44 protein-coding genes and 2 pseudogenes (1 of these 46 running past the window's edge) are annotated in these 57,671 nt (G+C 37.7%); 35 read left to right on the top strand and 11 right to left on the bottom strand.

The window, feature by feature from the left end:
• From menC to JUJ52_RS08225, 8 genes are all read left to right on the top strand, one after another.
• Positions 1-357, top strand: partial view of an o-succinylbenzoate synthase gene (gene menC / locus JUJ52_RS08260; protein WP_026679577.1) — the 3' end only. Its footprint begins 750 nt before the window's first position; 357 of the gene's 1,107 nt are visible here — the last part of the coding sequence; its start codon lies beyond the left edge, outside the window; it ends in the stop codon at positions 355-357.
• Between the two features lie 1,105 nt (positions 358-1,462).
• The gene (locus JUJ52_RS08255; RefSeq protein ID WP_121603730.1) at positions 1,463-2,557 is read left to right on the top strand and encodes a nitric oxide synthase oxygenase; all 1,095 of its coding nucleotides are present in this window, start codon (positions 1,463-1,465) and stop codon (positions 2,555-2,557) included.
• A 227-nt stretch (positions 2,558-2,784) separates the two neighbouring features.
• A complete protein-coding gene (gene glcT, locus JUJ52_RS08250; protein ID WP_026679752.1) occupies positions 2,785-3,627 on the top strand; it encodes a glucose PTS transporter transcription antiterminator GlcT in 843 nt (280 codons plus the stop codon).
• Between the two features lie 340 nt (positions 3,628-3,967).
• Positions 3,968-6,016, top strand: a complete 2,049-nt coding sequence (ptsG, locus tag JUJ52_RS08245) for a glucose-specific PTS transporter subunit IIBC (RefSeq protein ID WP_026679751.1) — start codon at positions 3,968-3,970, stop codon at positions 6,014-6,016.
• A gap of 290 nt (positions 6,017-6,306) precedes the next feature.
• Positions 6,307-7,626: a 6-phospho-beta-glucosidase gene (locus JUJ52_RS08240; protein ID WP_205388875.1), complete on the top strand. Its 1,320-nt coding sequence runs from the start codon at positions 6,307-6,309 to the stop codon at positions 7,624-7,626.
• Positions 7,623-7,925 (top strand): PTS sugar transporter subunit IIB, encoded by a 303-nt coding sequence (locus JUJ52_RS08235; RefSeq protein WP_205388874.1) that lies wholly within the window; start codon positions 7,623-7,625, stop codon positions 7,923-7,925. Before JUJ52_RS08240 ends, JUJ52_RS08235 begins: the two co-directional genes overlap by 4 nt.
• A gap of 17 nt (positions 7,926-7,942) precedes the next feature.
• The gene (gene celB, locus JUJ52_RS08230) at positions 7,943-9,208 is read left to right on the top strand and encodes a PTS cellobiose transporter subunit IIC (protein ID WP_205388873.1); all 1,266 of its coding nucleotides are present in this window, start codon (positions 7,943-7,945) and stop codon (positions 9,206-9,208) included.
• 53 nt (positions 9,209-9,261) lie between these two features.
• Positions 9,262-11,115, top strand: coding sequence for an exo-beta-N-acetylmuramidase NamZ family protein (locus JUJ52_RS08225; protein ID WP_226983549.1), 1,854 nt, complete (start codon positions 9,262-9,264; stop codon positions 11,113-11,115).
• A gap of 296 nt (positions 11,116-11,411) precedes the next feature.
• Here JUJ52_RS08225 and JUJ52_RS08220 read toward each other — a convergent pair whose 3' ends face one another.
• The 3 genes from JUJ52_RS08220 to JUJ52_RS08210 form a co-directional block, all read right to left on the bottom strand.
• A complete protein-coding gene (locus JUJ52_RS08220) occupies positions 11,412-11,672 on the bottom strand; it encodes a DUF3006 domain-containing protein (RefSeq protein WP_026679747.1) in 261 nt (86 codons plus the stop codon).
• The gene (locus JUJ52_RS08215; RefSeq protein WP_205388871.1) at positions 11,669-12,748 is read right to left on the bottom strand and encodes an MBL fold metallo-hydrolase; all 1,080 of its coding nucleotides are present in this window, start codon (positions 12,746-12,748) and stop codon (positions 11,669-11,671) included. The genes JUJ52_RS08220 and JUJ52_RS08215 overlap by 4 nt, the downstream gene beginning before the upstream one ends.
• 425 nt (positions 12,749-13,173) lie before the next feature.
• The gene (locus JUJ52_RS08210; protein ID WP_026679745.1) at positions 13,174-14,568 is read right to left on the bottom strand and encodes an NAD-dependent succinate-semialdehyde dehydrogenase; all 1,395 of its coding nucleotides are present in this window, start codon (positions 14,566-14,568) and stop codon (positions 13,174-13,176) included.
• Between the two features lie 552 nt (positions 14,569-15,120).
• Between JUJ52_RS08210 and JUJ52_RS08205 the strand changes: the two are divergent.
• A pseudogene (locus tag JUJ52_RS08205) lies at positions 15,121-16,639 on the top strand (S8 family serine peptidase); the annotation flags it as partial.
• A 356-nt stretch (positions 16,640-16,995) separates the two neighbouring features.
• Here the strand turns inward: JUJ52_RS08205 and JUJ52_RS08200 are convergent.
• The 3 genes from JUJ52_RS08200 to JUJ52_RS23575 form a co-directional block, all read right to left on the bottom strand.
• Complete coding sequence (locus JUJ52_RS08200) at positions 16,996-17,790, bottom strand: SDR family NAD(P)-dependent oxidoreductase (protein ID WP_026682579.1); 795 nt, start codon at positions 17,788-17,790, stop codon at positions 16,996-16,998.
• A gap of 128 nt (positions 17,791-17,918) precedes the next feature.
• Positions 17,919-18,932, bottom strand: a complete 1,014-nt coding sequence (locus tag JUJ52_RS08195; protein ID WP_166530221.1) for an AraC family transcriptional regulator — start codon at positions 18,930-18,932, stop codon at positions 17,919-17,921.
• Between the two features lie 543 nt (positions 18,933-19,475).
• Positions 19,476-19,622 (bottom strand): hypothetical protein, encoded by a 147-nt coding sequence (locus JUJ52_RS23575; RefSeq protein ID WP_308036018.1) that lies wholly within the window; start codon positions 19,620-19,622, stop codon positions 19,476-19,478.
• Between the two features lie 346 nt (positions 19,623-19,968).
• Here JUJ52_RS23575 and JUJ52_RS08185 point away from each other — a divergent pair, with 346 nt between their 5' ends.
• The 9 genes from JUJ52_RS08185 to JUJ52_RS08145 all read left to right on the top strand — a co-directional run bounded on the left by JUJ52_RS08185 (position 19,969) and on the right by JUJ52_RS08145 (position 32,072).
• Complete coding sequence (locus tag JUJ52_RS08185; RefSeq protein WP_026682577.1) at positions 19,969-20,283, top strand: PTS sugar transporter subunit IIB; 315 nt, start codon at positions 19,969-19,971, stop codon at positions 20,281-20,283.
• A 14-nt stretch (positions 20,284-20,297) separates the two neighbouring features.
• A complete protein-coding gene (celB, locus tag JUJ52_RS08180) occupies positions 20,298-21,587 on the top strand; it encodes a PTS cellobiose transporter subunit IIC (protein ID WP_166530222.1) in 1,290 nt (429 codons plus the stop codon).
• 42 nt (positions 21,588-21,629) lie between these two features.
• A complete protein-coding gene (locus JUJ52_RS08175; RefSeq protein ID WP_026682575.1) occupies positions 21,630-21,935 on the top strand; it encodes a PTS sugar transporter subunit IIA in 306 nt (101 codons plus the stop codon).
• Between the two features lie 23 nt (positions 21,936-21,958).
• The gene (locus tag JUJ52_RS08170; RefSeq protein WP_205388870.1) at positions 21,959-23,341 is read left to right on the top strand and encodes a glycoside hydrolase family 1 protein; all 1,383 of its coding nucleotides are present in this window, start codon (positions 21,959-21,961) and stop codon (positions 23,339-23,341) included.
• 300 nt (positions 23,342-23,641) lie between these two features.
• Positions 23,642-25,570, top strand: a complete 1,929-nt coding sequence (locus tag JUJ52_RS08165; protein ID WP_026682573.1) for a BglG family transcription antiterminator — start codon at positions 23,642-23,644, stop codon at positions 25,568-25,570.
• A 178-nt stretch (positions 25,571-25,748) separates the two neighbouring features.
• Entirely contained in the window at positions 25,749-27,668 is a 1,920-nt protein-coding gene (locus JUJ52_RS08160; RefSeq protein WP_121603722.1) for a BglG family transcription antiterminator, read from the top strand.
• A gap of 225 nt (positions 27,669-27,893) precedes the next feature.
• Positions 27,894-29,843, top strand: a complete 1,950-nt coding sequence (locus JUJ52_RS08155; protein WP_205388869.1) for a PTS fructose transporter subunit IIABC — start codon at positions 27,894-27,896, stop codon at positions 29,841-29,843.
• A gap of 376 nt (positions 29,844-30,219) precedes the next feature.
• The gene (gene manA, locus JUJ52_RS08150; protein WP_034679528.1) at positions 30,220-31,179 is read left to right on the top strand and encodes a mannose-6-phosphate isomerase, class I; all 960 of its coding nucleotides are present in this window, start codon (positions 30,220-30,222) and stop codon (positions 31,177-31,179) included.
• Positions 31,180-31,211: 32 nt separating this feature from the next.
• Positions 31,212-32,072 (top strand): ROK family protein, encoded by an 861-nt coding sequence (locus JUJ52_RS08145; protein ID WP_228088853.1) that lies wholly within the window; start codon positions 31,212-31,214, stop codon positions 32,070-32,072.
• On the opposite strand, the pseudogene JUJ52_RS08140 reads toward JUJ52_RS08145, so the two are convergent.
• Both JUJ52_RS08140 and JUJ52_RS08135 read right to left on the bottom strand, forming a co-directional pair.
• Positions 32,049-32,342 (bottom strand): annotated as a pseudogene (locus JUJ52_RS08140) (ROK family protein); the annotation flags it as partial. The gene JUJ52_RS08145 and the pseudogene JUJ52_RS08140 overlap by 24 nt on opposite strands.
• 15 nt (positions 32,343-32,357) lie before the next feature.
• Positions 32,358-32,507, bottom strand: coding sequence for a hypothetical protein (locus JUJ52_RS08135; RefSeq protein WP_161629287.1), 150 nt, complete (start codon positions 32,505-32,507; stop codon positions 32,358-32,360).
• 150 nt (positions 32,508-32,657) lie between these two features.
• On the opposite strand from JUJ52_RS08135, the gene JUJ52_RS08130 reads away from it, so the two are divergent.
• From JUJ52_RS08130 to ilvA, 12 genes are all read left to right on the top strand, one after another.
• Complete coding sequence (locus JUJ52_RS08130; protein ID WP_051388436.1) at positions 32,658-32,969, top strand: hypothetical protein; 312 nt, start codon at positions 32,658-32,660, stop codon at positions 32,967-32,969.
• A 592-nt stretch (positions 32,970-33,561) separates the two neighbouring features.
• The gene (locus tag JUJ52_RS08125; protein WP_121605774.1) at positions 33,562-34,116 is read left to right on the top strand and encodes an AAA family ATPase; all 555 of its coding nucleotides are present in this window, start codon (positions 33,562-33,564) and stop codon (positions 34,114-34,116) included.
• Positions 34,117-34,380: 264 nt separating this feature from the next.
• Positions 34,381-35,211 carry an aldo/keto reductase gene (locus JUJ52_RS08120; protein ID WP_121605773.1) on the top strand — a complete coding sequence of 277 codons (831 nt, stop codon included), beginning with the start codon at positions 34,381-34,383 and terminating at the stop codon, positions 35,209-35,211.
• A 465-nt stretch (positions 35,212-35,676) separates the two neighbouring features.
• Positions 35,677-37,362 carry a dihydroxy-acid dehydratase gene (ilvD, locus tag JUJ52_RS08115; RefSeq protein ID WP_121605772.1) on the top strand — a complete coding sequence of 562 codons (1,686 nt, stop codon included), beginning with the start codon at positions 35,677-35,679 and terminating at the stop codon, positions 37,360-37,362.
• Positions 37,363-38,642: 1,280 nt separating this feature from the next.
• Positions 38,643-40,364: an acetolactate synthase large subunit gene (gene ilvB, locus JUJ52_RS08110; protein WP_121605771.1), complete on the top strand. Its 1,722-nt coding sequence runs from the start codon at positions 38,643-38,645 to the stop codon at positions 40,362-40,364.
• Positions 40,361-40,879 carry an acetolactate synthase small subunit gene (gene ilvN, locus JUJ52_RS08105; protein ID WP_121605770.1) on the top strand — a complete coding sequence of 173 codons (519 nt, stop codon included), beginning with the start codon at positions 40,361-40,363 and terminating at the stop codon, positions 40,877-40,879. Before ilvB ends, ilvN begins: the two co-directional genes overlap by 4 nt.
• Positions 40,880-40,897: 18 nt before the next feature.
• Positions 40,898-41,941: a ketol-acid reductoisomerase gene (gene ilvC / locus JUJ52_RS08100; RefSeq protein WP_026679842.1), complete on the top strand. Its 1,044-nt coding sequence runs from the start codon at positions 40,898-40,900 to the stop codon at positions 41,939-41,941.
• The gene (locus JUJ52_RS08095; protein ID WP_026679843.1) at positions 41,928-43,472 is read left to right on the top strand and encodes a 2-isopropylmalate synthase; all 1,545 of its coding nucleotides are present in this window, start codon (positions 41,928-41,930) and stop codon (positions 43,470-43,472) included. The genes ilvC and JUJ52_RS08095 overlap by 14 nt, the downstream gene beginning before the upstream one ends.
• A gap of 27 nt (positions 43,473-43,499) precedes the next feature.
• Positions 43,500-44,606: a 3-isopropylmalate dehydrogenase gene (gene leuB / locus JUJ52_RS08090; protein WP_026679844.1), complete on the top strand. Its 1,107-nt coding sequence runs from the start codon at positions 43,500-43,502 to the stop codon at positions 44,604-44,606.
• A gap of 17 nt (positions 44,607-44,623) precedes the next feature.
• Positions 44,624-46,030: a 3-isopropylmalate dehydratase large subunit gene (leuC, locus tag JUJ52_RS08085; protein WP_205389793.1), complete on the top strand. Its 1,407-nt coding sequence runs from the start codon at positions 44,624-44,626 to the stop codon at positions 46,028-46,030.
• A 12-nt stretch (positions 46,031-46,042) separates the two neighbouring features.
• On the top strand, positions 46,043-46,624 hold the full coding sequence (gene leuD / locus JUJ52_RS08080) for a 3-isopropylmalate dehydratase small subunit (RefSeq protein WP_026679846.1): 582 nt from the start codon (positions 46,043-46,045) through the stop codon (positions 46,622-46,624).
• 75 nt (positions 46,625-46,699) lie between these two features.
• Positions 46,700-47,659 carry a threonine ammonia-lyase gene (gene ilvA, locus JUJ52_RS08075; protein ID WP_121605766.1) on the top strand — a complete coding sequence of 320 codons (960 nt, stop codon included), beginning with the start codon at positions 46,700-46,702 and terminating at the stop codon, positions 47,657-47,659.
• A gap of 823 nt (positions 47,660-48,482) precedes the next feature.
• On the opposite strand, the gene JUJ52_RS08070 is transcribed toward ilvA, so the two are convergent.
• The 3 genes from JUJ52_RS08070 to JUJ52_RS08060 form a co-directional block, all read right to left on the bottom strand.
• Entirely contained in the window at positions 48,483-49,355 is an 873-nt protein-coding gene (locus JUJ52_RS08070) for a YitT family protein (RefSeq protein WP_205388867.1), read from the bottom strand.
• A gap of 613 nt (positions 49,356-49,968) precedes the next feature.
• Complete coding sequence (locus JUJ52_RS08065) at positions 49,969-50,427, bottom strand: SRPBCC family protein (protein WP_228088851.1); 459 nt, start codon at positions 50,425-50,427, stop codon at positions 49,969-49,971.
• 137 nt (positions 50,428-50,564) lie between these two features.
• Complete coding sequence (locus JUJ52_RS08060) at positions 50,565-51,410, bottom strand: AraC family transcriptional regulator (protein WP_026679850.1); 846 nt, start codon at positions 51,408-51,410, stop codon at positions 50,565-50,567.
• 168 nt (positions 51,411-51,578) lie between these two features.
• Here JUJ52_RS08060 and JUJ52_RS08055 point away from each other — a divergent pair, with 168 nt between their 5' ends.
• From JUJ52_RS08055 to JUJ52_RS08035, 5 genes are all read left to right on the top strand, one after another.
• A complete protein-coding gene (locus JUJ52_RS08055; RefSeq protein WP_026679851.1) occupies positions 51,579-52,928 on the top strand; it encodes a carbohydrate ABC transporter substrate-binding protein in 1,350 nt (449 codons plus the stop codon).
• 371 nt (positions 52,929-53,299) lie between these two features.
• A complete protein-coding gene (locus tag JUJ52_RS08050) occupies positions 53,300-54,190 on the top strand; it encodes a carbohydrate ABC transporter permease (protein WP_026679852.1) in 891 nt (296 codons plus the stop codon).
• A gap of 17 nt (positions 54,191-54,207) precedes the next feature.
• The gene (locus JUJ52_RS08045) at positions 54,208-55,089 is read left to right on the top strand and encodes a carbohydrate ABC transporter permease (protein WP_026679853.1); all 882 of its coding nucleotides are present in this window, start codon (positions 54,208-54,210) and stop codon (positions 55,087-55,089) included.
• A 9-nt stretch (positions 55,090-55,098) separates the two neighbouring features.
• Complete coding sequence (gene gnpA / locus JUJ52_RS08040; RefSeq protein WP_205389792.1) at positions 55,099-57,270, top strand: 1,3-beta-galactosyl-N-acetylhexosamine phosphorylase; 2,172 nt, start codon at positions 55,099-55,101, stop codon at positions 57,268-57,270.
• Positions 57,260-57,427, top strand: coding sequence for a DUF6903 family protein (locus JUJ52_RS08035; protein WP_162986489.1), 168 nt, complete (start codon positions 57,260-57,262; stop codon positions 57,425-57,427). The genes gnpA and JUJ52_RS08035 overlap by 11 nt, the downstream gene beginning before the upstream one ends.
• Positions 57,428-57,671 lie beyond the last annotated feature (244 nt).

The following is a 57,671-nucleotide window of genomic DNA, read 5'->3' as shown; positions in this document are numbered from 1 at the left end:
GCAATTGAATTAGGCAGCTGTAAAATAATTAATTTAAAAATAGGTCGTGTAGGTGGATTAACAGCATCGAAACGAATTCATGATTTATGTGAAAATGCAGGAATCCCATTGTGGTGCGGTGGAATGCTGGAATCAGGTGTCGGACGTGCGCATAATATAGCGGTTGCAGCATTAGCTAATTTTACACTTCCTGGAGATACAGCATCATCATCTAGGTATTGGGAAAAGGATATTATCCAACCAGAAGTTGTAGCAAAAAATGGTGTCTTGACTGTTCAGGACGCTATAGGAATTGGTTATGAAGTGGATCGAAATGAAGTGAAAAAGCATACGGTAGCAAAAAAGGTTTTTAGCTAGATTTACAAAAAAGGGGTACAAACCCTGTAGAATAAAAAAGAGACTGAGACAAAAGAATGAAGAAACAATAAAAAACGACAAGATAATTAGTTTCAATTAATTATCTTGTCGTTTTTTGATCAGAATCATTCATTTAGCACCTGAAATAAGCGAGACTCCGGCGGGAACAGCACGAGTCCGAAGATCCACTTGGTAACGTGTTTTTCTTTACCAAGTTAGCTGAGGCCGTGCCCGGAAAGCGCGTATAATTTCACGGTGCGGCGATGATACTCCTATTGATAACATGATTATTCGTATTTTGAGTAAAGAAGGTGTTTTGTCCCAGTCTATGTTTTTTTCCTGAATGCCTTAGCGCTTTATGTTAATCTCAAAATTGAAAGAGGTAAGCAAATGAATAATATAAATTTTGAAATTAATGTTTTTCATTAATAATGATACAAAAAAATAGCATTCATTTCAAACGATTACGAAGAAATACATGCTATTTTGGAAGTAGAAGAAAATCAAGAATTTCAAATATATCCAAGTTGGAATGTGAATTTCTCAATCAATAAAAACGAAATTATAATTGAACTAAATTATCAAAAAGAAGACTAAAAATTTTTTTACCTAAGGATTAAGAAAAGTCCATTAAGGATTCCTTTATTATTATCGGGAAAGGTCCTACTGTCGTCTTTCCCGGTTCCTTTTGATATGGAATTCAAATTTTCTTTCTGTTATTTGCAAAGAATCCTCTCTATCAGCTTTCCTAGCTGCTTTTTTTCATAGTTTAGGAAATTAAAAAATTAGCCCATGTGGACAAATCCGGGAGTGTTGAGCCACGTCCAGCTTTAGCGCCCAGAAACTCAAACTCACCGTGACTCCTCTATCTCCGTTGACTCGCTTCAGACGCTACGTTTCTAATCGGGTGCTTGCGCTTTTGTTCTTTCGTCTCATATCATGTCAAATTAATCTTTCGCTTGTTTCCCTTAAAAGATATATGGAGAAAAGGTTTTGCTTACATTAGAAATGATACACATTTTAAATGGATTGTTCCTACTTTGTCACACAAAATAGATGGAGATTTGGTAGACTGAATAGAGACAAAAGTCGGAGGCATACGGAAATGAATAAACTAAAACTTTGGGAAGAAGCAGAGGCTTATCTTACACAGTATCATCAGGAATTAGAGACAGCATTTACCGATTTTAAAAACAGGTGTGAGGCGGTAAAACGAGAAATAGATGTGTATGGTACGTACCAACATACTTATGACGAGCTTATGTACGGTGCTAAATTGGCTTGGCGTAATTCCAATCGTTGTATTGGCCGCTTATTTTGGGAACGAATGGACGTCATTGATGCAAGAAAGGCAACAACAAATGAAGAAGTGTTTGCTTATCTTATTGACCATATAAAGAAAGCAACGAACGGTGGTAAAGTTAAACCAATGATTACCATTTTTCAACCCGAGGTGATTCAATCCGGAGCTAGTCCAGTAAAGATTTGGAATCATCAGCTGCTGCGGTATGCAGGCTATGAAACGGATGAAGGAATTGTTGGAGATCCTGCTTCAATAGAGTTTACCAAGGTATGCCAAAAGCTAGGCTGGGAAGGGAAAGGTACACATTTTGATTTGTTACCATTGGTAGTTCAAGTGAACGATCAACCTCCAAAGTGGCAGGAAATCCCAGATGATGTAGTTATTGAGGTACCTATCCAGCATCCAACCATTGACATCTTTGCTGGAAGAGAAGTTAAATGGTATGCAGTTCCTATTATTTCTGATATGCGTTTGGAGATCGGTGGTTTAAGCTATGTGGCTTCACCTTTCAATGGTTGGTATATGGGTACTGAAATTGGTGCAAGAAATTTTGCAGATGAAGATCGTTATAATTTTCTTCCGCTTGTTGCAAGTCAATTGGGGTTAAATACAAAGCACTTAAGTACATTATGGAAAGATCGTGCACTGGTAGAATTAAATGCTGCTGTTCTTGCGTCCTATAAAAAAGCAGGTGTTTCGATTGTCGATCATCATACAGCGGCGAAGCAATTTGAAATATTTGAGAAGCAAGAAGCTAAACATGGAAGAAGCGTGACTGGTAAATGGGCATGGCTTATTCCTCCACTGTCACCTGCAACTACACATATTTTTCATAAACCATACGATAATACAACAAAGAAACCTAACTATTTTTACCAAGACAGGTTTTGGGAATAAGTGTAAAAAGGCATCCGGATTATCAGCTAGAATTTGGATGCTTTTTTTTCCTTGCTAATGATTCATAAACTTTAACGTGTGATCCAATTAACATCGTTATTTACTACCCTTTTATTGGAAACTTCATTCATAATCTTTTATACCCCTGCTAGATAGTTTTTCCTAAAGATGAAACATGTTATAATCAAACACACTGCAAAAATACCGATTTAAGGGGACGGACAACTTTGAATACATTTACCGTGAAAAAAGTTCTTAATAATAATGTATTAATTGCCTTAGACCAGCGTCAATCAGAAGTAGTGTTAATTGGAAATGGTATCGGTTTTCACCATAAAAAGAAACAAAAGATTGATGCAAAAGCAGTTGAAAAGTTATTTGTCCTGCGAAATGAAAAAGAGCAGGAGCAATATAAAAAACTGCTCCCAAACATCGATGAGAATCTGCTGCAATCGATTATCCAAGCGATCGGTATGATTCGGAATAGGGCGAATGAGATGCTGAATGAAGCTGTACATGTTGCGCTAACTGATCATATTCTTTTTGCAGTAAATCGGTTGAAGAAGGGATTAGAAATTAAAAATCCGTTTCTTTCTGAAACGAAAGTACTTTATCCTTTTGAATATGAAATTGCTTCCGAAATAGTTGAATTTATTAATCACCGTCTCCAAATTAATTTGCCAGCAGGTGAAATAGGTTTTATTGCATTACATGTGCATAGTGCCATTTCAGATAAGAACCTATCCGAGGTTAATAAATATTCGCAATTAGTAACCCAGTTAATTGATATGATAGAAGATCAATTAAAGATTACGATAGATCGTGAAGGTATAGAATATATTAGGCTTGTAAGGCATATTCGCTATACAATTGAGAGAGTTTTAAAAGGTGAGGCCATCGAAGAGCCTGAAAAAATTGCTTCTCTATTGAAAAAAGAGTACCCTACATGCTATAATCTTGCTTGGAAGCTTGTTAAAATTATGCAGCAAACAATGAAAAAACCAGTATATGAAGCGGAAGCTGTGTATTTAACGATGCATTTGCAACGCTTATATCAAAAATATGAATAAAACTTTTACGTGTTACTGATACGATCAGGCATGAGTGGAAAGATTACTAATAAGAGGGTAAGGAATTGTTTTTCCTTATCTCCTTATTGGTGATCTCTGCTCATGCTTTTTTTGTTGGTTTTTTCAAAACAGGAAAGTACAAAGTTTACGTTTGTATAATCTAGCTTCAACTTATACTTCTCATACCTATAGCTTCATTTTGGATGGAAAGAAGACCACAACATGGTTGATGTATTAGAGGACAAGCAAAGATAAAGTAACTACTAGGATATGGTGGTTTAAGTTGGCAGATAGGATGTTGTACTTTTTATGTATTAATTGAAGAGAGGGAGGAATAAACATGTTTAAAAAGGCTTTCGGTGTATTACAAAAAGTTGGTAAGGCACTCATGCTTCCAGTTGCATTATTACCAGCAGCAGGTCTGCTTTTAGGTTTTGGTAATGCAGCACAGCAGGAAACAATGCTTGAATATCTGCCATTTTTAGGAGCAGATTGGATACAGCTCGTTGCTACAGTGATGGAAGATGCTGGTGGAATTATTTTTGATAACTTACCGTTAATTTTTGCAATTGGTGTTGCAATAGGTTTAGCAAGTGATGGAGCTGCTGGACTTGCTGCACTTGTTGGTTATTTAGTATTGAATCAAGTAATGGGGTCTTGGATTGGTGTAACCCCAGATATGCTTGAATCTGACCCTAGTTTCGCATCTGTTTTAGGAATATCGACATTGCAAACTGGTGTTTTTGGTGGAATTATTGTCGGTTTAATCGCCGCATTTTGTTATAATCGCTATCATGATATTGAAATGCCTTCATTTTTAGGATTCTTTGCTGGTAAGCGATTTGTACCGATTGCGACCGCGGCTATGTCATTTGTAGCAGGGTTTGTTTTGCTGTTCATCTGGCCACCTGTCCAAGAAGCAATGAACGACGCGTCGTATTGGTTAATTGAAGAAGGAACCTATCTCGCTGTATTCTTTTTCGGTTTTATAAAGCGTTTACTTATTCCGTTTGGCCTACATCATATTTTCCATGCACCTTTCTGGTATGAATTCGGTTCGTATACCACAGAGGCTGGAAACTTGGTGCGGGGTGATATGACGATATTTTTTGCCCAATTAAAAGATGGTGTAGAAATTACAGCGGGTAATTTCATGGCTGGTGAATTTCCAATAATGATGTTTGGTTTGCCAGCTGCAGCTTTGGCGATGTATCATGCTGCTCGTCCAGAGAAGAAAAAGCTCGTAGCAGGCTTATTAGGATCAGCAGCATTAACGTCATTCTTAACAGGTATAACAGAACCACTTGAATTTTCATTTATGTTTGTATCACCATTACTATTCTTTTTACACGCCGTATTAGATGGGCTATCCTTCGTATTAATGACCATATTTAGTGTGAATATCGGTTATACATTTTCCGGCGGGGCGATTGATTTCGCGTTATTTGGAATTTTGCCAGGTCAAGAACCATGGTGGATTACGATTATACTTGGATTGATCTTTGCAGTTATCTATTACGTCATTTTCCGTTTCTTCATTAAGAAATTTAACCTAATGACACCAGGACGTGAGGAAGATGGAGAAGAGGCGGCAACTAAGGAAGGTAGAACAGGTGAGTTTGCATATGATGTATTAGCAGCAATGGGTGGAGAAAAGAACATTTCGCATCTGGATGCTTGCATTACTCGTTTGCGTGTCTCGGTTAATTCAATCAATGAAGTAGACAAGGAGCAATTGAAAAAACTAGGAGCTTCTGGAGTACTAGAGGTTGGAAATAATATTCAAGCCATTTTTGGCCCACGTTCGGAAACGATAAAGGGGCAAATGCAAGATATTATTTCAGGAAAAATACCTCGGGAAGAAGAGGTTAATCAAGAAGCTGAAATAAAACAGCAAATAGAAGAAGTGAATCCGGCTGCCATGCAAAATGAGCTGAAGGATGAATCAATTGTTTCTCCGATGACTGGTGAGCTTCTACCAATTACAGAAGTGCCAGACCAAGTGTTTTCTGGAAAAATGATGGGAGATGGCTTTGCTATTATGCCAAAAGATGGGATCGTCGTTGCTCCAGTGAACGGAAAAATTGTAAATGTTTTTCCGACCAAGCATGCAATTGGAATGATGTCTGAAGGAGGAAAGGAAATACTCATTCATGTAGGTATTGATACAGTAAATTTAAAGGGAGATGGCTTTGAAGCACTTGTTACAGAAGGTGACGCTGTTCAAGCAGGCCAACCTATTTTAAAAGCAGATCTTTCTTTCATTCAAAGTAAAGGATTGCCTATCATTACTCCGATAGTATTTACAAATTTAAGTGAAGGGGAGCAAGTGACCCTACAAAAATCAGGAAATGTAGTGAAGGAAGAAACAGATATAATGAAGCTATAAGAGAAAAACATACTACGTTTAGTGGTGGGTAAAGTCATCGACGAATGATTTTGCCCATTTTTCTATTTACTACCTCCCGATTGCGACGTCAGAATCGATTACGAGCGCTCCAAGTATGAGCATATCCACAAATCCTTTAATAAAAGCACACGGTATGATAAAAATGATAACGTACTTCATGCTGTTGCTCAATTCGCACAATCCTCTAACAAATATCGAAACTTCTACTAAATCACTTCCCTCGTTAATAAACTTTACCAAGGACTTTTACTACAGAGAGGAAGTATTATATGAAATCGTTAAAAATTGTCATCATTGGGGGAGGATCTTCTTATACACCGGAATTAATAGAAGGAATCATTAATAATTACGATGTATTGCCCGTTTCAGAAATTTGGCTTGTAGATATTTTAGAAGGAAGAGAAAAGTTAATGATTATCGCAGGCTTAGCAAAACGAATGATAGCACAAGCTGATTGCTCTATCAAGATCGTTGAAACATTAGATCGTCGTGAAGCTCTAAAAGATGCTAATTATGTGATTACACAAATTAGAGTGGGGCAATTGGACATGCGCAGATCAGATGAATATTTATCGCTCAAGCACGGGGTTATTGGTCAGGAGACAACCGGAGCTGGCGGCTTTATGAAGGCATTGCGTACGATTCCGGTAATGCTGGATATTTGTGAAGACATAGAAGAACTAGCTCCAGAGGCATGGCTGCTCAATTTTACTAATCCGGCAGGTATTATAACAGAAGCTATTTTGAAGCATAGCAATGTTAAAGTCGTTGGGCTTTGTAATAATCCAATAAACTTCTATAAAAAATTTGCTAAGGACTATCAAGTTCCGATGAAGGATGTAAGTATCCAGTTTGTCGGTATCAACCATTTAAATTGGATAACCGATTTCTATATTAAAGGAAAATCAAGATTAAACGATGTGTTAGCTGGTGTATCTGCGAGTTATGAAGCAAAGAATATTCCAGGACTTGAATGGGATCCCATATTTCTTCAATCACTCGGAGCCATCCCTTGCGGCTATCATAAATACTATTATCAGACAGACCAAATTTTAGCTGAGCAGTTAAAGAATTACAAGAAAGGCTACACAAGAGCTGATCAAGTCCAACAAGTCGAAAAAGAGCTATTTACGATTTATGAAGATCCATCTACTATGGAAAAACCTGATGCATTAGAACAACGTGGAGGTGCCTATTATTCGGAGGCGGCTGTAAACCTCCTTACCTCAATTCATTTAGATAATAAGCAAATTCACACAGTAAACGTTAGAAATAATGGAGCCATTTCTTGTTTACCTAATGATGTCTGCATTGAAGTAAATTGCATAGTTGAAAATCAGCAAATTACACCAATTCAAACAGGAAATGTTTCGCCACAAATAAGGGGATTATTGCAAGTTGTTAAGACATATGAAGAGTTAACCGTGGAGGCTGCCGTAACAAGAAAAATAGGAACTGCTTTACAAGCATTGACAATTCATCCGTTAATTCCATCTGCAAAGAAAGCACATGAATTATTACAAGATATGTTAATTGCAAATGAAGCCTATTTCCAGCCAATTCTATATTTCGGAGGCGATCATGTATGAAAGTTACGCTGTTATGTGCATTAGGGATGAGTACAAGTATGCTCGTAGAGAGAATGAAAAAAGCGGCTAAAGCAAGATCGGTGAGCATCCAAATTGAAGCACATTCGGTTAATGACTTAGAGGGGCAGCTTGAAACCTCGGATTTTATCTTACTTGGACCACAAATTCGATATAAACAAAGAGAACTATCAGCAAAAGCAAAAGCTGTTGGGGTACCACTTGCAGTAATTGATATGAAAGCATATGGGAGTATGGATGGAGATAAGGTATTGAATCAAGCCTTGGAGTTATTACGCTAGAATGGAGGGGAGAGTATATGAGGAGATTTCAAGCGTTTATGGAGCATTACTTTATGCCGGTTGCTGGAAAACTAGCTGAGCAGCGACATTTACGGGCAATTCGCGATGGAATTATTGCTACGATGCCGTTACTAATCATTGGGAGTATCTTTTTAATTATTTCTTCACCGCCTGTTAAATCCTGGACAGAATTTATGAAGCCATTTACACCAACTCTAAGTATACCTGTAAACGCAACATTTGGGCTATTAGGATTGATTGCTGTATTTGCGATTGCTTATCATTTAGCAAGAAGCTATAACCTGGACGGTCTATCTGCAGGTGTGCTCAGTGTTGCAGCATTCTTTGTAGCAACACCTCTAACAGAAGAAGGGAATATTCCTCTAAATTTAATGGGCAGTGAAGGGCTGTTTATTGCAATTTTATTAGCTATATTTACGGTTGAAGTGTATCGTTTTTTTACGAAAAAAAATATTGTCATCCGTATGCCAGATGGAGTCCCGCCGTCTGTTTGGCGGGCATTCACAGCATTAATTCCAGGTGCAGCTATTATTGCTATTGTTTGGGGAGTCGATTTGTTTTTAAAAATCGCTTGGGACCTGTCCTTGCATGGGGTCGTAGGTGCTGTATTAAGAGAGCCTTTACAGCTATTAGGAGGAAGCTTTTGGGGAGCTATTATAGCGATTATTCTTATTCATTTACTATGGTCGTCTGGCATCCATGGTATCTCCGTCGTTGCCAGTGTAATGGCACCAATTTGGTACAGCTTAACGGAAGAAAATGTTGCGGCACATCAAGCTGGTGAGGCATTGCCTCATATTGTTGGCCAGCCGTTTATGGCAATTTGGTGGGCTGTTGGTGGATCTGGTATGGCCTTAGCCCTGACGCTTCTCTTTATTTGGCGCGCGCGATCCAAGCATTTAAAAAGCTTGGGAAGAGGGTCAGTATGGGCAAGTGTCTTTAATATTAGTGAACCAGTTATTTTTGGTGCTCCAGTCGTGATGAATCCGATCCTTGTTATCCCCTTTATTCTTGCACCACTTGCAGTTGGAATCCTAACCTATTTTTCTATGTCAATTGGTTTGGTAGGGAAGCCATATGTGATCATACCATGGACAACACCACCCCCGTTCTCAGGCGTTTTAACAACGGGGGATTTCCGAGGCGGTCTATTGATGATTGTAAATATTATTGTAGCGATGGTCATTTATTATCCGTTTTTCAAAATGTATGATCGCCAGCTTGTAAAGGAAGAGGAATCAATTAGATCAGATGATACATAGTGCAAGGTATTGTTACATGGTTGAAAAATTACTCATGAAATGGGAGTGTTTTGGTGAAAATCAAGGTATTATGTTTATCGACAATTGCATTGCTTGCTGTCATATTTCAACAGCAAACCGTTCATGCAGATAAAGAAGCGAGTCGTAAAGAAAAGCGAATAGTAAAGCCAGGTATTGAAGTCTTATTAGAAGAACATTTGAATTGGTTAGCTGGAAAACGAGTAGGTCTAATTACAAACCCAACAGGCGTTGATCGAAATTTAAAAAGTTCAATTGACTTATTGTATGAACATCCAGATGTAAATCTAACTGCACTTTTTGGTCCTGAACACGGTATTCGTGGTAACCGTGAAGCGGGTGAATATGTTGAGTCGTATGTAGATGAAAAGACGGGTTTACCTGTTTACAGCCTGTATGGACCAACATGGAAGCCGACAGAAGAAATGCTTGAAGATATTGATGTATTGTTATTTGATATCCAAGATATCGGTTCTAATGTATATACCTATATTTATACACTTGGTTTTGCAATGGAAGCGGCCGCAGAACAGGGGAAAGCGATTATTGTTCTGGATCGGCCAAATCCAATTGGTGGCGAACGAGTAGAGGGACCTCTTCGTTCAGCGGACACGGTTAGTTTTATGGGAAGATTTCTTTTGCCTGTACGTCACGGCCTGACTGTTGGTGAACTAGCAACAATGTGGAATCATGAATATAGTTTGGGAGTATCGTTAAAAGTAGCGAAAATGAAAGGTTGGAAGCGCTTCATGCATTTTGAAGACACACAGTTACCATGGATTCAACCTTCTCCTAATATTCCAGCGCAAGAAACAGCTTATTTATATGCAGGAACAGAACTATTGGATGATACAACATTAACAACTGGTCTAGGAACAACAAAGCCATTTGAGCTTGTAGGTGCACCATGGATTAATGGGAATCAATTAGCAGAAGAAATGAATGATAGAAACATAGATGGCGTCCGTTTTCGTTCTGCTTACTTCACACCAATGTTTGGTAAATATGAAGGGGAGCGCATTGGTGGTGTACAGGTACACATAATTGATCGGCAGAAAATAGATTTAGTAAATTTAGGATTACAGCTTCTTGATGCGATGCGTGATCAAGACCCAGATCAATTTATGATGACAGATAAATACGCCAATCTTATTGGTGACCCAGAAGTGCCAGCGATGATTCGAAATAATGAATCGATAGAGAAAATTATAGATAGTTGGCAAAGGAAATTAATGAAATGGAAGCTTGAGGTACGAAATCACTACTTACTTTATGGACCCTATCCGAAGGGTGCAAAGCCTTATAAAGGGAAAACAGTACTTGGTATCTTACCGTTAGATTTATCCGCAGCAATTGGACAAAGCATTCCTTTATCGTTACAAGGCTTTGATAAGGATGGAGAAAAATTAGAAATAAATTCGGATGATATTAACTGGAAAGTTACAGATGGATTAGGGTATGTTGAGGATAGCCAATTTCATGCGCTAAAAGATGGTGTTGGTAAAATTATTGCAATCTACCAAAAGCAAAAAGCAGAACGTTCTATAGATATATCAGCAATTTTAGTTCAAAATATTCGCTTTGGAGTACATGATTCCTATACACGTGTTGTGTTTGATTTAAATAAGACAGTCAGCAATTATGCTGTTGAAGAAGAAGATCACCGCCTGTTATTTTCTATCCCCTATGGAGAAATAGCTGGAGAGTTAGAAAAGGGAGGAGGGAGCATTTTAATTGGGAATAGTCCAGTGATCGAGCGCATCGATTATCAAATAGAGGGAGAAAACTTTTTAGCAGAATTGCATGTAAAACAAACGGCTGTAAACGTAGAAACACCAACATACGCTTCGCGAATCGTATTAGATTTGCAGCATGATGGAGAAAATTAGCCGTGCATATCTATCATGCATATAACTGGCAGTAAGATTCCCACTTTAAGGAATAAAGTGAAACCAATATGGATAAGTAGGAGATCGACTGCCAGTAAATGTCCGATTGGTTCCAAGGCCGTTAGGTCATATCCTTGGGGTACGAACAATCAGTGGAGGATAAACAAAATCCCTACTAAAGTTTCACTTTATAGATAGAGTAGCAGATACTTCTGTTTTGATTCATAAAATACTGCTACAAATAACATATTGGCATGTAAAAACAGGGATAATTTAAATCCCTGTTTTTGTGGTCGCTATTTCTTTCTAAATTTACTATCTGACCTTTGTTGGCGAAGTTTTCCCAAGCGCTCTGATATCTTCTCTGCTTGGTGTTTTGTACATTCCTTGTCTATTTCTAATTGATATTTTCCATCTTTAGCAGTAATGTCAAAACAGGTATCTACTTCACTTCCCTTTGGAAGCAGGTTTTTAGCGATAAGAATTTCCTTTTGTTTATCTTCCACTAAGATGACTGCTTTTTCATTATCTTCAAAGCGATCTAAGACACCTTTCATTTGTCGGCTCCTTTCATACAGGCTAATCCTTGTTCTTTTATATCATCTAATGTTGCAGTACTGATACCTTTTATCTTTGTTAAATCATTTAGTGATTGATACGGTCGTAAGTCAATTAATGCAGTTGCCCGCTCTGAGCCAATATGAATAATATTTTGTAAGTCATCATGTGAAGCTTGGTTAATGGCAATACATTCATCTTTCCCTTTTTCCGTAGAAATTTGATATTCTGTTCCATTTGTAGTTATGATAATGGTACCATCATTATCTGTACCATATAAGTCAATTCCAGCATTTTTGATTTTTTTTATTGTTTCTTTATGTGGGTGTCCATAGTTATTATCCTTTCCTGCACTATAAATAGCTACTTGTGGATTAACTGCTTCTACAAATTCAGTTGCGGTAGATGTATTGGAACCGTGGTGCCCAAGCTGGAGAAAATCCGCATCGATCGAATCATTCATCGTAAGCATTTCTCTTTCCTCTGCTTTACCTGCATCCCCTGTAAACAAAAAACGCATTTGATCATATGATAATCGAACGGAAAGAGACTCTTTATTTGCTTCACCTGTGATTTCTTTAGGATAGAGGATGTCGATTTCCAATGGCCCGATTACAAACTGCTCTCCTACTCGAGGTTCTTCATAGTTAGCGCCACTATCAATTACTGCTTCTAAAGCTTTTTGAAAGGTTTGAGAAGAGCTTTCATTACCACTCATCCATACTTCCTCTGTTTCGTATGTTTGAAGGATTTCTGCTAATTGTCCAATATGATCAGCATCTGGATGACTAATAATGATTAAATCAATGTTATTAATAGCTTGGGACGCTAAATATTCGTTTACATCATTACTTTTCCAATCACCAGTGTCATATAAAATCGTATAGGTTTGTTGATCCTCTGAATAGCGAAATAGCGTCGCATCTGCTTGGCCAGCATCTATGTAATGAACATCCAGTTGCCCATTTGAAGACGTTGAGTGTGCAACACTATCTGATTGTGTGGGTGATTTACCACAAGCCGTTACGAAGCAAAATAATCCAATGATAATCAAAAACAGCCAATGACGCTTCATGTAACATGTCCCCCTTCTTTACCTTAATAGTATTATAAGTTGGTATCGAAAGGAAAAGGAAAGAATAGCGGCTATAATAACTAAATATTCTGAGTGAAAATAGGGGGGTGAAGTGACTAAATTAAACAGTCATCATAATTGTTCTGATGTCACAAGGCTATTAGAGCGAGGAAGTTATCTCCACGATCTAAAAAGGGTTATCAATATAGATACAACAAATAATCAGAGAGATTTGCAGTTGGTTCTCAGTCTTTGGATGATTCCTTCGTTATCTTGTTTACGTGTATCAGATAAGCAAAGGCTCTCTTCTGTTTAGCAACTGCTGCTAAGTGAGAGAGCCTTACATATAATGAGAATCAGCTAGTATCTAGAGATGCTTTACAGATGGAGCAACATAATTGATAAGCGCTGTTCAAGCGAAAGCTTTAATTTAAGTTTCCAATAGACAGGTATTTAGTTTCTAAATAAGGTTCGATTCCTTCTAAGCCGCCTTCACGTCCTAGTCCACTCTCTTTCATTCCACCAAATGGGGCATGTGCCGCTGATGGTCCACCATCATTCCAGCCAATAATTCCATAGTCTAAATGTTCATGAAGATATGTGCCAGTGCGATAGTCATTAGTAAAGAAGTAGGCAGCAAGACCAAACGGTGTGTGATTCGCCATCGCTACAGCTTCATCTATTTCTGTAAACGTGGTTATTGGAGCAACAGGACCAAATGTTTCTTCGTGCATAATATCCATTTCTTCAGTTACATTTTTAAGTACAGTTGGATGAACAAAGTAGTATCCTTTGTCGTCATTTGCATCAAATTGATCTCCTAACAGTACTTGTGCACCCTTTTCTTTGGCATCAGTAATGTGAGAAATGATTTTTTCATAGCCACCTTGATTAATGATTGGGCCGATATCAACACCTTCATGTAATCCATTTCCTACTTGAAGCTGCTTTACTTCTGCAACAAACTTTTCAGCGAATTTGTCAACGACATCTTCATGAACAATGATTCTGTTTGCACAAACACAGGTCTGACCAGCATTACGGAATTTCGTAGCTACTGTTTGTTTGGCTGCTAGCTCGATATCAGCATCCTTGGCTACAATCAATGGTGCATGTCCACCAAGCTCCATCGTTACATGCTTTACTGTATCGGCACTGTTTTTTATTAATTCTTTTCCAACAGATGTAGATCCAGTAAATGTTATTTTTCGTACATAGTCGCTGTTGGTAAATAGGTCACCAATTATACTACCAGAACCAGAAACGTATTGAATTGCTTCTTCTGGGATGCCAGCTTCATGAGCTAATTCAATAATTCGTATGCCAGTCAATGGTGTTTCAGAGGCTGGCTTAACAATGAATGTACAACCTGCAGCAAGTGCTGGCGCAGCTTTACGAGTCATCATGGCTGCTGGAAAATTCCAAGGAGTGATCGCGGCGACTAAACCAACGGGTTGTTTACTAATAATAATGCGTTTGGACTCCGTATTTGCTGGAATGGTCCTACCATATATTCGCTTTGCTTCTTCTGCGTACCAATCAATATAGCTTGCAGCATATTCTACTTCACCAGAGGATTCTTTTAATGGTTTTCCATTTTCAAGTGTCATCAGCTCGGCAATGTCATCTTTGGCATCACGAATTTTTTTCGCCCACGTATTTAATAATTCGGCTCTTTTATGGGCATTAACCTTTGACCATTTTGGGAAATAGTCATGTCCTTTTTTAAGCGCTGCTTGAATTTCTTCTTTGCTATGTTTCTTAATTTCTTTAATAGTTTCTCCAGTAGCTGGGTTTGTAACAATAATCGAGTTAGCCATTATAAAACTCCTTTGCTCATTAATATAACGTTCTATTATATTTATTATATTCCCTAGTTATTCATCGATAAAAACATATGAACTATAAATTAAAATAATAAATCCTATACATTTACTTACAAAGTCTTTATTTTCTTTCGCTAAGAAAGTGAAATGGTAAATGAAGAAGGATGTATAGGTTTATTTTATCATTTTTCTTAAAAAATAGAAAATTATTATTATTTAGATATAAATTTGTAATTACGTTAAAATCAAATAATATGCTAGCTTTATTTGGATATCTATGATGCAAATCTATTTAAAAATACCTAGAAATATTTTAAGAAAATTTATGACTAATCTATCAATCTTAAAATGAGAATTTTTTTCGACGTTGTTTGACATATTTCTCCCTTTTTCATCTTCTATAATTGAGTAACAACCTAGATACGATAGAAAAGCATCATAGTCAGATAAGAACGAAATGAGTGAAGAAAGGAGGCAAAGTGTTCTATATGGATTTGATTCTTATCTGCATTGGAAATGTGTCAAAAATTGATGGGAGGAATGGTCATGAAAGCTAAACGTAGACGTCAAATGAGAACAGCATTTAGCTTTGCCGCAACAGTACTATTGACATTTTCATTAATTGTACCTGGAGTAACGAATGCAGAGTCGAACGGTATGTCGAACCAAATGGTAAAAGAAAAAGTCAGTAAGCGGTTGATTAAAGAGTTTAAGGGCGATGATAAGTTAACCTTCCTAGTCAAATTTAAAGAAAAAGCAGATACTATGAAAATAGCTGAACGGGCGAAAGCCTCTAGTCAGAAAGCGCAGTTATCTGCAAAGAAGGCTGAATTAACCCAACGAACTGCCGTTTTAACAGAATTAAAGGAAACATCCTTAAATTCTCAACAGAAAGTTAGGAAGTTCCTTGAAGCAGAAGTCGAAAAAGGAAATGTAGACACATTTAAGTCGTATCATATTGTAAACGGAATGGCTGTCACAGCAACGAAGAAAGTTGCCAATAAGCTTGCAGCTTTTACGGAGGTAGAAAAGATACTGCCAAATGAAAGAAGACAATTGTTTACTACAATTACAAAAGATGCAGAAGCACCTGCTTCAAAAATCGCGAATGTCGAATGGAATGTTGAACGTGTTGGAGCCCCCACAGTATGGGATATGGGATTTGATGGATCAGGTGTAACCGTTGCTAGTATAGATACAGGTGTTCAATGGGATCATCCAGCGCTACAAGAAAAATATCGAGGCTATGATAATACTTCCGGAGAAGTGAATCATGATTTTAATTGGTTTGATGCGACAGCAGGGGAATCGGCTCCTTATGATGATCAAGGTCATGGCACACACGTTACTGGAACAATGGTAGGTAGTGAGCCAGATGGCTCAAACCAAGTAGGTGTTGCTCCAGGAGCAAATTGGATCGCTGTAAAAGCCTTTTCAGCAAGTGGAGGTACCGATACTGATCTTCTCGAAGCAGCGGAGTGGGTTTTAGCTCCTACAGATGCACAAGGAAATTCACGCGTTGATATGGCGCCCGATGTTGTAAATAATTCGTGGGGAGGTGGTCCGGGTCTTAATGAATGGTATCGAGACGTTGTAAGAAATTGGAGAGCAGCAGAAATATTCCCGGAATTCTCTGCAGGGAATACGTCGATCTATAATCCAGGTGGTCCAGAGTCGATTGCGGTACCAGCAAACTATCCAGAGTCATTTGCTACTGGTGCAACCGATTCTAATGATTCGCTAGGAAGCTTTTCATTACAAGGTCCGTCCCCTTATGATGCCCGATATTTCAGCACCAGGTGTAAATATTCGTTCTAGTGTTCCAGGCAATGGTTATGAAGGCGGGTGGAATGGTACATCAATGGCAGGTCCTGCTGTTTCAGCAGTTGTGGCTTTGATGAAACAAGCTGATAGTAGCTTAACTGTTAATGAAATAGAAGAAGCTCTACTAGCTACTGCCACACCATTAACTGATAACGAATTTCCAAATTCACCGAATAATGGATATGGTTATGGATTAGTGAACGCATATGACGCTGTTTCTTCGATAATTCCGAGCTTAGGAATGCAAAAATCAATGTTTTTCTTAAATGATCATCGAACAGCACTAATGAGATAATTAGCCCAAAATTAGGAACCATTCGATCGAAATAGCTGTCTCAACAGTTCCACGATTATCAAAACCTAAATTGAAAAATTTATAAAATAAGGAGGCTGGGACGAAACACAACTTCTTTACTCAACATACGAATAATCATGTTATCAATAGGAGTATCATCGCCGCACCGTGAAAATATACTTGCTTTCCGCGGTCGCGGCCTCAGCCTCCTTTTGTTTCAATCGCGCCCTTCTATAGTATTAGAGCATCCTATTCTTTTACGTTTTGTTAAACTTATATACAATATTTGAAATAGAAAAATACTAAAAAATAGTCGGTACCATTCCCCCATCCATGCGGATTGGAGAACCTTTAAATGCGGATGCATAAGGACTACACAAAAATGTAGTTAATCTACCTATTTCAATTGGCTTGATAAATCGTTGTATTTCAGATTGAGGTAGGTTTGTAGTCATAAATTCTTTCTCTTTTTCTGAAAAAGTCATATCAGCATGAGAGTATATACCCTCAATTATTTGATGAACATTTTCAGAGAGTGTTGGTCCTGGCATGATTGTATTAACTGTAACTTCTGCTCCTACTGTTAATTTAGATAAGCTTTTTGACAATGATAATAGCATGGATTTTGTCATACAATACTGAGGCATTTGTCCTGAAGGCATAATTGCTTCTTCACTGGCAATAAAAATAATGCGACCATAATCGTTTTTTAACATTTTAGGTAAATAAAACTTAGATAATCCATTTGCAGCAAGAACATTAGTACGGAAGTATTTTTCCCATGCTTCATCGTCAATGTCCTCATATTGCATAATCTCATAAATACCCATATTGTTAACTAAAATATCAATAGTGGGGTATTTTTTAAATAAGGCTTCTCTTTGTAGAATATCGACAATATCGGCTGTAGCATTTTGAGGAGAGGTAGCCGGGAAATTCGATTTAATTTCATTTACGATTCGTTCTACCTCTTCATAATTTCGTCCATTAATTAGCACATTGACACCTTCTTTGGCAAGTTCAATGGCAATTGCTTTACCTATACCTTTCGTTGATCCTGTAACTAAAGCTGTTTTATTGTTTAATCCCATATCCATAATACATTTCTCCATTTCATTTATCTTTTATGATAATAAGTTAAAATAAACGCGCTTCTACACTTTGGGGTAATAATTAGGTTATTCTTTTTTAATATAGTGTTAAAAAATTTACTTTTAAGACAAAGTTAATTTCTTGAGTTTGTACCTAATTGTTCAGTACGCCAATTTAAGGGAGTATCACCTTCCCAAATGCGGAAGGCGCGGTAAAACGAGTTCTGGTCTTCATATCCAATCATGAAGGCTACTTCTTTAATATCGAACGAGGGATCTGCGAGGTACTCTCGAGCTAACTCATGTCGGACTTGTGTCAAAAGATGCTTGAAGTTCGTGCCTTCGTCAGTAAGACGTCGCTGCAAGGTACGATCGCTCATCCCAAACTCGCTTGCGACAGTCTGAATGTCAGGGCGCCCTCCTGTTAGGTTACGTTTCATAATCCACTTGACCATTTCGGTGATTGAGCGACTGCGTTGCTGCTCATCCAACGATTTGTCTAATACGGGTGTCAGAATCTCCAGCAACTCTTCGTTGTACGAGACAAAAGGGAGGTCTAGATCTCTTCGATGTAGCGTCAACCTGTTACAATTTGCACCAATCCGGATATGGCAGCCGAAGTAAGCTTCAAGTGCCTGTAGGTCGCCCATTGAGTGCGTAAATTCGACAAATTTCGCCATCAACGGTTGGCCTGTGCCCCGACGTCCAAGCTCCAAAAGAAATGCCAGAGTGATTCCAACTAGCATCGGTGGACCTGGTTGCTCGGTATACAACCAATCTAGTTCAATTGTACATTTCTCACCTCCCTCGGTGATATGTAAGCTTTCAGGGGGACACATCTGTTTGTACCGTGCCATTCGTTTTAGAGCGTCACGGTAGTCACGAGCATGGTAAGTCGCTAATACTGTGGGTGGATAATGCGCTGTTTCAAAGACGGTCATAAGCTTGATAATTCCTTTGGCAGTGTCATCAATGAGATCCGAATAAGCCTGCCAAATCGCGAAATATTGATCGGTAGTGACAACTGGGTCAGTAATAATGGTGAGCGGTAGTCGTGCTTTTCGAGCCACGTCGTGGGGGGCAATCCCTAATTGATGTATGCCTGCCCAAAATCCTGCCGGGATTTTAATACGAGTATAAGACTTCATAATGGGTCCTCCTTTAGCTATCTAAACATTCACTAGTTTTGCTTGTGATTGTGTTCTGCCTAGTTAACGGGACAGATATTATAATACCTATTCAATCTAGCATTGTAACTAGCAAAGGGTGACATTTTACTAGCCAACTACGTCGAATTAATCCGTTAGTAATAGGTACCATTAAAAGACATCTAAATAATCCTATTTACCTAAGCGGTTTAAATATGTTTTAGTGTTTTTGTTATTTGTACCTACCCAATCAGAAAGTCACTCACTATAATCTTGGGCTTAAATTGATCTTAGCATTAAATTAATTTATCCAGTATTCAATATGTCTATCATTTACAATCTGGCCTGTTTGCGAAATAGTATGAGAATGTTTTGTTGGTATCGTTACTTCAACCTAAATAGTTTTAAAAAAGTAGAACTTACACCTTCCCATAAGCTACATTTAACTGCTTTTGTAGTTGTTGGTTATCATCTTCTAGTTTCTCGATTTTCCGTTTAGTGAATCTATAATGGCATTTTTATTGCTTCCATTCATTACTCGTTTTAATTGTTTGGTGTTGGCATTTGCGAGTTCCGCTTCCTTAATAATCCAATTTTCTCACGAATTTCAGGATTGTTGTACAATGTTGCTTTTGCTGCACCTGCTTCCTCTGCAACACTATTGAAATTAACATTTTCATTGGCTCGGATGAGTCTTTGAATCGCTCCCCCCCTTTTTTACGTGTATTCAATGTTCCATGCGATCATAATCACCCATGTTTAAGCACCGCTTTTTCCTTTTCGTTCTAGTTCTCTTCTTAAGCGATCAAGACGTCCATAAAACCATTTCATAACGTAATATCGTTCCAAAATTCGTGAAAACACGGAGGTTATCCTTATATTAAGGGAGGTAAACAGCTGGTGAGGTGCTATGCAATCACATGTAAGCGCTTAATTATTTCCGTTTCATGACGGAAAAAGTATAGGTGTAGTTGCTGTTTGTATTCGTATAAACTTATAGATAAGTTAACAAACATCAACGTAGGAGGGATTTTCCATGAAAAATATTGTTCTAGCATGTTCAGCTGGTATGTCTACGAGTTTATTAGTAGCAAAAATGGAAGAAATAGCATCTGAAACGGAAATGGAGGTTCAGATATGGGCTGTGGCACAAGATAAGATAACGCAGGAAATGGAAAAAGCGGATGTACTACTTATCGGTCCACAAATGCGTTTTTTAAAAAAGAAACTTTCTAAAGCGGCGAGTGAATGGAATGTACCGATTGATGTAATTGATCCAATTGCTTATGGAAGAATCGACGGAGAAGCAGTGTTAAATAAGGCATTGGAATTGCTTAATGAAAATAGTTAAAGGAGGAGATTTAGATGAATGGGAAGTTTATGGAAATGTTGGAGAACTTCTTATTACCGATTGCTGATAAGTTAAACAATAACCGTTACTTATCCGCTTTACGTGACGGATTTATGGTTGCGTTACCACTTATTATTTTTGGTTCTATATTTGTTGTTATTGCAAATTTTCCCTTCCTCGATAGTATGATTAGTGAGGAAGCCTATAAGGCATACCAAAATGCATTAGGACCAGCTTCAGCTGCCACCTTAAGCATAATGGGATTATTTGTAATCGTTGGGATTGGTTATAAGTTAACAGAGCATTACGAAGGGGAGGCTATTTATGGCGGTGTAGTTGCACTAGCAGCTTTCTTGATATTAACGCCACAGGTATTAGAAGGAGTATCTGGAGTTATTCCTACAGCAAGTCTAGGAGCCCAAGGAATGTTTCTTGGTATCTTTACTGCATTTATTTCAGCTGAGTTATATCGTTTCTTCGTACAAAAAGATTGGACAATTAAAATGCCAGCTGGGGTTCCGGGGGCAGTGTCAAAATCATTTAGTGCATTAATTCCGATTACCCTAACATTATCGATTTTTTTAATAGTCCGCATTCTATTTAGTTACACCAATTTTGAGACAGTACAGAATTTTATTTATACTATAATCCAACAACCATTAACTGAACTTGGTAGTGGATTGCCAGCAACTATTGTTGCGGTACTGTTGATTCAGGTTTTCTGGTTCTTTGGATTACATGGCCAAATCATTGTGAATTCAGTATTTGATCCAATCTGGTATGCATTAAATGATCAAAATTTATCAGCGTTTCAGGCGGGAACTGAATTACCAAACATTGTGACGAAGCAATTTGTCGACTCTTTCCTTGTTGGTATGGGAGGATCAGGCATGACGTTAGCTGTTATCATTCTAATATTTCTAATTGGTAGAAGTAGACAATTGAAGGAATTAGGTAAGCTTGGTGCACCTGCCGGGGTATTTAATGTAAACGAGCCTATTATCTTTGGCTTACCGATTATCATGAATCCATTAATTATTATTCCATGGCTTGTTGCTCCAGTTGTAGTTACCATTATTACATATTTTGCTATGTCGACTGGATTAGTTCCGCCACCTGCTGGGGTAATTGTCCCATGGACAACACCAGTTATTTTAAATGGATTTTTAGCAACAGGTAATGCATGGCAAGGAGGGGTACTACAGGCAGTAAATTTAGTTATAGTAATTGCGATTTGGTGGCCATTCTTAAAGATTATGGACAAGAGTTACTATGAAAAAGAAACGAAGGTAAAGAAAAGCTAATCATAATAACAGTATTTTAAGCAGTCTTAAGAGGTGAAAAGCGTGGATCAAACAACAAATATTGCATTTCAAATAATATTGCACGCCGGTAATGGAAAATCAAACGTAATGGAAGCCATTCAAGAGGCAAAGATCGGTAATTTTACATTAGCCGATGAACTAGTTGAACAGGCTGGAGAAGAACTAGGAAAGGCGCATGAATACCAAACCCAGCTATTACAACAGGAAGCAAAGGGTGAAGAAAATGTTATTAATGTCATGCTTATTCATTCACAAGATCATTTAATGACATCAATGACAGTAAGGGACCTTGCGATAGAGATTATCGAAATATACAGAAATAAATAGTAAGTTAAGAGGAGGAACTAGCGGTGACAATCAACTTTCAGTTTCCTGAAGATTTTTGGTGGGGAAGTGCAACGTCAGCAACACAAATAGAAGGTGCTGCGAAAGAAGATGGTAAAGCGAAAAACATCTGGGATCATTGGTATGAGAAGGAGCCAAACCGATTTTTTGATGAAGTTGGCCCTGATACTACCTCTAATTTTTATCACACATATAAAGAAGATATAAAATTAATGAAAGAAATTGGTCATAATACCTTTCGTTTATCTATATCATGGTCAAGGTTTATGCCTTATGGTGAAGTAAACCAAAAAGCGGCAGACTTTTACAATCATGTAATTGATGAATTGATTGCTCAAGACATTGAGCCGTTTGTAAATCTGTTTCACTTTGATATGCCTTTTGATCTGCAACAGCAAGGCGGATGGGAAAGTAGAGAAGTAGTTGAGAAATATGTAGACTATGCGAAGACTTGTTTTCAATTATTCGGCGACCGTGTGACAAAATGGTTTACATTTAATGAACCAATTGTTCCAGTTGAAGGTGGATACTTGTATGATTTTCATTATCCGAATATCGTTGATGCTAAAAAGGCCACTCAAGTTGCTTATCACACAATGATTGCACATGCAAAGGCAGTAGAAGCATTTCGTACATACAATGACAATGGAAGTAAAATTGGAATCATTTTAAATCTAACACCGTCCTATCCTAGAAGTAATAATCCAGCTGATTTAAGAGCTTCTAGAATAGCAGACTTATTTTTCAATCGTAGCTTCTTGGATCCGGCGGTCCTTGGGGAGTATCCGAGCGAGCTAATAGAGATTTTAAATGAACATGGACTATTACCGAATACAGAAGTCGGAGATAAAGAATTATTAAGGGAGAACAAGGTTGATATTCTCGGTGTGAATTATTATCAGCCTCGTCGTGTGAAAGCAAAAGAGTATTTACCAAACCCGTATGCTCCGTTTATGCCCGATATGTATTTTGATAGCTATGAAATGCCAGGTAGAAAAATGAATAAGTATCGTGGGTGGGAGATATATGAAAAAGGAATCTATGATATTTTGAAAAATTTAAAAGATAACTATGGAAATATTGAATCTTTTATTTCGGAAAATGGCATGGGAGTTCAGAATGAAGAACGATTTCTAAGAAATGGAGAAATTCAGGATGATTATCGAATAGAATTTATAAAAGAGCATTTGAAATGGGTGCATCAGGCTATACAAGAAAATTGTAATGTAAAAGGCTATCATTTATGGGCTTTCATGGATAATTGGTCGTGGATGAATGCTTATAAAAATCGCTATGGTTTTTTTGCTGTAGACCTAAAGACAATGAAACGAACACCGAAGAAAAGTGCGCATTGGATAAAGCATGTAGCAGAAAATAATGGTTTTTAGACAGCAAAGCTGCTAGCTATCCGATAATGATTTTAATGAAAATATCGATTAAGGAGTTTTGATTTTGAACGAGTCAGAACGCCCTTTATCCCTCATATAACTGGCAGTAAGCCCCAAACTTCAAGTGAAAAAGTGAAACCAATATGGATAAGTGGGGAGCGACTGCCAGTAATGTCCGATTGGTTTAGAGGACTTTAGGTCATACCCTTGTGGTACTAACCATCCTGTGGGGGATAAACAAAACTCCCACTGATTGAGGTTTCACTTTATTACATCGATCCGAGTAAGGAGCAAATGGGTATGCTTACCTCGAGAATGAGAGTAATTTTAAAAAAGTTAATGACTATAGATGCACCTGTTACAGGTGAATTTTTGGCTGATATAAATAACGTTACATCTAGAACAACGAGGGAGGATATAAAAAAGCTAGATGCGTTGGTTATGAATCATGGTGCACAAATCCAAACCCTTATGGGAAAAGGTTATAAATTGGTTGTTTTTCAGGAAAAGAAATTTCGCCAATTTCTTCACCATATTGCATATCCAGAATTGTCAAAGGATTATCTACAACCTCAATCGCCTGAAGAAAGAGAAGCTTATATTATTCGAAAGCTATTAGTTAGTGATGATTATGTAAAGATCGAGCAATTGGCTGACGAATTGTACGTGAGTAAATCGACTGTTCAAAATGATTTAAAACAGGTAAAGTCCATCTTAAATCATTACTCTATTCAATTACATTCCAGACCTAATTACGGACTTGAGCTTAGAGGAGACGAGCTTAAATTACGTTTTTGTATGGCAGAATATGTTGTTGATCGAAGTAGTGATTGTACCGAAAATGGGATGAAAGGCTTATCTTCTAGTTTGATGCCAACAGATTTCCATGCCATATCAGCAATTATTATGCAGCAAATTAGTCAACATCAAATTAGTATGTCAGATATTGCTATTAATAACCTTCTCATTCATATTGCGATCGCTTACAAAAGAATTCGTAGTGGAAATCATGTTAATTTACAACCAAGTGAACGTAGCCAAATAGAAAAGCAGAGTGAATATCAAGTAGCTTTAAAAATTGTAAAGGATGTAGAAGAACATTTTAACGTTGTTTTCCCAAAGGAGGAGACCGCTTATATTGCTATTCATTTATTGGGAACGAAAATGCTTTCGCAGCCTACAAAAGTAGACGTGCTTAACGAACAAATGATTGACGATACTATTCTGGCTATTAGTAAAAAAATGTTAGCTAAAATTGAGGAAGAGTATCGCTTAGGTATTGAGCATGATAAGGAACTAATTATTGCACTAAGCTTGCATTTAAAACCTGCAATTAATCGCTATAAATATGGTATGAATATTAGAAATCCATTATTGGAGGACATTAAAAAGAAGTATCCATTAGCATTTGAAACGGCTATTCTTGGTGGTTTAATGATTGAAAAAATAACAGATACCAAAATTGATGAAAATGAAATTGGCTATATTGCCTTGCATATTGGTGCAGCTATCGAAAGAAGGAACTTAAATTCCGGACCTAAACGATGTTTAATTGTCTGTGCTTCTGGGTTTGGGACTGCACAATTGATCTACTATCGAGTAAAAACACAATTCAGACAGAGTCTTGATGTAGTAGGTATTACAGAATTGTATAAATTAAAAGCTTATAATTTAAACAACGTTGACTTGATTATTAGTTCAGTTCCTATTATAGAGAATTTATCAGTTCCAGTTATCGAAGTAAATGCTATTCTTGGAAATAATGATATGAAAAAAATTGGGCAATTCATTGGTAATCAACGAAATATATCTGGTTATTTTCAAGAAAATCTCATATTCTTACAGAAAGATTTTGAAACAAAGAAGGAAGTATTGCATTTTTTACATCAAAAGCTACTTCAGTTAGGATATGTAAATAAGAGCTATCTAGATAATCTATATGACAGAGAAGCAATAGCTCCTACTTCGTTCGGCAACCTAGTAGCCATTCCACATCCGATAACTCCACAAACAAATAAAACGTTCTTAACTGTTTGTACTTTGAAAAAAGCAATTACCTGGGGAAATAAACCTGTCCAATTTGTCTGCCTTTTAAATGTCAAGAAAGATAGTCAGGAAGACTTGCAACATATGTATGATCTGTTGGGGAGAATGGTAAACTCGGAAACAATGATACACCAATTAATCAAGGCATCGACCTTTGATTCATTCATGTCTGCCTTACGTTAAAAAAGTAAGAACGATGTGAATAAGGAAAAAAGTCCTTCCTTTTGCTATTCTAGTTGTATATAGCTGTTTTGCTACGAATAAAGATCGTATCAAATTTCTAGCAAATCAGTAAAATACAACAAAGCTTCTCCAGTTTGTTTTGGTTAACGGACAAGCTTTGTAAGAAGTTGGTGCTGCAATGAATAACAGACAGAGAGAGCTAATTGAGATATTATTATCAAATGATAGTAAGCCATTTCTTATACAGGATCTTGCAACACATGTTCAATGTTCAGAGAAGACAGTGCGTAATGATCTTAAACAGATTGAAGATTATGTAAGGACTTTCTCATCCGCCTCAATAGTTCGTAAGCCTGGTACAGGCGTCTATCTAGACATAAATAATGTCGAACGAAAAAAATTATTCCAGGAACTATTTGCGGAGACAATATCTGAAGATGAGCGAGCAATGAAAATTGCCTATCGCTTATTGGAGAGTAAACGACCAGTTACATTACAAACATTGGCAGATGAACATCACATTCATAAAGCAGCTATTAAAGCTGACATGAAACGAATAGCTGAGTGGATAAAGAACTTTGATCTCTTATTAACTTCTAGGCAGAAACTAGGGCATATTATAGAAGGTGAAGAGATTAATAAACGTATTGCTTTAGCACATTTACAAGAATTTATCGTTGATAACACAAGAAATTACCTATTTGATTTATTTTTACCATTTGAAATTTCTACTATAAATAATGCGTTGGACAATATGAGGCTATCAAGTGGCATCCCTTTTGCAGATAGTGCGTTGGACGGTCTTTTGATGCATGCACTTATATTGGTGAAACGAACAAAACAACATGCATCTATCGTTATTTCAAATACTCCTGACGAAGCATTTTTTAAAACAAGAGAATATAAAGCTTCTGAAAAGTTTTTAGAAGAATTGGAATTGAAGTTTTGTATATCTATTTCTAAAGCAGAAATTATTTACTTTACATGGCATGTACGTAGTTGTAAAAAAAGGGAAGATCAATCAACTCCTTTGAATAAACAGCATCCGAAAACTGTACAGGTAGCTTCTGCAATAACCAGTAAGATTAAACGGTTAACGATGATATCCTTTGAAGAAGATGAGCAATTATTGAATGGCTTAGCTATTCATTTAGATGCAGTCATTCATCGACTTAAATATGGATTTCCAATCACAAATCCTTTGTTAGGTAATATTAAAAAGATGTATCCATATATGTTTAGTATGGTGACGTTAGCAATAGAAAATGTAAAGAGACAATTTTATGTGAATCTTCCAGAAGATGAAGTTGCTTACCTTGTTCTTCATTTCCAAGCTTCGCTTGAAAGAATCCAAAAGAAGAGGAGGAAGGTTCCGAAGGTATTAATTGTATGTCATATGGGTGTAGGAATGTCTCATTTGTTGCAAGTGAAAATAGAACAACAATATAAGGATATTCAAATCGTTGGTGCAATAGGTAAATCAGAAGTACCTCGTTTCATTCAGCATCATGAGGTTAACTTGATTATTTCTACGACAGCACTAAGTAATAGTAGTATTCCAACCATTATTATTTCTCCTTTACTTGAACAGGAGGATCAAGATAAATTGGCTCAATTCTTTAAACAAGGTACGATAAGTGATAGTTCGAATTCGTCAGGTTCTTTTCTAGCCGATTTAATGAGTGAAGAACTCTTATTCATAAATGTTAAAGCAGAGCATCGTTACCAAGTTGTAGAAATGCTTGGCAACCAATTATTAGCTAAAGGTAATATTAAGCAAGAATATGTTCATCATGCCCTATTACGTGAGAAAAAATCTGCTACATCTATTGGGGGTGGTGTGGCTATCCCACACGGAGACCCTAGTCTAGTGCGAAAAACCTCCATAGCGGTGGCCGTTCTTGATACACCAATAGAATGGGGAAGCGAAAGGGTATCAATTGTTTTTATGCTTGCTATAGCCAATGATAAATCCAATCCTATAAAAACAATTATTAATCAAATATCTTCTATTTCTCAAGATCCGATTACGTTTAATGCATTAATGAAAGCACCAGATAAGCAGTCCTTTATCACGAATATAAAAAGTTACAATTAGATGTAATCTAGTTAAGCTATTATGCCTACTTTAAACAGTAAAAGATCAGGGTGATCTCCCTAATGAAATTTCAATCAGTGGGGGTTTTACTGCTAGCTATATGTGGGATAAAATACAATCTTACCGTAGTTGTGGAAGAAAAGAGACATTTATCCTTTGTTTATCTGATATATACTATATTCAAGAAAGCGATTACGAATCTTTTCAGATATAGGAGGATATATTATGAAGATAGTTGCTGTAACTGCATGTCCAGTAGGTATTGCCCATACATATATGGCCGCTGAGAATTTACAAAAAGCAGGTGAAGCACTCGGTGTTACTATTAAAGTTGAAACTCAAGGGTCCATTGGTGTAGAAAATGCACTTACCGAAAAAGATATTGAGGAGGCTGATGGAGTTATCATCGCCAGTGATAAGGAGGTTTCCAAAGATAGATTTATTGGTAAAAAGCTTATTGCAACAGGAGTACAAGAAGGTATTAGAAATCCGGAACAATTAATTAAACGAATTCAAACAGGGGATGTTTCCGTTTATCAAGCACAATTAGCTTCTGCTGAAGGCGTTAAAAAGAAGCGAAAGGAAAAAGAGAATCCTATCTATAAGCACTTAATGAGTGGCGTATCTTACATGATTCCGTTTATTGTTGTAGGTGGATTACTCATAGCTATTGCTTTAACACTTGGCGGTGAACAAACACCTGGAGGAATCGTAATACCAGAAGATTCATTCTGGAAAAAGATTGAAGATATTGGTGCTGCCTCCTTTAGTTTTATGGTTCCGATATTAGCTGGTTTTATTGCGGTTAGTATTGCAGATCGTCCAGGCTTGGCACCAGGTATTATTGGAGGTTTCATTGCTGCAAATGGTAGTTTTTATGGCAGTGAAGCGGGTGCTGGATTTATTGGTGGGATCATCGCTGGTTTTCTTGCTGGTTATATTACGCTAGCTATTAAAAAAATTAAAGTGCCGCAAGCTCTTCAACCTGTTATGCCAATTATATTTATTCCAATTTTAGCAACGTTAATTGTTGGCTTATTATTTGTGTATGTCATTGGTGCGCCGGTTTCACAGGTGTTTGAATCGTTAACAGCATGGCTTGAGGGCATGCAAGGTGCCAGCTCCATTTTATTAGCGCTAATTCTTGGTGCGATGATTGCAGTTGATATGGGGGGACCTTTTAATAAAGTGGCATTTTTATTCGGTTCTGCAATGATTGCAGAAGGAAATTATGAAATCATGGGACCAATTGCGGTAGCCATTTGTATACCACCACTTGGAATGGGACTAGCTACTTTTATTAATAAAAGAAAGTATCAACCTGCTGAGCAACAAGCAGGAAAGGCAAGCTTTACAATGGGATTATTCGGTATAACAGAGGGGGCTATACCATTTGCTGCCCAAGATCCATTACGTGTTATACCTAGTATCGTGGTCGGATCGATGACAGGATCTATGCTAGCAATGTTAGGTAATGTAGGTGATCGTGTAGCCCACGGTGGTCCGATTGTAGCTGTGTTAGGGGCGGTTGATAATGTACTAATGTTCTTCTTAGCTGCCGTTATTGGTACATTAGTTACAGCTATTTTAGTTAATCTACTAAAAAAGGATGTAGTTAGTTCTACACTCGATAGCCAATCTAACAAACAAACCGAAGCAGTTAATGATCAAATAAGTTCTCTGAACACTAGAAATGAACAAGATAAAAAATTATATATACGTAAGTTAACCGATATTGTAACCGTTGATCTAGTGGATACGGACCTTAAAGGAGCAACAAGAGATGAAGTTATTGATGAATTGATTAACAAAATGGATAGAGCTGGTATTCTAAGCGACAAAGAGATATATAGACAGGCTGTTATTGCTAGAGAGAAAGAAGGAACAACTGGTATGGGAATGAACATTGCGATCCCACATGGAAAATCTTCAGCTGTTAATAAACCTGCTGTAGCATTTGGAATGAAACATGATGGTGTTGATTGGAATAGTTTAGATCATACTGCTGCAAAAATAATTTTTATGATTGCGGTCCCTGAAAAGAATGCAGGAGACGAACATTTGAAAATACTACAAATGCTTTCACGTAAGCTTATGGACGATCAATTCAGAAAACAGCTTTTAGATGTAGCAAATAAAGAAGAGGCATATCAGCTACTAGATGAAATTCAATAAAGTATGTATTTATCCTTCAATTAACTGGCAGTAAGACCCTCATTTAGGGGATCGACTGCAAGTCAAATGTCCGATTAGTTCCAAGGCTTTTAGGTCATACTTTTGTGTTACTAACAATTAGTAGGGGAAAAACAAACCCCCACTAATTGATGTTTCACTTTATAAGGGTGTCTCATACTATTCGTTAGGATACAGGAATGAATTTGAATATGTGGGACACCTGAGTTTTTCGCCAACTAGGAGGCTGAATCACAGTTTTGGGTAACCTGTTACAACTCGTTCTTACTATTCATTAAATTCTATTGAAAATTATTAACGAAGCTACTTCTAAGTTTGCTATAATGATAGCTATTAATAGCTTCTAGGAGGAATAATTGTGCAATATAGAGAACCCTTATTTTTAAAGCCTGTTTTTCAGGAACGTATTTGGGGTGGGGAAAAATTACGTGATCTATATAACTATAATATCCCTACCAATAAGACAGGGGAGGCTTGGGGAATATCTGCTCACCCTAACGGACCAAGTAGAATTATGAATGGTCCTTTAAAAGGAAAGACTTTGGCGGAAGCTTGGCAAGAACATGGTGAGTTATTTCATAAAGATCCTATGAATAAGGAAGCATATCCGCTATTGGTAAAAATATTAGACGCAGCGAAAGATTTATCTGTTCAAGTACATCCTAATGATGCATACGCACGGTCTGTTGAAGCGCATCCTTATGGTAAAACGGAATGCTGGTATGTATTACAGGCAGAGCCAAATTCTGAAATCATTTTAGGACACCATGCAGACACTAGAGAAGATTTTGAAGCTAGCGTTGATAATGGTGCATGGGATAGTCTCTTAAAAAGCAAAAAAGTAGCAGCAGGGGATTTTATCTATGTACCTAGTGGAACCATTCATGCGATTGGTAAGGGAATTGTGATTCTTGAAACCCAACAGAGCTCTGATATAACATATCGCGTGTACGATTATGATCGGAGAGATGAGAGCGGGAATACAAGAGAACTGCATCTTACACAAGCGAAACAAGTTACGACCGTTCCTCATTATGAGCCTGAGTTAAAACAGCAGGTAGAAAAAATAGCTGATCTGACGATTAAAGAGCTAGTTAGTGAACAGTACTTTACTGTTTATCACTGGGAATTAGTTGGGCAAGTAACTAAACAAATGGATAAGGACTTTCTTCAGTGTAGTGTGATTGGTGGGACTGCTACGCTAACTGTTGATGACAATTCATTTGAAATCGTAAAAGGCGATCACTTTATCATACCTTTTGGAATAGAGAATGTTAAACTAAATGGAAATGCTCAGTTAATCGTTTCGCATACGTAATAAGACTGATTCAGTTAAGGGGGAGAGAGGTTATGTTGGTTGGAGCGATTGAAGCAGGGGGGACAAAGTTTGTCTGTGCGGTAGGAAATGAATCTGGAAAAGTATTGGATAAAGTAACATTTCCTACAAGTGATCCGAAAGAAACGTTACAGCATGTTTATGACTTTTTTTCTTCCTACAACATTAGTTCTTTAGGTGTAGGTAGCTTTGGTCCAGTCGATTTAGATACAACAAGTTCTACCTATGGTACGATACTGAATACGCCTAAACTAAGGTGGAAGGAATTTCAGCTACTAGAGCATTTGACAAAGCACTTTTCGATTCCTGTCCATCTGGATACAGATGTAAATGCAGCTGCATTAGGTGAATATATGTATGGGGCTGGAAAGGACGTGAGCAGCTGTTTATATATTACTGTAGGGACAGGGATAGGTGCTGGTTTCGTAAATAATGGAAAAACGTATAAAGGGAAAAGCCATCCGGAAATGGGACATATTCTGGTACAAAAACATGTAGACGATGACTTTCAGGGAGTTTGTCCTTCTCATGGTGCCTGTTTAGAAGGATTGGCGTCGGGACCAGCAATTGAAAAAAGGTATGGTCAAAAAGGTCATTTGCTTTCAAATCGTATAGATGTCTGGGAAATAGAGGCCAGTTATCTGGCTCAAGCAATTATGAATTATTCTTTAATACTTTCCCCACAACGAGTGATTATTGGTGGAGGAGTTATGAAGCAGGAACGTTTATATCAACTAATTCGTAAAGCTTTTATCAGTCTTATGAATAATTACATAGACGTTGGTGATATCGAACAATTTATAGCTTCACCTAAATTAAAAGATGAACAAGGGGTTAAAGGTGCAATTGCATTAGCAATTGAAAAAGGGAGATAATAACCTTAAACGCTTATCGTTATGACGAACAAGAAGGTAAGAAGTTTTAACGTAATTAAGCAGGTAGTCACCTTGCTGTGATAAACCGCCCCCTATAAGTAAACATTTAGGATCAAATAGTAAAATTATTTGTGCCAGACCCGCAGCTATTTGCTTTGTCCAATCATTGATCATAGAAATACATGCTTGCTCTCCAGATTTTGCACGTTGAAAAATATTCTCTGGTGTAGTTGCTTCTCCAAATACTTGTTTAATCATTGAACGAAGCGCAGAAGTAGCCGCCCTCTATTCAAAATTGGTTTTCGTGACCGAATCATATAATAAATAGCCAACTGAATTGGCTTGTTGATAATATCCGTCCATTAGTTCGTGATGGTAATAAGCTCCACCGATTCCTGTACCAATTGTAATACAATAAATATGATTTTTATTCATAGGAGAGCCCTTCCAACGTTCTCCTAATAAATTTTTATTTCTCCGTATGTCTGTTGAGATGTACGTTGGGTTTTAATTGGGTATAAATTTCCCGTATATGTCCATCTTAAAAAGAAAGGAAAATTATTCTAACAAAAGTGGTGAAATGTTATGAGGAACAGGGCTATAGGCATTTGTTTTATAATGTTTCTAATGCTGTTTGTACAATTGACAGAGGTAAACGCTGCACCTGATGTAATTGACAAACATACAGAACATAACTGGCAAGAATATCATACGGAAACGTCATTCATAAAAACAGGTACACATGAATATAAGTATTGGAAAAATTTTATGCGCCACAAACGGACATGTGAGATATATCAGAAGTTGAAAACCATTGTATATTATTGTGATGTGCATGATCATGCTAAATCTGAAACAATTCATGAGGGAACAGTTCACAGTGAAAAACACGATTAAACAGTGACGGAGGCGGAGACAAAACACAGCTACTTTACAAAATACGAATAATCTTTTTTATCAATAGGAGTATTATCGGAATCACGTGAGCTTGCCAGCTGATGATTACTTATCATAGGACGATTCGTGAAGTTCTTCGTTTCTGGGCGTTGGATCTGGACGCAGCTCAACACGCACCTATTTATCCACAGACTCAAATTTTATAATTCCCTAGGCTTTAAAAACGAACGATAATTAATTTTAAGTAATTATCGTTCGTTTTTCTGCTGTTTCTACATTGTTTTGTCTAAGCCTCTTTAATATTATTTATCCCGCATATAACTGGCAGTAAGATCCCACTTCAAGCAATAAAGAGAACTTATTATTGGGGAGTGGGGATCAACTGCCAGTAAATATCCGATTGGTTCTAGGGCCTTTAGGTTATACCTTTGTGGTACTACCAATTCGTGGGATAAACAAACTCCCCACGGATTGAAGTTTCACTTTATGAAAATGTTATATTTATTAGTAGGGAAAGGACAAACACTATCTATTTTCATGATTTACCTCTCTCTCTCGTACTGGGAAATAAGTTGTTGGAAGGGTTATTAAAATGATACTAATGATAAATGGAGCATTTGGAGTTGGAAAAACGTGTGTAGCAAATGAACTAATTAAGATAATGGACAATAGTATGATTTTTGATCCCGAAGAAGTCGGGTTTATGCTGCGGAATATTCTTCCGCAAAACATCAAGCAAGTTGAATCTACAACGGGGGATTTTCAAGAATTTCATTTGTGGAAGGTGTTAACAGTTGAAACTGCTAAGCTACTCGTTGCTACTTATCAGAAAACGCTTGTTGTACCAATGACAATAAGAGAGCCTGAATATTTTCGATATATCTTTAACGGATTTAAAATGATTGACGAGCAGACTATACATTTTTGTTTAACAGCTAAAGAAGAAACAATTTTTAATCGGTTAAGAAAAAGAGGAGAGGCTGAAGGTAACTGGTGTTTTCGGCAAACGAAAAAGTGTATAGAGTCTTTTCAGGAGAATGATTTTTCAATTTATATAGATACAGAGCATACTGCAATAGATAAGGTTGCACAAGTAATAAAAAAACAGATAGATCATTCGACTTTATTAGATGAAAATGGATTGTAATGATAAATGTAATTCCGTTTTTTACCAATTATTTATCCCGTATATAACTGGCAGTTAGCCCCCACTTCAAGCAATGAAGAGAACTTATTTTTGGGGAGTGGGTATCAACTGCCAGTAAATGTCCGATTGGTTCTAGGGCCTTTAGGTTATACCTTTGTGATACTTACCAAATTCGTGGGATAAACAAACTCCCCACGGATTGAAGTTTCACTTTATCCCATTGTATACGGTATGATAGATGAGTAAAAGGATGGGGGAATAATGATGATAAAGCACTTACAAGATACAGTAACGTTAAATAATGGTGTGGAAATGCCTGGGTTTGGATTAGGTGTATATAAAGTGCAAGATGGACGAACGGTTAAAGAAGCTGTTAAGATTGCAATAAAACATGGTTATAGAAGTATAGACACAGCTTCGTTTTATGACAATGAGACTGGTGTTGGTGAAGCAATTAGAGAATCTGGAGTAGCTCGTAAAGAACTATTTATTACGACAAAGGTTTGGAATGACCAACAAGGTTATGAGCGCACAATGCAGGCTTTTGAAGATAGTATGGAAAAATTAGGATTGGAATACCTTGATCTGTATCTCATTCATTGGCCAGTGAAAGGATTATATAAAGAAACATGGAGGGCAATGGAAAAGCTCTACAAAGATGGTAGGGTTCGTGCAATTGGTGTAAGTAATTTTCATCAGCATCATTTGGAAGATTTGATGAGAGGAAGTACCGTAAAGCCAGTAATTGATCAGGTGGAATATCATCCACACTTGACACAACAAGAATTACATCATTACTGTAAGAGCAAGAGTATTCAACTTGAAGCATGGTCACCATTAAAAAGAGGTGGACTAATAGAGGATGCGACATTGACAGAAATTGGTGAAAAATATGGAAAGAGTACGGCTCAGATTATTTTACGGTGGGATCTTCAAAACGATGTTATAACTATCCCTAAATCTACAAAAGAAGAGCGAATTATTGAGAATGCGGCAATATTCGATTTTTCGTTAACGGAAGGTGAAATGAAGCAAATAAGTAGTTTAAATAAAAACGAACGAAGCGGCTCTAATCCTGATAGCTATGATGCATAATAATAGGAACAACCTCTTGATTCATCGTTTCAAGAGGTTTTTTAATTATTCCTAGATAGATTAAAGCTATCTCAATCCGATCTTGTTAGATCAATTAAAGAAATAGTCCGTTCCAACGCGCAGTACCATTTATTATAATATCCAGAAAAGTCCTCCAACCACTATAAATAAAAGGAGCTTCATACATAAAAGATTTGCAACCAACTTAATCAACCATAAGCAATAGAATCTTATCTCCCCTATCTAGAATATGTCTGATCGAAAATAAATCCCCATGTACGCAAAAAGAAAAAAGAATCTGTTACTGATGTGCATCCGTCTGTTGTGATAATCACTCGCATACAGGTTTTTCGGATTTTCACAAAACGACTTGAATGACGACATTGAATCATCATAATTAAAAAAATTCATTGAACTATTTGATAATTAGTCATATAATAATTCGAAAGAAAGGTGGGGAATCCATTGGAAAAAGATTTACGCATTAAAAGCCACGTGTTTAGTGAGGGAGCAATGAAGGCTCCAAATCGTGCTATGCTAAGGGCTGTGGGATTATCAGATGAAGATTTTCAAAAGCCAATGATCGGTGTAGCCAGTACATGGAGTGAGGTCACCCCGTGTAACATACATATAGATGATCTGGCTGTACAGGCCAAGAAAGGAGCACGTGAAGCAGGCGGTGTTCCTTTAATTTTTAATACAATTACGGTTTCAGATGGAATCTCCATGGGGACACAAGGGATGAGATATTCATTGCCAAGTCGTGATTTGATTGGTGATTCAATAGAAACAGTAGTTGGCGCAGAGAATTTAGATGGATTGGTTGCTATTGGAGCTTGTGATAAGAACATTCCGGGTTGTATGATTGCCATAGCAAATGCAGGAGTACCAGCAGTTTTTGTGTATGGTGGAACCATTGCTCCCGGTTCTGTGAATGGTAAAGATATTGATATCGTTTCAGTATTTGAAGGTGTTGGCAGGCATAACAATGGTGATATTGATGATACGGAATTGCGTTCCATTGAATGTCATGCCTGCCCAGGAGCTGGTGCGTGTGGAGGGATGTATACAGCAAATACAATGGCTTCAGCAATGGAAGCTATTGGTATGAGCTTGCCCGGTAGTTCGTCTAATCCTGCCGAATCCGCCGAAAAAGCAAAAGACTGCAAAGAAGCTGGTAAAGCTGTCTATCATTTGCTTGAAAAAGAAATATTTCCAAAGGATATTATGACGAAAAAAGCATTTGAAAATGCTATAACGGTTGTGATGGCTTTGGGAGGTTCTACAAATGCGATATTACATCTATTAGCTATTGCACATGCTATCGAAGTAGATTTAACAATTGATGATTTTAATCGTATTCAAGAAAAAACTCCTCATTTGGCAGATCTAAAGCCTAGTGGTAAATATGTTATGCAGGATCTTCATCGGGTAGGAGGTGTACAGGCTGTGATGAAGCTACTTTATGAAGCTGGTTATCTCCATGGAGACTGCTTAACAGTAACTGGAAAAACGATTGCTGAGAATTTAGCTGACACACCTTCATTAACAGAAGGGCAGGATGTTATTATGTCTATTAATAAGCCAAAACGTGAAGATGGTCCATTAATTGTATTAAAAGGTAATCTAGCTCCACGCGGTGGTGTTGCGAAGGTATCTGGTGTGAAAGTAAAGCGGCATAGTGGTCCTGCAAGAGTATTTAATACTGAAAAAGAAGCAACAGCAGCGGTAATGAGTAATCAAATTAATGAAGGGGATGTACTTGTTATTCGTTACGTTGGTCCAAAGGGTGGCCCAGGCATGCCAGAAATGCTATCAATCTCTGCAATTTTAGTAGGAAAAGGTTTGGGCGAAAAGGTAGCTTTACTAACAGATGGGAGATTTTCTGGAGGAACACATGGGCTAGTGGTAGGACATATCGCACCAGAAGCGCAAGATGGGGGGCCAATTGCCTTCTTAGCAGAGGGCGATATGGTAACAATAGATTCTGAGAAAAAGGAGATTTCATTTAAGGTTACAGAGAGCGAATTGGAGGCAAGAAAGAAAGAGTGGTTAGCACCCCCATTGTATAAAAAGGGTGTGTTAGGTAAATATGCACATAATGTCTCTTGCTCCTCGCTTGGTGCCGTAACGGACTATTTAACGGAGTAGCAAGACATGAAGCATAAAGTGGATAGGACTTAGCGTAAACACTTGCCTGTATAGACAAACAATAGATTTTTTGAAATCTAACAAAGTTTACAGCAGAAAGAGGCTTCGACAAACGTAATTAAGAGGCAAAAAGCGAACAATGATAGGAACAATTATTGTTCGTTCCCCCCTCTTCATTTTAACTAAAAATTCTGTCATAACCCAACGTATCGAATGCTCTTTAGTTTTCTACAAGCTTTTTGATCTATCACCTGAATACGATATTACACACTTTCCTCGAGACTTCCTCATGGAAAAAACTTCTACAAATATGAATCATTCGATGTTCTGTAAAAATGTGAATAACCTATCAATATATTAGTTAATATAGATTTGGAAAAAAAGCAATTTAAGGCAAATTAATACATTCTGATATATTAATTTAGATTTATGAAAATAAAAAGTTAATTTTTAGGCGTATTATGCAATATATTAGAATGTAATCATTTTGTAACATTTCAGAGAAAACAGAAGTGAAAGGTTTGTAAGCGTATACAAGAAAATTCACTAATCAAAAATATCAAAAAACTTTAAAATATCTGTTGACTCTTTGTTTAAAACGGTATATTATTAACGGCAATATTAACTTATAAAAATTTCAAACCTAACAAACACGATAAATAAAGGGGCAGCCAAAAATAAAATATTGTTAACACTATGACGGGAAAAAAGGAATATAACCTGTGTATTCACAGAGATCCAGGGTTGCTGCGAGCCTGGAAGTACACTATATTCTGACATCATCTCTGAGTGCCGGACTGAACGGGGTTACTTAATAGGCCGGCCAGGTGCAATATCTGTACCTGTTATCTAAGGGGTCCAATATATTGGTCCCCATGAGTTGGTATTCGCAAGAGTACTAAGAATCTGGGTGGTACCGTGAAAAGAAGACGCTTTTCTCCCCATATAATCTGTAAACATGTATGCAGTTATGGGGATTCAAGGCGTCTTTTTTTTATCCCGCATATAACTGGCAATAAGCCCCCCAATTCAAGCAACAAAGTGAAGACAATATGGATAAGAGGGGGAATAACTGCCAGTAAATATCCGATTGGTTCAAGGGCCTTCAGGTCATACCCTTGTGTACTAACAATCAGTGGATGATAAACAAACCCCCTACTGATTGAAGTTTCACTTTATTAGATTTGTTTAAGTAGGTTAAAAGGCAATAAGAATACCTTGGCCAGTATGGATGGGCAGGATTTCTTTATAAATTAGTTATTAAAAGGAGGCATGCAGCAGTGAAAGTTCAGGCAAAGCATGATGTGGGAAGTACAAAAAAAACATTAACGGGTGCTGATGTGTTAATTCATGCATTAGTCGATGCTGGAGTAGATACGATTTTTGGTTATCCTGGTGGAGCTGTGTTACCTATCTACGATGCTATCTATCGGAGCGAAGCAAGTTTCGAACATGTACTTTCCCGGCATGAGCAAGGATCGATTCATGCAGCCGAAGGGTATGCACGAGTTACGGGTAAGCCAGGGGTAGTAATAGCTACATCGGGACCAGGCGCAACGAATTTAATAACTGGAATTACGGATGCAATGATGGATTCTTTGCCAATTGTTATTTTCACTGGTCAAGTGGCAAGTAATGTTATTGGTACAGATGCATTTCAAGAAGCAGACGTAATGGGAATTACAACTCCTATTACGAAGTACAACTATCAAGTTAAAGAACTATCAGAGCTGCCAAAGGTTGTGAAGGAAGCATTTCATATAGCATCTACAGGTAGGCCTGGCCCTGTTGTTGTCGACATACCAAAAGATGTTTCGGCAGAGCTTTCATCGGCTGTACATGAGGCAACATTTGAACTACCAGGTTACCAACCAAATAAAACGCCAAATCCATTGCAGATTATTAAACTTGCCGATGCATTGAGTCGTGCTAAGCGGCCACTTGTTTTAGCCGGTGCTGGTATCCTCTTTGCTGAAGCTACAGAGGAATTAAAGGAATTAGCGGAAAGGTATCAGCTTCCAGTTATTAATACGTTACTTGGGCTAGGAGGGTTTCCAGGTTCACATGAACTGTTCTTAGGAATGGGTGGGATGCATGGGACCTATGCAGCAAATATGGGAATGTACGAATGTGACTTATTAATAAATATTGGTGCTCGGTTCGATGACCGCTTAACAGGAAACTTAGAGCACTTTGCTCCAAAAGCTAGAATAGCTCATATTGATATCGATCCAGCCGAAATTGGGAAGAATGTGCAGACAGAAATACCGGTGGTAGCTGATGCAAAAGAAGCGTTGCAGGCATTGTTGCTTCGTTCAATTACTTTTCCTGATCATCAAGATTGGAAAGTAAAACTAACACGTTATAAACAGGACTATCCGCTTTGGTATGAGCGGTCGGATAAAGAAATATCACCACAATGGCTGCTAGAAACGGTTCATCGTTTAACTCAAGGAGAAGCCATCGTAACCACAGATGTAGGGCAGCATCAAATGTGGGCGGCTCAATATTATTCGTTTGAAAAACCGAACCGTTGGGTAACATCTGGAGGACTTGGCACGATGGGATTCGGGTTCCCTGCCGCGATTGGTGCACAGCTGGGGGAACCAAATCAATTAGTGGTTTCTATTGTAGGTGATGGTGGCTTTCAAATGACTGCTCAGGAATTAGCAGTTGTAAAAGAGCGGAAATTACCAATCAAAATAATAATTGTAAATAATCAAGCACTAGGAATGGTAAGACAATGGCAAGAAAGCTTTTATGAGGAAAGGTATTCTGAATCATTGTTTATGGAGAATCCCGATTTTATAAAGCTTGCTGAGAGTTATGGAATTCATGGGATGAGTGTTGATAAAGAAACAGAAGTCATAGACGTATTAAAAAAGGCTTTCTCTTTTAATGGCCCAGTACTAGTAGATTGTCGAGTAGTGCAGCAGGAGTGTGTATATCCTATGATCGCACCAGGAAAAGGAATTCATGAAATGATTGGGGTGAGCAAATGAGGCGTATTATCATTGCAACAGTACAAAATCGAGGTGGCGTACTGAATCGAATAACAGGTATGCTTCATAAGCGACAATTCAATATCGAAAGTATTTCTGTAGGCAGCTCAGAAACAGAAGGAATTTCAAAAATGACCTTTGTTGTTGACGTAAAAGACCATCAAAAGCTTGAACAGCTAACGAAACAATTGAATAAACAAATCGATGTATTAAAAGTTTCCGATATAACGGAGAGGGCCATCGTTGCTAGAGAATTAGCCCTGATAAAGGTTGGTGGAAGTGGTCAACTCCGCGCGGAGATCCAAGGTATTATTACACCATTCCGTGCTTCCGTCATTGACGTAAGTAAAGATAGTCTAACAATTCAAGTTACCGGAAGACCGGATAAGGTAGAAGCATTAATCGCACTGCTTCGACCATATGGAATTAAGGAACTAACAAAAACTGGTGTAACTGCCTTCTTAAGAGGGCAACAGCCCTCGCAAGTTGCTGAAATAAATTCATTTACTATTTAATTTGAGGAGGAAATGAAAATGTCAAAAGTGCTTTATGAAAAAGATGTAAAAACAGAGGTTTTGAAGGAGAAAAAAATTGCCATAATTGGGTATGGGTCACAAGGTCATGCTCACGCTCTTAATCTACGAGAGAGTGGATATGAAGTAGTCGTTGGCTTGCGTCCTGGGAACTCACAGGTTAAGGCTGAAAAAGATGGGTTTACTGTACTTTCTGTTGCAGAAGCTGTTAAACAATCTGATGTTGTCATGATTTTACTTCCTGATGAGTTGCAAACCGCTGTATATAAAGAAAGCATAGAAGAAAACTTAGAGGCTGGTAATGCAATAGCATTCGCGCATGGTTTTAATATTCATTTTAATCAAATCGTTCCTCCGTCTAATGTGGATGTATTTCTAGTAGCACCAAAGGGTCCAGGGCATTTGGTACGTCGTACGTATGAGGAAGGAGCAGGAGTACCTGCATTATACGGTGTTTTTCAAGATGTATCAGGGGAAGCCACTGAATTAGCACTTGCTTATGCACAGGGGATTGGAGCAGCGAGAGCAGGGATTTTGGAAACATCGTTCCAAGAAGAAACAGAAACAGATCTTTTCGGTGAGCAGGCTGTGTTATGTGGTGGACTGACAAGTCTTGTAAAAGCAGGGTTTGAAACATTAACGGAAGCTGGTTATCAGCCAGAAGTAGCTTATTTTGAATGCTTACATGAAATGAAGCTTATCGTTGATCTTCTTTATGAAGGTGGATTAGAAAATATGCGTTATTCTATTTCAGATACTGCACAATGGGGTGACTTCGTTTCTGGACCAAGAATTATTAATGATGAGACAAAGCAACGTATGAAAGAAATTTTATCAGAAGTACAATCTGGAGCGTTTGCCAAAGGCTGGATCTCGGAGAATCAAGCAAATCGTCCACAATTTACAGCAATAAACGCTAAAGAAAATCAGCATCCAATAGAAAAAGTAGGGAAGGAGTTACGAGAGTTAATGCCTTTTGTTAAACAGCCATTGCAAACCGACCAAAAGAAACAAAAGGATGTGAAGGTTCATGTCACAAATTAAAATTTTCGATACGACATTGAGAGATGGAGAACAATCACCGGGTGTCAATCTAAATCAACTTGAAAAGCTGGAAATTGCAAAGCAGTTAGAACGATTTGGTGTAGATCGAATGGAGGCTGGTTTTCCCGCCTCTTCCAAAGGAGATTTTCAAGCTGTTAAGGCAATTGCCGATACCATCAAGCATACGTCCGTAACAGGCTTAGCTAGAACTGTGCAGTCGGATATTGATATCGCTTGGGAGGCATTAAAAGGTGCGGATGAACCATGTCTGCATATCTTTCTTGCTACTTCACCAATTCATATGACATACAAATTAAAGAAAACGCCAGATGATGTAATTGAAACAGCGGTAAATATGGTCTCCTATGCAAGGAAGAAGTTTCCACAAGTAGAATGGTCAGCTGAGGATGCATCCCGATCAGATTGGAGCTTTTTGGCTCAGATAATCGAAAGGGTGATTGATGCGGGAGCAACCGTAATTAACTTACCAGATACAGTTGGTTATACGACACCGAAAGAATATGGCAGCATGTTTCAATTTATCCGTTCTTCTGTGCCTAATATCGATCGAGTAACATTATCCTGTCACTGTCATAATGACCTCGGTATGGCAGTTGCTAACTCAATTGCTGCTGTCGAAAATGGTGCAACACAGGTGGAAGGCACGATTAATGGGATCGGTGAGCGAGCAGGAAATGCATCTCTGGAAGAAATTGCTGTAGCATTGAAGATTCGCTCAGACTATTATCCGTATGCTACGAATCTAAATTTACAAGAGATTAAGCGTACTAGTGATATGGTTGCTAAGCTAACGGGAATGTATATTCAAGCGAATAAAGCGGTTGTAGGAAGGAATGCGTTCGCACATGAATCAGGTATTCATCAAGATGGTGTTTTAAAACACGCATCCACCTATGAAATTATTACACCTGAGCTCGTAGGTGTTAATGCTAACACGCTATTTTTAGGGAAACATTCTGGTCGCCATGCTTTTAAGGATAAAATCAAAGAGCTTGGAATAAATGTATCTGAAGAAAATATTAAAAAGGCGTTTGATTTATTTAAACAGCTTACTGATCACAAAAAAGAAGTCACGGATGATGATATTTTTACCATTGTCACAGAAGTGCAAACAGACACAGCATCAGTCGATAAATACCAGCTAAAATTATTTCAATTACAATATGGCTCCAATAATATCCCAACAGCTGCTGTTGAGTTAATAACCCCTACAGGCAAAACGGTTAAAACAGCATGTACTGGTCAGGGGAGTGTGGAAGCTTTATATAAAACATTAGACACGTTAACAGAAGAAAATACGAGATTAATTGATTATCAGCTAAATTCTGTAGGTGGAGGAAAGGATGCATTAGCAGAATCACGGGTACAGTTACTTGTGAATGGAGAAACGGTTAACGGCAGAGGTTCTGCACAGGATGTAATGGAAGCATCGGTGCAAGCATACTTGAATGCGGTCAATCGATTTATCATCCAGCATCAAAATTCCAATAAAGCAGAGGTAGTAAAATAAATTTTTAAACAGGAAGGAGGCGTAATGATGAAGAGACATATTGTTATGTTACCTGGTGATGGAATTGGTAAAGAAATAATGGGATCTGCAAAAATCGTCTTGCAAACCATTGCAACAGAGTTCGGTCATCAGTTTACTTTTGCAGAGCATGCCATTGGCGGTAGTGCAATTGACCAATTTCAGACACCATTACCAGACACAACGGTAAAAGCTTGTGAGGAAGCGGATGCCATTTTATTAGGAGCTGTTGGTGGTGAAAAGTGGGATTCATTACCTGGAGATCAACGACCTGAAAAAGGACTATTAGGAATACGTAAAGCACTAGGCTTATTTGCCAATCTAAGACCTATAAAGGGGTTTTTACCATTACTTCATGCTTCTCCATTAAAGGAGGAGGTAATAAAGGGTAGTGATATTCTAATCATTCGAGAATTAACGGGTGGACTTTATTTTGGTGAGCCAAAGGGACGAATCGAAAAAGGGAATGCTGTGGTAGATACGTTATATTATCACCGAACTGAGATGGAACGGATTATTGATAAAGCTTTTCAAAGTGCACAGCATAGGAACAAAAAATTGACATCTGTCGATAAAGCCAATGTTCTAGAGTCAAGTCGATTTTGGCGAGAAATCGTTGAAGCAAAACGTAAAGAATATCCAGATGTCGCGGTTGAGCATTTATTAGTTGATGCAGCAGCAATGAAATTAATCACCCAACCGAATCAATTTGATGTGATAGTCACAGAAAACCTATTTGGTGATATTCTTAGTGACGAAGCTTCTGTGCTAACTGGTTCTTTAGGGATGCTACCATCAGCGAGTATTCGTACGGATGGTATTGGACTTTATGAGCCAGTTCATGGATCAGCGCCAGACATTGCTGGTAAAGGAATTGCCAACCCATTAGGAATGATTTTATCTGCGGCCCTTATGCTACGCCATTCGTTTGACATGCACGAAGAGCCAGATGAAATTGAAAGAGCTGTACAGACTAGTCTAGATCAAGGGTATTATACAGCTGATTTGGCCATTGAGGATGGGATAGTAGTTAGCACAAAGGAAATGACTGATATCGTGATTGGAAACCTGTCTACGAATAGTGTTTCTAATTGTATTTGTAATTCCTATGCCTGAGATGGAGGTGTAAAATGATGGGCCGGTCAAAAACAATTATTGAAAAAATTTGGGAAAAACATGTGGTTTATCAAGAGCAAGAAAAACCAGATCTTCTTTATATCGACTTGCATTTAATTCATGAAGTGACTTCTCCACAGGCTTTTGAAGGTCTGCGGATAAACAAACGAAAGGTACGAAGACCTGACTTGACTTTTGCAACGATGGATCATAATGTACCGACGAGAAATCGAGATGTAATAAAAGATGAGATATCCCGTAAACAGATGGAAACATTAAAGGAAAATTGTCAGGAAAATAATATTCCATTAGCAGATATGTTTCATCCAGATCAAGGTATAGTCCATGTTATTGGACCTGAACTAGGTCTAACGCAGCCTGGTAAAACCATTGTCTGTGGTGATAGTCATACTTCTACACACGGTGCTTTTGGGGCGTTAGCTTTTGGAATTGGAACAAGTGAAGTAGAGCATGTTTTAGCAACACAAACGATTTGGCAAGAACGTCCAAAAACGTTAAATGTGCATGTAGAAGGTGATCTTGGTGCAGGAGTAACAGCAAAGGATTTAATTCTTGCAATTATTGCGAAATTTGGTGTTCGTTTTGGTACTGGATACGTGATGGAGTATACAGGCGAAGCAATTCGTAACCTTTCTATGGAAGGAAGAATGACAGTATGTAATATGTCAATTGAAGCAGGTGCAAGGGCTGGCTTGATCAGTCCTGATGAAACTACAGTTGAATTTTTACGAGGAAGGGTTCATGTACGGAAGGATGAAGCCTTCACAACTATAGCTCAGGACTGGTTAGCTTTAGCAACAGATGATGGAGCGGTTTATGACAAGACAGTAACAATCCGCGGTGACGAAGTGGAGCCGCAGGTAACTTGGGGAACGAATCCAGGAATGTGTGTACCGGTTAGTGGAACAACTCCAAATTTGAATGACGTGGAATATAAGCAAGATGTTGAACGTGCCCTACATTACATGGGATTAAACGAAAATCAACCAATTTCCTCTATTCATATTGATCATGTATTTATCGGTTCTTGTACAAATTCGCGCTTAAGTGATTTGCGAAGGGCTGCGGAAATTGTTAAAGGAAAACATGTTCACGCTAATGTTAGAGCTATTGTTGTGCCAGGTTCATTTAGCATAAAGAGGCAGGCAGAACAGGAAGGATTAGATAAAATCTTTCAGGATGCTGGATTTGAATGGCGAGAAGCTGGATGTAGCATGTGCCTTGCGATGAATGATGATATCGTTCCTCCGGAGGGGAGATGTGCCTCTACATCAAATCGTAATTTTGAAGGAAGACAGGGAAATGGTGCACGTACACATCTTGTAAGTCCAGAAATGGCAGCGGCAGCAGCTATTGAAGGACATTTTGTAGACGTTCGCAATTATGCAGGTGTGGCGTTGTAAGGAGGGAAAAAGTTGAAAGCGATCAAAAACCATACAGGACTTGTGTATCCATTGAATCGAACAAATATTGATACTGATCAAATTATTCCAAAGCAGTTTTTAAAACGAATTGAGCGCACAGGATTCGGTCAGTTTTTATTCTATCATTGGCGATTTGATGACGAAGGAAATAAACGCCAAGACTTTAGTCTTAATAAGGAGCGTTATCAACATGCATCGATTTTAGTGGCAGGAGAAAATTTTGGTTGTGGATCTTCTAGAGAGCACGCTCCATGGGCATTGCTAGACTACGGTTTTCGAGTAATTATCGCTCCAAGCTTTGCAGATATATTTTATAATAATGCTTTAAAGAACGGAATTATCTTAATTAAGATAGAAGAAGAGCAGGTAAAGCAATGGCTTGAAGAAGCAGACATTGGGAATCTATCGTTATCAATAGATTTGGAAGATCAAAAAATATTTGAGGGAAATAAGGAATATCATTTCCAGATACCCGCATATCATAAGGAGAAACTATTAAATGGTTGGGATGATATCGCCTTAACGCTTCTGCATGAAGAAAAGATTGAAATCTATGAGAATAGCAATAATTGATCATACAACGAGCAAACATACAAGGAGAGTGAAGGAATTGGGAATTGCTTAACAGGTGAAAAGGTTCACACCGCCATGCAGCGACTGACTCCAATCGTGCATCGGACACCACTATTAACTTCGCAAACAACAAATAATTTCGTTGGTAAACATGTCTATTTCAAGATGGAGAATCAACAGAAAACGGGCGCCTTTAAGTTTAGAGGAGCTACGTTTAAGTTGATGCAACTGACAAAGGAACAATTAAAAAGAGGAGTTATTACTGCGTCAGCAGGGAATCACGCGCAAGGCGTTGCGTATGCAGCGGCTAAACTTGGAACGAAGGCTACCATTTACATGGCGGAGAAAACACCTCTAGCCAAAGTTAATGCAACACGCAACTATGGTGCTCAAGTGGTTCTAACGGGAGAAACCTTTCAGGAGGCATATGAAGCTTCATTAAAAAAACAAATGCAGACTGGGTCGGTTTATATTCATCCTTTTGATGATTATGATGTAATGGCAGGTCAAGGAACTATCGCCATGGAAATGCTCAGGCAAGAAGATCGAATGGATACCATTCTTGTACCAGTCGGCGGTGGAGGCTTAATAAGTGGAATAGCAATCGCTGCTAAGTATGTGAATCGCAATATCAAAATTATTGGGGTGCAAGCTAGCGGGGCAGCTGCCATATATGATAGTTTTCATTCAGATCGAATACAAAATTTAAAATCGGTGGATACCATTGCAGAGGGAATTGCTGTGAAAAAGCCTGGTAAACGAACCTTGCCACTTATTAAGAAGTATGTTGATGATCTTGTGACTGTTTCGGACGAAGAAATTGCTGCAGCAATTGTCTATATGCTTGAGCGTAACAAGACGTTAATGGAAGGAGCGGGAGCAGCAACATTAGCAGCATTGTTTGCCCATAATAATCAAATCAAATCACGACACTGTGGGCTAATTGTTAGTGGTGGGAATATGGATATTGGTGCAATGGCCAACATTCAGCAGCTGGCCAATCGTTTACACCATCCGGTATTAGTAAATTCTTAATTATAAATCGTTGGGTGAGGTAGATATATTCTGGGATTTTTTCCTTGTTCGAAAAAAATCCGCGGCAAAAGTACGAGCTGAAGATCCCGCAGGAAAGCGAAGCATTTTGACTAAGCGATGAATGAACTATCTATCTCTAAAACAAAAACCCAAACTTTATCTAAATGATTTCAGATAAGGTTTGGGTTTTTTATCTTAGTCTAGGAAATGATAAAATTTGCCCATGTGAATAAATAGACGCGTGTTGAGCCGCGTCGTCCAGCACAAGCACCCAGAAACGAGGCGACTTCATAAATCGCTCTAATCTAAGTCATCATCGGCTCGCAAGCTCACCATGATTCCTTTATGTTCGTTGACTCGCTCCAGTCACACGTTTCAAATCGGGCGCTTGCACTTTTGTTCCTAAAGATTCTTTTGTCCTAGCCTCAAGCTTTTTCAGGGTTATACGAAAAATTGATGTAGTGGTTAAGCTCAATAAGTAAGTGTTTCTTTTGCTGTAATTTCTTTTATCCCACCTATAAATGGCAGTAAGACCTCCATTTCAAGCAGTAAAGTGAAACGAATGTTGGTGGTAGGAGGATAGCTGCCAGTATATGTTCGATTGGTTCAAAGGCCTTTAGGTCATCCTCTTGTGGTATTAACCATCCGTGGAGATAATCAAAACCCTCAACCGATTGAAGTTTCACTTTATCGTTACATGTTACATTTTATACGATGTCTTTTTTGATAGTAACATGTAATCCCTGTAATTTAAATAGAAGCTGGCCATCGAGACGTTTTGACAACCTGAAGATTTATCATGATTCCTTTATTGAAGGTATCGTTAAAGCTTTTGACCATAATACTTATCCAAAGAAAAGCCTCTACCTAAAATCTCCGATGCATTAATAAAGATGACAAAGGAATCCGGTTCGTCTCTTTGTAAAATTTTCTTTAAATGAAAGGCTTCTTGTTGTTCAGCTACACAAAGTATCATTGTTTTATCGCTATGTGAATACCCTCCAACTGAACGAACCTTTGTCAACCCACGATCAATTTCGTCACGGATTAGTGACTGAATATGTTGCTCTTTTTCCGTAATAATTAATATTAGTTTGGTAGCTGAAGTTTGTAGCTGCACAATATCGATCGTTTTGCTTGTAATGTAAATACACATGAGCGCAAATAGGGTTAATTCTAGGTTAAATACAATAATGGATGAGATAACAACAAAACCGTCAACAATGAGTTGTGAATAACCGCTTGATAGGCCTGTGAATTTCTTTACAATTTGAGCAATTGCTGCTGTACCCCCAGTAGAACCATTACCTTTATAAACAATGCCTAGACCTATTCCGAGAATAATTCCTCCATAGATAGCTCCTAGAATTGGGTTTGTTATCGTATACGGAATATTAGCACTTGCCCATATCATAAACGGTACCCAAAATGTTCCTACTAATGTCTTCCAACTGAAATCTTTTCCAAGTGTTAGCCAGCCGATAATAAAGATAGGGATATTTATTAGAAGCTGCGTATAAGCTGGGCTTAAGGAATACATTTCAAAGAGAATTGTGCTAATCCCAGAAATACCACCTGCAGCTAACTTTGAGGGTAGCAAAAATAAATTATAGGATAGAGCAACAAGTGTAGCTCCAAAAATAATTTGCGCATAAGATAATACGGTTTTATTTATGTGTTTTGTAATTCCTGACATAACAAAAGATCCTTTCCTGATAGCCTAGTAACGGATTTATTCTATCATGAAGGATCTATACTGTCGAACTTTGACATAGAAAAAAGTCTGTTAAGTATTTATCCCACCTTTAATTGGCGGTAATACCAACCAATTCAAGCAATAAAGTGAAAGTACTATTGGTAAGTGGGAGATTAACTGCCAGTAAAGTCCAATTGGTTCAAAGGCCTTTAGGTCATCCCTTTGTAGTACTAACCATCCGTGGGGATAAACAAAACCCTCAAACTTATTGAAGCTTTCGCTTTATAGGAGTACTCTCACGTTGGAAATTTCTTTTACATATTTAACAAAGTTTTAATTATTTTTCACCCCTGGTAAAAGTGGATATACACGTTTAGAACAAACATGGCTTCTCACGGAGTTTCGCTATTGCTTTTCCAGCAGGGCGAGGAAGACCGCTCTGCTAGACATGGCACGAAGAAAATGCCTAGATCATTTTTGAGAAGGCTTCCTGCTTCTCTACTGTTCTTTAGCGATTCCCAGTCTTTGACGGAATTCGGGTATACTTTTCATCGCCCGTTCGTAAATCTAAACTCCTGCAAGCTCACGATAAAAAGCAGTGGAATAATAACTATTATTGCATAACCGCGGACCTTCTTGTCTGAATATGTTCGATGACATTATCTGTGAAATCAGCCGTTACTTTGGATAAAAATGGTCTTAAGCAAGAGTTAATCATCGAACCAGCAATGCCCTTAGCTGTTATAGAGAGTGAACCTGTCATTTTCGTTTGATTTTCTGCTAGTTTATGGGCTTGAAAATAGCCGCTTCCTTTGACATGGTTGTTCGTACTAGCTAAAGTGAATGCTATTTTATTCGGACTTTGCCATTCCGTGACGGATAATGATAATCGAACACTTTTTTCCATAAAGCCAATATCTCCTTTGCATATCCAAATCGATTGTTTAGCATTTACCATCGTATGTTGCTGATATCCTGGAACGAGACTAGCCCAATTATTGATATCGTTAACAAAGTCCCATATTTCTTCAATAGGAATATCTACCTTTCGTTCACAAATACTGCTTGGCAAAGCAACATTACCTCCCCATAAACCTAAAGTGATGATACACCCTTTCAAGTATATGCAATAACTCCTTAATTAGAATAAAAGCTTCCATTTTAGTGAATCCAAATATTCGTATTACAGATCACCTGATATTTTGCTTGCTATTTAACGACCAACGTTTCTTTCCTCTGTCTACGATAAGCGGATGGTGTTTGATTTGTAGCCCGTTTAAATGCTTGTGTGAAAAACGATTGAGAAGAGAAGCCGGTGAATTCAGCAATATTACCAATGTGATAGTCTGTTGTATCTAATAGTATTTTTGCTTCTCGTATTCGTACTTGATTTAGATATTCAATTGGTGATATTCCCATATCTTTTTTAAATGTATGTGCCAAATAATATTTATTGATATGCCCGATTTCTGCCAATGTATCAAGGGTGATTGGTTCTCTGTAATTCTGATTTATATAGTACATAATAAATGCGGCGGCTTTGTTGATATTTTTGGGTTCTGTTTTTTGAATTTCTAACATTTTGCCTCTTCGAAGCTTTACCATCAAGATTTCAATGATATTTTGGCAGATAACTTCATACTCTTCATTCCCTTGCTGCACTTCGTTAAGTAAACTATGCAGGTAGAAGAGAATATTCTCACGATCGCCCTGATAAGTATATAAGCCCATTTGCGAACTATTTTCTTTAACATGAGCAAAGGTTAGTCCTTCAATTCCTAGAGCAATATATTCAAGTGAGTCGTACAGATTGGATTTTTCGGTATGTTCAACATTTGGATTTATTATTACTAAATCATTTTCTTTAACTGGAATTTCATGATTGGAAAGCAGAAATGATCCTTTACCTTTAACGATATAAAATAATTCTGTAAAGTGATGGGTGTGCTTTGTACTATGCCAGCCTCGGTCGTATTCTGAATGTGTGATATAAAGTAATTTAAATGGCACATTTCTTGTAGCAAATTCCTTCACTTTATAAACTTCGTAGGACATTGCTCCACCCCTTACTATTATTTGAAATTTCTATCAATTATTAATTTTATAGGAGTAAAGCTTAAAAAGCAATATTTATAAAAAAGTCAACAAGATGTTGATTGTGTAAGCGTTTTAATATAGGTACGATAAAGATATATTATTATTAAATAAGGGGGTTTACGTATCGTGAAAAACAAGAAATCGATAATATTAATCTCTTTTCTATTTGTAGGACTTATCTTAGCGGCTTGCTCAGGAGGAGAGGATGTTAATTCAAAGGAATCAGAGGAGAGTGGAGGTGGCAAAGAAACAACCTTACATGTTGCTGCCTTAGAGTCAGCTTATGGAACTGAAATGTGGGACCAGATTGCTGAATCGTATGAGGCAGCTAATAAAAATATTAATATTGAATTAACAATTGAAAAGAATCTAGAGGAAGTAATTCGACCTAATATGCAGGCAGGTGAGTATCCAGACGTATTATTACTGGCTACCAATAGACCAGAGGCATTGACGGAAACATTAATTAAAGAAAATGGTCTAGAAAATATAAGCGATGTATTGAATATGAACATACCAACCGAAAAAGTGACAGTTAATAAAAAACTTTTAGATGGATTTACCGATACGCTTGCAACTAATCCATATGCTAATGGTGAGACCTATCTAGCTCCAATGTTCTATAGTCCAACTGGATTATTCTTTAATGCTGGACTATTTGAAGAAAAAGGCTGGAAAGTTCCTGAAACATGGGATGAAATGTGGGAGCTAGGTGAAAAAGCGAAAAAAGAAGGTATCTCTTTGTTTACGTATCCTACAACAGGGTATTTTGATACTTTAGTTGGCTCCATGCTTTATGCTGCAGGTGGTCCGGAGTTTTACAATGCTGCAATGACTTATGAGGACGGAATTTGGGAAACAGAAGAGGCATCTCAAGTATTACAAACGATAGAAAAATTAGCAGAGTATACGCATTCGGACACTGTTGCAAATGCAAATCCGAATGATTTCACAAAAAACCAGCAATTCATCCTAGATAACAAAGCATTATTTATGCCGAACGGTAATTGGGTTGTAGATGAAATGAAAGAAGCTCCACGTTCAAAAAATTTCCAATGGGGGATGACATCTATACCCGCATTTGAGAAAAGTGGTGATCGTTATGCATTCACATTCTTTGAACAAATTTGGATTCCAGCTGCAGCTAAACATAAGGATGAAGCGAAGGAATTTATAGCATATATGTATTCTGATGAAGCAGCATCTATCTTCCTTGATGCTGGTGCAGTACAACCAATTAATGGTATTACGAAAAAGCTAGAGGGACAGAAACAAACATTTTATAGCATTTATGAAGAGGAAGGAGCGCTTCCAGCAATGGGGACATTTGCTTCTACAGAACCTGTACCAGGAGCGAGCATGGGGGATACACTGTACGGAACAATTGACAGTGTAATGAGTGGTGAAACTTCTTTCGAAGAGTGGCAAGCCGAAATGGAAGAAGTAAGTGATAAGCTAAGACCGGCTATGAACTAATCCAAAGCTATATAGGGGGTTCTGATCGCTTATTAGTTGATGATAATAGAACGGTAAGCTTGTTTGATTTCTTACCGTTTTTATTAGATGAATCCATCATGAGAAATGGATGTAAGAAATAGTTTACCCCGCATGTAACTGGCAGTAAGATCCCACTTCAAGTAATAAAGCGAAACCAATATTGGTGAGGGGAGGATCAACTGCCAGTAAATGTCCGATTGGTTCAAGGGCCTTTAGGTTATACCCTTATGTTATTAACAATCAGTGAGGGATAGACAAAATCCCATTAATTGAAGTTTCCCTTTATTATTTTTTAGATGTTTAGCCTGAATGAATTTCACTTTTTTGGGACCAAAAAGAGGTGAACATTTTTGAGTAAAACGAAATCACGAAATATATTTATCGGAGTATGTGTAATACCAGCTCTCATTTTGATGGTTATTTTTATGTTTATACCAACATTTGAGGTTTTTCGGATGTCTTTGTACCGCTGGGGTGGATTTTCAAATACACAACAATTTGTCGGTTTGGATAATTTTAGACTTCTATGGAATGATATGAATTTCATTCGATCATTTCAGAATTCTATTCTCTTAATAGTTGTAGTAGCAATTCTTACATTTATTTTTGCAGTGTTTTTTGCAGCTATTCTAACAAAAGAGAAGGTCAGAGGAGGAAACTTTTTTCGAGTCATCTTTTATATTCCAAATATACTATCCATTGTAGTTATAGCTGGTATATTTTCAGCCATATATGATCCTTCCAATGGATTGTTAAATAGTGTTTTAGGAATGTTTCAATTAGATACATTTCAGCAAATGTGGCTAGGTGATCAGAAAATAGTTATCTATAGTCTTGCGGGTGCTCTAGTCTGGCAAGCCATTGGTTATTATATGGTTATGTATATGTCAAGTATGGCTAGTATACCAGCTAGCTTCTATGAGGCGGCGTCATTGGAGGGAGCAAGTAAATTAAAACAATTTACCAGCATTACATTACCATTGATATGGAATAATATTCGAACAACATTAACATTTTATATCATCAGCACGATTAATCTAAGCTTCTTGTTAGTTAAGGCATTGACAGGTGGAGGACCTGACGGATCAACAGAAGTATTCCTATCCTATATGTATGACCAAGCCTATGGTAATTCTACCTTTGGCTATGGAATGGCAATTGGTGTAGTAGTGTTTATTTTTTCTTTTACCTTAGCAGCGATTGTAAGTCACATCACGAAACGTGACGTCTTAGAGTATTAAGGGGGTGCTAATATCTCATGAAAGATTCAAAGGAACGGAGTACCGATGCTCTATATAAACTATTTATCTATGTAGCTTTAATTACCTTAGCGGTTTCAATTGTTATACCAGTTGCCTGGGTATTCCTTGCTGCTATTAAAGAAAACGTCGAGTTTTATGGAAGCCCATGGAGCTTACCACATGGTTTTCATTTTCAAAATTTTATAGAAGCATTTCAGGAAGCGCGAATGGGAGAATATCTGTTTAATTCAATAATGGTTACCGTATTAGCTTTATTCATTTTGCTAGTAATAGCCTTACCAGCGGCGTATGTCTTATCCAGGTTTAGTTTTAGAGGGAATAAATTATTAAACATGATTGTTAAAGCAGGGTTATTCATTAATGTCAGCTATATTACTGTGCCAATTTTCTTGATGCTCTTAGATTTGGATATGGGATTAAAGAGTTTAATAGATAATGGATTTTTATTAAACAATCGTGCTGTACTTGCACTCGTTTATGCCGCAACTGCGTTACCATTTACGATTTATCTTCTATCAAGCTATTTTCAGACATTGCCTTCTGATTTTGAAGAAGCCGCTAGTATTGATGGTGCAGGATATTATCGCACCATGTTTTCCATTATGTTGCCGATGGCAATGCCAAGTATTGTTATCGTCATTCTTTTTAATTTCTTGTTATTTTGGAATGAATATATTATGGCACTTACACTAATGCCAGGAGGGAATCAAACGCTGCCAGTTGGTTTGTTAAACTTAATGGCTGCTGAACGATCAGCTGTTAACTATGGTCCAATGTATGCGGGAATGGTAATTGTTATGTTACCGACATTAATTTTATATATTATCGTGCAAAAGCGCTTAACACAAGGAATGACTGTAGGAGGAGTGAAAGGGTAGGTGTCACAATTGAAAAAGTTAACCGGAAGAGTTACGCTACCGAGTCAACAGAATTTTTTGGAGGAAACAAAAGAATTAATGGATCGCTGGGGAGCAGATGCGCTTCGAGATAGTGATGGGACAAAATTAGATGAAGAAATCAAACAATTAGATGCGAAAATCTATACGACTTACTTTGTAGCACGTAGTCATAATGACTTTGCTAAACAGCATCCAGAGGAAATGCAACAGCTATATTTAATGTCACAATATAATACAGCAATAGACACTGAGCTGGAAGTGTCTTTCTTGACAGGATATTTTGAAGAGCAGATTCAACCAGATTATTTGCATGATCCTAAAAAGTGGTGGGAAGTAATCGATAGGACTACTGGTGAGGTTGTGCCAGCAAATCATTGGATAGTAAAAAAGGAGACAAATAGCTTACTTATATTTAAAGCCAAACCATGGCATGAATATACGGTTTCATTCTTAGCATTTATGAAATGGGATCCGACACAAATGTATAATCATATAACGAACGATTGGAGAGATAAGCCACATGAAATTCCATTCGATGTTCGGCAGCCTCATTCTAAACAATTTATGCGCAATTATTTAAAAAACTGGCTAGCAGAAAATCCAGCAACTGATGTTGTTCGCTTTACGACGTTTTTTTATCACTTTACCTTAGTATTTAACAATCTAGGTAAAGAAAAATTTGTTGACTGGTTCGGTTACGGTGCTAGTGTATCTGTAGCTGCTTTAGAAGCATTTGAAAAAGAAAAAGGATATCGTCTGCGACCAGAAGATATTGTCGATAAAGGCTATTATAATTCTACCTTTCGAATTCCCTCCAGAGCTTACTTAGATTATATGGATTTTATTCAACGATTTGTTGCTAAGGAAGTAAAAGAATTAGTTGAAATTGTACATGCAAGTGGTAAGGAGTCGATGATGTTTTTGGGAGATAATTGGATAGGGACAGAGCCTTACGGAGCCTATTTCAAAGAGACAGGTATGGATGCTGTAGTTGGAAGTGTTGGAGATGGGGCAACATTACGAATGATTTCTGATATCCCAGATGTGAAGTATACGGAAGGTCGTTTTCTACCTTACTTCTTTCCCGATACGTTTCATGATAAGAATAACCCAGTAATTGAAGCAAATAGCAATTGGCTGACAGCGAGAAGAGCTCTAATGCGTAAACCTTTGGACAGAATTGGCTATGGCGGATATCTAAGCTTGGCATATAAATTCCCCGATTTTGTAGCTTGTGTAGAAAAGATTACAGACGAATTTCGTGAAATTTACGATACTATAAATGGCGTGAAGCCTTATACTGGATTAAAGGTGGCAATTTTAAATGCATGGGGAAGGATTCGTACATGGCAGACCCATATGGTAGCACATGGAAAGTGGTATAAACAGGCCTATTCATATCAGGGGGTTTTAGAGGCTCTTAGTGGTTCAGCGGTAGACGTAGATTTTATTAGTTTTGACGATGTCATACAGCATGGTGTGCCTAAAGATGTTGATGTCCTTATTAATACCGGAGATGCTGGTACAGCATTCTCTGGTGGAGAACGATGGAAAGAAGAGGACTTACTTTCTGTTATAAGAGAATGGGTTTATCATGGAGGAGGATTTATCGGTATTGGAGAACCGACTGCTTATCATCGTGAAGGACGCTACTTTCAACTAGCAGATGTATTAGGTGTAGAAAAGGAATTAGGCTTTAGCTTATCGACAAATAAATATTTTACCGAAAAGAACGAATCACATTTTATTTCCCAGGATATACAGGCATTTGATTTCGGAGAAGGTATGAAAAATGTGTATGCCTTAAGGGAAGTTACGGATATTATTGAACATACGAATGAGGGGTTGCAACTCGCTAGTACAGCCTTCGGTAAAGGGCGTAGTGTGTACATTGCAGGTCTTCCCTATAGTCATGAGAATACAAGACTATTACTAAGGGCGATGTATTACGCAGCTCATAAGGAGATGGCTTTATACAAATGGCATACTTCCAATGTCCATTGTGAAATACATGTATACCCTGAAATTAAAAAGTTTGCCGTTGTCAATAACTCAAATGTACAGCAAGTTACAGATGTATATATAGAAAATGGTGAAAAATATCAAGTACGATTAGAAGCAAGTGAGATTAAATGGGAGGATTACACAAATGAAAGATAGAGTCTTTCGCATCTTAAAGGTAGTTTTCTTTCTCTTTTGTATGTATCTGATTCTTAATGGTCAGCGAACAGTAGGTCATTGGGAATTGTTTACGCAATTAATCGGGCTATCAGGTTTATTGTTGTTGCTTTGGAATTATAATCGTAAATTCACTTAAGCACGGCGCTAAAAAGCCAGCAAAACCTTTAGAATATATTTCCTCAAGGTATTGTTTATAATCTAGGAAATTATAAAATTTGCAGATGTGATAAATAAGCGCGTGTTGAGCTTTGTCCAGCTCTAGCACCCAGAAACGAGGCGACTTCACGAATTGTCCTAATCTAAGTCATTATCGGCTCACAAGCCCACCATGATTCCTTTATCTCCGTTGATTCACTTCAGTCGCTACGTCTCTAATTGGG

This window comes from Virgibacillus sp. AGTR (genome assembly GCF_016919725.2).
GTDB lineage: Bacteria > Bacillota > Bacilli > Bacillales > Amphibacillaceae > Virgibacillus > Virgibacillus salarius.
Note: the sequence above shows the minus strand (reverse complement) of the source record. Positions and strands in the feature narration are given on the sequence as shown.

Excerpts from the sequence above, each read along its gene's own strand:
- JUJ52_RS08255 (WP_121603730.1), top strand. The coding sequence starts at position 1,463 with ATGAATAAACTAAAACTTTGGGAAGAAGCAGAGGCTTATCTTACACAG.
- ptsG (WP_026679751.1), top strand. The coding sequence starts at position 3,968 with ATGTTTAAAAAGGCTTTCGGTGTATTACAAAAAGTTGGTAAGGCACTC.
- JUJ52_RS08240 (WP_205388875.1), top strand. The coding sequence starts at position 6,307 with ATGAAATCGTTAAAAATTGTCATCATTGGGGGAGGATCTTCTTATACA.
- JUJ52_RS08235 (WP_205388874.1), top strand. The coding sequence starts at position 7,623 with ATGAAAGTTACGCTGTTATGTGCATTAGGGATGAGTACAAGTATGCTC.
- celB (WP_205388873.1), top strand. The coding sequence starts at position 7,943 with ATGAGGAGATTTCAAGCGTTTATGGAGCATTACTTTATGCCGGTTGCT.
- JUJ52_RS08220 (WP_026679747.1), bottom strand. The coding sequence starts at position 11,672 with ATGAAAGGTGTCTTAGATCGCTTTGAAGATAATGAAAAAGCAGTCATC.
- JUJ52_RS08215 (WP_205388871.1), bottom strand. The coding sequence starts at position 12,748 with ATGAAGCGTCATTGGCTGTTTTTGATTATCATTGGATTATTTTGCTTC.
- JUJ52_RS08210 (WP_026679745.1), bottom strand. The coding sequence starts at position 14,568 with ATGGCTAACTCGATTATTGTTACAAACCCAGCTACTGGAGAAACTATT.
- JUJ52_RS08200 (WP_026682579.1), bottom strand. The coding sequence starts at position 17,790 with ATGGATATGGGATTAAACAATAAAACAGCTTTAGTTACAGGATCAACG.
- JUJ52_RS08195 (WP_166530221.1), bottom strand. The coding sequence starts at position 18,932 with ATGAAGTCTTATACTCGTATTAAAATCCCGGCAGGATTTTGGGCAGGC.
- JUJ52_RS08185 (WP_026682577.1), top strand. The coding sequence starts at position 19,969 with ATGAAAAATATTGTTCTAGCATGTTCAGCTGGTATGTCTACGAGTTTA.
- celB (WP_166530222.1), top strand. The coding sequence starts at position 20,298 with ATGAATGGGAAGTTTATGGAAATGTTGGAGAACTTCTTATTACCGATT.
- JUJ52_RS08165 (WP_026682573.1), top strand. The coding sequence starts at position 23,642 with ATGCTTACCTCGAGAATGAGAGTAATTTTAAAAAAGTTAATGACTATA.
- JUJ52_RS08160 (WP_121603722.1), top strand. The coding sequence starts at position 25,749 with ATGAATAACAGACAGAGAGAGCTAATTGAGATATTATTATCAAATGAT.
- JUJ52_RS08155 (WP_205388869.1), top strand. The coding sequence starts at position 27,894 with ATGAAGATAGTTGCTGTAACTGCATGTCCAGTAGGTATTGCCCATACA.
- JUJ52_RS08145 (WP_228088853.1), top strand. The coding sequence starts at position 31,212 with ATGTTGGTTGGAGCGATTGAAGCAGGGGGGACAAAGTTTGTCTGTGCG.
- JUJ52_RS08135 (WP_161629287.1), bottom strand. The coding sequence starts at position 32,507 with ATGAATAAAAATCATATTTATTGTATTACAATTGGTACAGGAATCGGT.
- JUJ52_RS08130 (WP_051388436.1), top strand. The coding sequence starts at position 32,658 with ATGAGGAACAGGGCTATAGGCATTTGTTTTATAATGTTTCTAATGCTG.
- JUJ52_RS08125 (WP_121605774.1), top strand. The coding sequence starts at position 33,562 with ATGATACTAATGATAAATGGAGCATTTGGAGTTGGAAAAACGTGTGTA.
- JUJ52_RS08120 (WP_121605773.1), top strand. The coding sequence starts at position 34,381 with ATGATAAAGCACTTACAAGATACAGTAACGTTAAATAATGGTGTGGAA.
- ilvN (WP_121605770.1), top strand. The coding sequence starts at position 40,361 with ATGAGGCGTATTATCATTGCAACAGTACAAAATCGAGGTGGCGTACTG.
- ilvC (WP_026679842.1), top strand. The coding sequence starts at position 40,898 with ATGTCAAAAGTGCTTTATGAAAAAGATGTAAAAACAGAGGTTTTGAAG.
- JUJ52_RS08095 (WP_026679843.1), top strand. The coding sequence starts at position 41,928 with ATGTCACAAATTAAAATTTTCGATACGACATTGAGAGATGGAGAACAA.
- leuB (WP_026679844.1), top strand. The coding sequence starts at position 43,500 with ATGAAGAGACATATTGTTATGTTACCTGGTGATGGAATTGGTAAAGAA.
- leuC (WP_205389793.1), top strand. The coding sequence starts at position 44,624 with ATGGGCCGGTCAAAAACAATTATTGAAAAAATTTGGGAAAAACATGTG.
- ilvA (WP_121605766.1), top strand. The coding sequence starts at position 46,700 with ATGCAGCGACTGACTCCAATCGTGCATCGGACACCACTATTAACTTCG.
- JUJ52_RS08070 (WP_205388867.1), bottom strand. The coding sequence starts at position 49,355 with ATGTCAGGAATTACAAAACACATAAATAAAACCGTATTATCTTATGCG.
- JUJ52_RS08060 (WP_026679850.1), bottom strand. The coding sequence starts at position 51,410 with ATGTCCTACGAAGTTTATAAAGTGAAGGAATTTGCTACAAGAAATGTG.
- JUJ52_RS08045 (WP_026679853.1), top strand. The coding sequence starts at position 54,208 with ATGAAAGATTCAAAGGAACGGAGTACCGATGCTCTATATAAACTATTT.
- JUJ52_RS08035 (WP_162986489.1), top strand. The coding sequence starts at position 57,260 with ATGAAAGATAGAGTCTTTCGCATCTTAAAGGTAGTTTTCTTTCTCTTT.